Below are 53,673 nucleotides of genomic sequence, written 5' to 3'. Positions count from 1 at the left end.
GCCGTACTCCTGATGACCCCGCTGACACCGTTGACGACCGCCTCCAAGGCCGCCGCGGACACACCGAGTTGGACGGCTCCGCTCAGTACGCAGGGTCGCTGGATCGTGGACGCCGACGGCGACCGCTTCAAGCTGCGCTCGGGCAACTGGCATGGCGCCAGCGGCACTTGGAACGGTTCGGGCAGCACGGAGGACGACGCGAACCACCACGCCGGGGAGAACTCGGGGCGGATGCCGCTCGGCCTGGACCGTGCCCCTGTGGCCGAGATCATCGCCGGTTTCCAGGAGATCGGGATCAACAGCGTCCGGCTGCCCTTTTCCAACGAGATGATCCACGACACCCGCCCGGTCGCGGACGACTCCGTCGCCGCCAACCCCGCCCTGCGCGGCAGGACACCGCTCCAGGTGTACGACGCCGTGGTGGCCGAGCTCACCGCCTCCGGCCTCGCGGTGATCCTCAACAACCACACCAACACGACCCGTTGGTGCTGCGGTGTCGACGGCAACGAACGCTGGAACACCGGTCAGTCGACTGCGGCCTGGGAAAGCGACTGGCTGTTCATGGCCCGCCGCTACCAGGGCAACAAGCGGGTCGTAGGCGCCGATCTCTACAACGAGGTCCGCCGCGATGTCTGGGACGACCCCAACTGGGGCCTCGGCGACGACCACGACTGGTTCGCCGCCTCGCAGCGCGTCGGCGACCGCATCCTCACGGAGGCCAGCCCGGACCTCCTGATCATCGTCGAGGGCATCAACTGGACCGGCATCCCCGTCGACGGGTTCGCCCATGAACGCCCCACCCTGGAGCCGGCGCGCCGGCTGTCGCACACCCTCGTCGACTCCGGCAAGCTCGTGTACTCCGCCCACTTCTACGACTACACCGGCCCGAACCACAGCGGCGCCACCGGAACGGGTGAGACCAGCGACCCCCGCTATCGCGACCTCACCCCCGCCGAACTGATCGACACCCTCGACCGCCAGGCCTTCTTCGTGACGGCCGAGCAGGACCGGCACTTCACCGCCCCCGTCTGGATCAGCGAGTTCGGCGTCGGCGGACGCGACGAGACCGGGACGAAGCCGCGGGCCTGGTTCGAGAACTTCGTCGACCAACTCATCCGCACCGACGCCGACTTCGCGTACTGGCCGCTCGTCGGCTGGCACGAGGACCGCAAGGGCAACGGCTGGGCGCTGCTGCACTGGGACGCCGAAGGACACCGCATGGGCGTGTACGACGGGGACGACTGGCGGGCCGCGGCCTGGACCCGACTGATCGGCTCCCCCGGCCGCACGGGCCACATCAACCCCGTGCCGGACTGGGCCATGCTCAGCCCGGACCACGGCGACTTCGTCGCGTCACGGCGGATGCGGGCGCTGCCCGACTGGAACTCCGGCGCCCGTAAAGCCGTCTGCCCCGACGGGCAGCGCCTGCTCGGTCTGAGCCACACCGGAAACCGGGGCCTTTGCTCGGAGGTGTCCGCCGGCGCCCTGTGGGATCCGGCCGGCGGACACGAGGTGGTCGTCGACGAGCGGCATGTCGTGCCGGGGCGGGACTGGGCGTCCGGGTACACCAAACTCCAGTGCGCCGACGGGCAGTTCCTGACCGGGTACAGCGTGCGCGGTGCCGCCGTCTCCGCCGCCCTGTGCGCGGCCGCCCCGGCCGGGAGGCTCGGCACGAGCGGCCGTACCGTCTGGTTCGACCGGGGCGACAACAGGGGCACGAGCCCCAAGGGCGGCGACTTCGCGTACGGCCGTTACAAGGGGCAGTGCGCGGTCGACGAGTACGCGGCCGGGATCGCGTACACGGGCCGGGTGGGCTCGTCCCGCACGCCGGACGCGCTCTACTGCCGCGAACTCACCTGAGTGTCGGGCCTGTTCAGCGCAAGGCCCGCTTGTCGGCGTGCAGCGGCGCGCCGAGGCGGATGGTGATGAACTCGTTGTTGTCCGCCTGCCCGGCCGTACGGCCCGAGGAGAACGGGAAGTTGTTGTCGTTCAGCACGGCCACCGTGCGGTCGTCGAGGAGGGAGAGGTCCTCGATGGTCTGGAACGGGAAGCGGAACGTCGTGTCGAAACCGCCCAGGCCCTTGGGGTTCGCGAGGTCCAACAGGTCGGCGACCAGGGTCTTGTCTACCAGTCCGTCGCCGTTGCGGTCGCGGGTGTCGACGAGGTAGATCCGCTTGAACTTGGCGGTGTCGCCCTGGCCGCCGTCGCGCTCCACGACCAGGAAGCGGTGCTTGTCGACGGCTATGGCGTCACCGATGGCATGGGAGGTGGACTCCAGGCGGTAGACGAAGCGCTTGCCGGTGTACGCGCCCTTGCACAGGTCGAACTCGCTGAAGCGCAGGTCGCCGGGGGTGTCTCCGGTCACCGTGCCCTCCAGGAGCGGGTAGAGGTGACGGCCGTCGACACCGCGGACCAGGCCCTCGAAGCCCTTGCTGCTCGCGATGGTGGGCTGGGAGGAGTACTCGGGGGCCCGCACGCCGTCGAGCGCGATCGGGGCCTCGAGCAACCGGCCCCGGGCGGAGAAGTGCAGCAGATACGGGCCGAACTCGTCGCCCAGCATGTACGTCCCGTCGGCCAGTCGCACGATCGACTCGACGTCGAAGTCGGCGCCGGTGAGCACCCGGTCGGCCCGCGTCAGCGCGAACGGCACATGGTGGTCGGGGTCGCTGAGGTTGAATCCGCCGACCACCTTCACCTTCCCGGTACGCGTGTCCGGCTTGATGCGGTGGACGCGCAAGCGGAAGTCGGCGCTGTTGGCCTTGTTGCCGTAGCCGTTGTCGGACAGCGCGTCGAAGGTGCCGTCGTGGCGGTTCACGACCCCGCTGAAGCCCTGCACGGGCTGGCCGGCGAAGGGCGGTGCGATGCCGTTGAAGGGGCCCGCGCCGATGGCGGATCCGGACGGTTCGCTGCCGGGCACGAAGGTCTGGGCGGGCAGGGAGGCGAAGCCGGTCAGCGTGGCCCGGCCGAAGTCGGTGTGCTCCCGGTCGGCCACCGCGGGCGAGGCGAGGCACAGGGTCAGCGCCGCGGCGGTGGCCATGATCGAAAGTCTTCTCATGGCGCGCACGGTAGGGACACCGGGTGGCGGGAGCGCCAACACGGGACGAACGCCCGGTGCGCAAGCCGGGCCGAAGCCCCAACTCGCTTACTTCAATACTTACTTCAACACTTGACGGGCATGGTCCATACCTTTAACTTCACGGGTCAGCAACGCCACGTGTGACGCACTCACCCCCCGACCCACCCCAGGAGCGTCCTCAGCCATGTCCTTCTCCGACCGCGCACCGGGCCGCAGACGGTCCCGCAGGCGCCTCACGGTCCTCGCCGCTCTCTTCGCCGTCCTCGCCGCCCTCTTCACCGCGGCCCCCGCCCACGCCGCCGACGGCTCGATATCCGGGCTCGCGGGCAAGTGCGTCGACGTCGCGGGCGCGAACAGCGCCAACGGCACCGCCGTACAGCTCTACGACTGCAACGGCACCGGCGCCCAGATCTGGTCCAACTCCGGCGACGGCACCCTGCGCGCACTCGGCAGGTGTCTGGACGTCGTCGACCGCTCCACCGCCGACGGCGCGGCGGTCCAGCTCTGGGACTGCTCGGGCAGCGCCAACCAGCAGTGGGTGGTCACCGCGGCCCGCGACATCGTCAACCCGGCCGCGAACAAGTGCCTCGACGTGCGGGACAACAACAGCGCCAACGGCACCCGTCTGCAGATCTGGACCTGTTCCGGCGGGGCGAACCAGAAGTGGAACGCGCCCGCGAGCGGCGGCGGCACCAGCCCGTCCGGGTTCGTGGTCTCCGAGGCCCAGTTCAACCAGATGTTCCCGAACCGGAACTCGTTCTACACCTACGCCGGCCTCACCGCGGCCCTCAGGTCCTACCCCGGCTTCGCCACCACCGGCAGCGACACCGTGAAGAAGCAGGAGGCGGCCGCCTTCCTGGCCAACGTCAACCACGAGACCGGCGGGCTGGTCCACATCGTCGAGCAGAACCAGGCCAACTACCCCACGTACTGCGACTGGAGCCGGCCGTACGGCTGCCCGGCGGGCCAGGCCGCCTACTACGGCCGCGGGCCGATCCAGCTCAGCTGGAACTTCAACTACAAGGCGGCGGGCGACGCGCTCGGCCTCGATCTGCTGGGCAACCCCTGGCTGGTGCAGAACGACGCGTCCGTGGCCTGGATGACGGGCCTTTGGTACTGGAACACCCAGACCGGCCCCGGCACCATGACCCCGCACAACGCCATGGTGAACCAGGCCGGCTTCGGCCAGACGATCCGCAGTATCAACGGCTCTCTGGAGTGCGACGGCAGGAACCCGGCGCAGGTGCAGAGCCGCGTCGACGCCTACAACCGGTTCACCTCGATCCTCGGCGTCGCGCCGGGTGGCAACCTCTACTGCTGACAAGGCGGACCGATGACCGAGTTCAGACCCCTCGCCCAGGCGCTCCTCGGCGCGATCGGCGCCCTGACCCTTCTCGTGGCGGTGCCGACGACCGCCCACGCGAACGTCCTGACCCTGCTGCCCCAGAACGCCGACGGCCTGGAGCAGACCTACTCCCCCGCGTACGACTACGACGGCGACGGCTGTTACGCCACCGCGGCGATCGGCGCCGACGGCACCCTCAACCCGGGCCTCAAGCTCGGTGGCGACGTCAACGGCAAGTGCCACGACTACGCCCAGCTGGCCAACGCCAACACCTACTCGCGCGCGAAGTGCAACAACGGCTGGTGTGCCGTGATGTACGCCAGCTACTTCGAGAAGGACCAGGCGACGCTCGGCCCGGCGGCGATCGGGCACCGGCACGACTGGGAGCACGTGGTGGTGTGGATCAACAACGACGCCGTCCAGTACGTGTCGGTGTCCCAGCACAGCGGCTACCAGGTGGCCGCCCGCTCGGCGGTCCGCTTCGACGGCACCCACCCGAAGATCGTCTACCACAAGGACGGTGTCTCGACCCACTGCTTCCGCTTCGCCACCGGCAACGACGAACCGGCCGAGAACGCCACGGGCGGTTGGTTCTACCCGCGCCTGGTCGGCTGGAACGGCTATCCGGCCGGCTATCGCGACAAGCTCGTGAGCGCCGACTTCGGTTCGGCCACGCTCAAGATCGACGACGGCGACTTCCCTTATCACCTGGCCGCCTCGAAGCCGTCGGCGATCCCCTTCGACCCCTACGCATGACAGGCGCGGCCGCGGCTCGCCGACTTTGGTAGCCGCTCGCACCATCCGAGGATGGCGGTTCCATCGACGATCGCCCGATGTCCGCCGTCCCCCGCCTCCTCCAGGGTGGAGAGCAAGACCCACCCTGGGGGAGACATGGTGTTCTTGCGCAATCGGACGACAGCGGGCGCACTGACCGCGATGGCACTGGCGATGACGGCCCTGCCGTTCACGGCGTCGGCCGGACAACCGGCGACCACGACCCAGTTGTACGTGGCTCCATGGGGCAAGGACTCCTGGCCGGGCACCTTCGACCGCCCCTTCGCCACCCCGGCACGCGCACAACAGGCCGCCCGGGCCGCGGAGATGAGGTCCGGCCCGGTGGTGAACCTCCGCGGTGGGACGTACACGCTCAGGAAGCCGCTTCGGCTGTCGGAGGCCGCGGGCGACTCCGGGGTGACCTGGCAGGCGTACGGCTACGGCACGCCGCGCCAGGAGCAGGTGACCTTCAGCGGCGGCCGGCGGATCTCCGGCTGGCGGCCGGACCCACGGCTGCGCGGGTTCTGGCGCACGGACGTGAGCGGTCTGGAGACCCGGCAGCTCTACGTCGACGGGCGCCGCGCCACACGGCTCGCCCGCGAGGGCAAGGGCCTCGACGGCACCCTGAAGGTGACGAGGACCGGATACGTCACCACCAGTGCCGTTCCGCGGAGCTGGAAGAACCCCGCCGACATCGAGTTCGTCTACCGCGGCGGCTATGTCGAGGGCCGCTGCGGGGTCGCCGGCATCTCGGGCCGCACCATCACGATGGACCAGCCCTGCTGGGACCTCGCCCAGGCCCTCTACGGAGGCCCCGAGCTGCTGAAGTCACCGACGGTCGTCGAGAACTCCCCGAGCTTCACGCCCGAGCCCGGCGGCTGGTACCTCGACCGCACCCGGCCCGGCCATCACGAGTTGCTCTACTTCCCGCGCCCCGGCCAGGACATGAGGCGAGCCGAGGTGACCGCCCCGGTCCTGGAGAACCTGGTCACCGGCACCGGCCGGCCTGGCCGCCCCCTGCACGACGTCACCTTCCGTGGCCTGACCTTTGCGTACGCGACCTGGCTGGCGCCCAGCGAGCCGGCCGGGTTCCCGTCCGCGTGGAGCATGTACCTGCGCCCCGGGAAGAGCGCCGGCAACGGCTCCGGCAAAAGCGGGGACGAGGACGCGAGGCTGCTGACGGTCCCCGGTACGGTCGCCTTCCGTACCGCCGAGCGGATCAGCCTGGAGGGCAACCGGTTCACCCATCTCGGCGCGCAGGCCCTGGAGTTGTCGGGAAACAGCTCGTACAACGTGGTCGACGGCAATCTCATCACCGATGTCTCCGACGGCGGGATCCTGATGGGGATCGTGGCGCCCGACGTCAAGGGCACCAACCGCGGCAACCGGGTCACCAACAACCGGATCCACCGCACCGGCGCCGAGTACCACGCCTCCTCCGCCGTCTGGGACTCCGCGACCCGCGACACCACCCTCGCGCACAACCAGATCGACCATGTGCCCTACACCGGCATCCTGTCGGGTCCCGCCGACGATCTGCGCGGCGTCATGCACGCCAACCGCATCCTCGGCAACCGCGTCTTCGCGACGAACCGGCTCCTGCCCGACGGCGGCGGCATCTATCTGCGGGGCGAACAGGGCCGCTCCTTCGCCGACGGGGCGGTCATCAGCGGCAACGCGGTCACCGGCAGCAAGTACGGCGACTGGAACGTCGGGATCTACACCGATGACAGCACCAACTGGACGACGGTGGAGGGCAACGCGGTCTACGACTATGTCGCCTCGATCGGCGGGTGCAGCGAGGAGTGGGGCGACCGGCCCGTCCGGAACGTGCGCTACCGCGGCAACTTCTGGGACGACGCGGTGCCGTTCTGGGTGGAGCGGCGGGACTTCCCCGGCGCCTGGCCCCCGGCCGACGCCACGAACCCCGAGGAGGGCTGCGGGGACCCGCACGATCTCGTGTTCACCGGCAACACCCTGCTGCCCGCACGCGATCCGGGCCGGGCCTGCGCCGCCGACGCCGACTGCGCCGCCGTACTGGCGAACGCCGGGCCGCTGCCGCGGTACCGGGAGCGGCTGGGCCTGCGCTGACGGAGACGACCTGACGAAAACGGTCTGACGAAAACGGTCGAAAACGACGAAGGGTCTTCGCAGGCATCTGCCTGCGAAGACCCTTCACACCGTCGGGACGACAGGATTTGAACCTGCGACCCCTTGACCCCCAGTCAAGTGCGCTACCAAGCTGCGCCACGTCCCGATGCGTCTCTCGCGGGTAAACCGCGGGAACTCGCAGGTAAACCCTACCGCATGGACGTGACAGGGGCGGACGTCAGCCGCGCACGGCGGCCGGCTGCTGCCCGGCCTCCGACGGCTCGTTCGCCGCCCGGGCCCGGTCCGTCAGACGGCCGTTCCTGCGGACCGGCACCAGCAAGGCGGCCAGGGCCGCGGCGAGGCACAGGACCGCGAGCAGGGTGAAGCCGTGGGTGTAGCCGGAGGCGTACGGCAGGCCCGAGGGCTGGAGGTGCCCGGTGACCAGGACGCTCGTCACCGCGGCGCCGATGGAGCCGCCGATGGTGCGGATGTTGGCGTTCATGCCGGTCGCGGCGCCGGTCTGGGAGGCCGGGACGCTGCCGACGATCAGGTTGGCCATCGAGGCGAAGGCCAGCCCGATGCCGAGGCCGAAGACACCCGAGACGACGGCGATCTGCCACTGCGCGTCATGCCAGAGGGCGAGGAGGCCGAGGGCCACGGCACCCAGCGCGGCACCGGTCGTGAGCAGGGCCTTCGCACCGACCACCGGCTCCAGCCGGCCGCTGAGGATCCCGGAGAGGAACATCGCCACGAGCATCGGCAGCATCAGCAGTCCGGAGGCGGTGACGCTCGCGCCGAAGCCGTATCCGGCGGAGCTCGGCGTCTGGACGAAGGCCGGCAGGAAGGACCAGAGCGCGTACATGCCCGCGCCGAAGAGCAGCGCGACGGTGTTGGTGGTCCACACGGCGGGCAGCCGCATGACGCGCAGATCGATCAGCGGGGAGCGGGAGCGGGCCTCGGCCAGCAGCCACAGCACGAACAGGACGACGGCCACGGCGAACAGGCCGATCACCCGGGCCGAGCCCCAGCCCCACCGGGTCGCCTGGCTCAGCGGAAGCAGCAGCGCCACCAGCCAGGCCGACAGCAGCACGGCGCCGAGCCAACTGACCTTGCCCTCGGCCCGGTCGGGTGACTCGGGGACGTAGCGCAGGGCGATCAGCGTGGTCACCGCGACGACGGCGACCGGGATCCAGAACAGCCAGCGGTAGTCGAGCGCGGACACGATGGGCCCGGCGGCGACGATGCCGACGCCGCCGCCCGCGGCGATGACGGCGGACAGGTTGCTGATGCTGCCGCTGACCTCGGACGGGGCGAACTCGTCCCGGATGATGCCGAAGGACAGCGGGAACAGGGCGCCGCCGACGCCCTGGACGACCCGGGCGACGATCAGCACGCCGATGGTCGGGGCGAGGGCGGCGAGCAGACAGCCGGCCAGGACGACGAGCAGGACGGCGACGAGGGTGCGCTTCTTGCCGATCAGGTCGCCGACGCGGCCGAGGATCGGGGTGAAGACGGAGGCGGACAGCAGGTAGGCCGTCATCACCCAGGTCGCGGTGGACTGCGAGGTGTGCAGAGCGTGCTGGACGGTCGGCAGGGCCGGCGCGATCAGCGACTGCAGCATGGCGAACACACCGGCACCGGTCGCGAGGACCGCGAAGGTGAGTCGGGTGGACTTGCGGGGCATGGAGAGCCTCTCCGAACACAGAGTGCGGCCGGGGCCTTGTCGGAAGCGGTCGCGGAAAGGGCAGGGATACGCCTCGACTGATAAAGTGGAGGTGTGCCTCCACTCTAGCGGAGGCACACCTCCGCTTCAACCCGGAACGGAGGATCACCTCCGTTTCAGCCCCCGGGAGGCGTCCGTGACCGCCCAGCCGTTCCCCGTCCGCGAGATCGTCGCGTCCCGCCGGCCGACCCGGAAGGACGCCGCCCGCAACTACGACGCCCTCCTGGCCGCGGCCCGCGAGGCCTTCGCCGAGCACGGGGCGGAGGCGTCACTGGAGGACATCGCACGCCGGGCCGGCGTGGGCATCGGCACGCTGTACCGGAACTTCCCCACCCGCCGCCATCTCTTCGAGACGGTGTACGCGGACGAGGTGAACACCCTGGTGAGGGTCGCCGAGGAGGTCGCCGACCGGGAGCCCTGGGACGCCCTGACCGCCTGGCTCGACCGGTTCGCGGACTACATGGTGACCAAACGGGCCGTCCGCGAGGCCCTCAACGACGAGACGGAGATCTTCGCCGCCTGCCGCGCGTCGATGTACGGCGCGGGCACTCCCCTGCTGGAACGGGCCCAGCGGGCGGGCGAGGCACGCACCGACATGGACTTCACCGATCTGCTGCGCATGGTCGCGGGCATCACCGCGACCGCCTTCGACAGCGCGGAGCAGCGCAAGCGGGTCATGTCGATCGCCCTGGACGGTGTTCGTACAAGACTCTAGATTTTCATTGTTGAAATCAATTAAATTCCACCGTATGCCCCTCCTGGCCCGCCCTTCCATCGCCCCCGTCGCCGCCAAGGTCATGCAGCGCGGAACCCGCCTGGCCGGCCGCCGCCTGGCCGCCGCCTCGTACGCCCGTTTCCCCGAGTTCCCCCGCAAGGTGCGCCGGCTGACGATCCCCACGTCGGTCGCACCGGCCCCGGTCACCGTCTATCTGCCCGCCGGCTCCGACGGTCCGGCGCCGCCGGTGCACGTCAACTTCCACGGCGGCGGGTACGTCATGACGCTGACCGAGACGGACGACCCGCTGTGCCGGTTCCTCGCCGCGGAGGCGGGCGTGGTCGTGGTCAACGTGGACTATGCCGTCGCCCCGCAGCACCCGTTCCCCGCCCCGGCCCGGCAGGCGTACGAGGTAGTCCGCTGGGTCGCCGACAACGGTGCCGAGCAGGGCTGGGACGGCGGCCGGCTCACCGTCGGCGGCCAGAGTGCGGGCGGCGGACTCGCCGCGGCCGTCGCACGCCAGGCGCTGGAGGAGGCCGGGCCCGGGATCGCCCTGCAGGTCCTGCACTATCCGCCGCTCGACCTCGCGACCGGCGTCCGCAACAAGCGGGCGGCCATCGCCAGGCCGATGCTGCGGCCCTGGATGGGCGACGTCTTCGACACGTCGTACGTCCCCGACGAGCGCCTGCGCCGCGACCGCCTGGTCTCCCCCGCGCACCCCTCGGACACCGCCGACCTCATGGGCATCGCTCCGGCACTGGTCGTCACGGCCGAGTACGACGTCCTCAAGGCGGAGGCCCAGAGCTACGCCGACCGCCTGCGGACCGCGGGCGCCCTGGTGGGGCATCACGACGTGGCAGGAGCCGACCACGCCTACGACGGCAAGGACGAGGCGAAGGCGCGGGAGACGTACGCGCTGATCGCCCGGCATGTACGAGAAGCCGTGAGCTGACAGGGCGCGGCATGCCGGCCTCAGGAGACCGGTGGCGTCCCGTGCGTGTGGAACGACTCGATGGTCTTCAGACCCCAGGCCTGCCCCTTCTTGCGCTCCTCCTCGGTCCAGGTGATGAGCGGCCAGTCCGGCGCCAGCACCAGCCGCGTGAGCGGGTTGCACAGCTCGATCCGGTTGCCGCCCGGCTCGTAGACGTACAGGAAGAACGTCTGCTGGATGGCGTGCTTGTGCGGCCCCGTCTCGATGAACACCCCGCTGTCGATGGCGAGATCGGCCGCCCGCAGGATGTCCTCACGGGTGTCCGTCGCGAACGCGATGTGGTGCAGCCGCCCGGTGCTTCCCGTCCAGTCGGACGTGTAGACGACGTCGTACGACTTGTTCGTGTACGTCAGCCAGCGCGCCGCGATCCTCCCGCTGTCGAGCTGGATCTGTTCCGTCGGCCGGGCTCCGAGCACGTTCTGCTGGAACTCGGCGTTGGCGAGCACGTCGGCGGCGAGGAAGTTGACGTGGTCGAGCCGCCGTACCCCCACGCCCCGGTTGGGTTTGGCCTGCGGCTGGTTCTTCAGCGCGGGCCTGAGCCCCTCGGGGGCCTTGTAGTGCTCGCTCTCCCAGTACAGGGCGTGTTCATGGCCGTCGGGGTCGGTCGTGACGTACAGGCGGCCGATTCCGGGCTCGTCCTCGACCCACTTGCCGGTGCCTCCCGCGGCCTCGATCGCCTCGATACGGCGGTGCAGGGCCTCCTCGCTGGAGGTGCGCAGGGCGAGGCGGCCGAGGCCGGGCCGGTCGCGGGCGGTGAGGACGAGGCTGTGGTGCTCGTAGTCGTCGAAGGTCCGCAGGTGGACCGTGTCGCCGTCCTCGCCGTTGACCGTAAGGCCCAGATAGTCGGTGAAGAAGCCGACGCTGGCGTCCAGGTCGGGAGTGAACAGCTGGGCGTGGCCGATGTGCGCGATGTCGCCGAGCGGCGGGGTCATCGGTGGCCTCCTAGGGGGCGTGCGGCGGGCCTGGGGAAGACGGTGCCGTCGAAGAGCTTGCGGGCCGTGCGGACCACGGCGGTGCGGCGGGCGGTGGGGAGGCCTTCGGGGGTGGTCCCGAGGCTGCTGTCGATGTCCAGGAATCCGGTGGGATGTTCGATGCGCATCCGGTCACTGCCGGGACGGAGCTCCGCCAGATCCGCACCCACGCCGCCCTCGATCCGCAGCCCGGCGGCCACACCGGCCGCGCCGAGCACCCCGATCGAGGTGTGGCAGCGCACCGGGATGAAAGTGCGGGTGGTGACCGCGCCGCCCTCGCGGGGCGGGGCGAGGAGCGTGAGTTTGGGGACCGTGGTGTCCGAGACGTCACCGAGACCCATCCGGCGGCCCGCTTCCAGGCGGATGCGGTGCAGGCGGTCGGCGAGCGTCAGGTCCTCCTCCAGGTCCTTGGGCGACTCGTATCCGGTGACCTTGAGGGAGCCCGCGGCGATCAGGACGGTCGGCATACCGTTGTCCACGCAGGTGACCTGGACGCCGTCGATGTCGTCGCGGACGCTTCCGGTGGGCAGCAGCGGCCCCGCGCCCGCCGGGAACTCGATCAGCACCGGCGCGGCCGTCCCCGGCACTCCGGAGATCCGGGCGTCGCCGGTGTAGTCGACCCGGCCGCCGGGCGTGGGGAAGGTCGCCGTGGCGTGGTCGCCGGAGTTGACCATGCGGATGCGTACGCGGGTGCGCTCCTCCCCCGCCGGGACCAGTCCGCGCTCGACGGCGAAGGGGCCGACGCCCGCGAGGATGTTCCCGCAGTTCTGACGGTCGCTCACCTCGGGCCGGTCGACGGCGACCTGGAGAAAGAGATAGTCGACGTCGGCACGCGGATCGGCGGACTTGGAGACGACGGCCACCTTGCTGGTGAGCGGGTGCGCGCCGCCGAGGCCGTCGATCTGCCGCTCGTCCGGGCTGCCCATGATCCGCAACAACAGGTCGTCGCGCAGGGCGGGTTCGGCGGGGAGGTCGCCCGCGAGGAAGTAGGCGCCCTTGGAGGTGCCGCCCCGCATCAGCAGACAGGGCACCTCCTGGGGCACAGGGGTCACGACGGCTCCCCCGTGCGTCCCGTGTACTCCTCGTACTCCTCGTACGTCTTGTACTCGACGCCCAGCCGTTCGAGCGTGTCCCGCAACCCGTAGCGGTCCAGGCCGAGTTGGCCGTCGAGGAAGGCGGCGCGGGTGGCGGCCTCCTTGGCCTCCCGGGCCTCGGCCTTCTCGACCGTCTCCCGGGCGCGCTCACGCGGGACGACCACGACGCCGTCGTCGTCGGCGAGGATGACATCGCCAGGGCGGATGATCTGGCCGTCGATGGCGATCGGTACGTTGACCGAGCCGCCGGTGGCCTTGACGGTGCCCTGCGAGGAGACCGCGCGGGACCAGGCGGCGAAGCCCATGTCCCGCAGTTCCTGGGTGTCGCGGATGCCGGTGTTCAGCACGACACCACGAACTCCGCGCTGCTGCAGGGCCGTTGCGAACAGCTCGCCGAACAGGCCGTCCGTGCACGGGGAGGTGGTGGTGACGACCAGGATGTCGCCCTCGCCGCACTGCTCGACGGCGGCGTGGATCATGAGGTTGTCGCCGGGCCAGCCGATCACGGTGACGGCGGTGCCGGCGACGCGTACGCCCTGCTGGACAGGGCGGATCTCCGAGCCCAGCAGGCCCGTTCGGCCCATGGCCTCGCTCACCGTGGCCACGCCGTGGCCGGCCAGCGCGTCGACGTCCTTCAGCTCGGCCTTCGGCGGGTCGGTGACGATCACGCCGCTCATGCCAGCTCCTTCGCGATCTGCGGGTAGGGGCGCATGTACGCCTCGGCCATGGTCCTGTGGGCCAGGCCCAGGTTCGGGCCCGCGTTGCGCTTGAGCTGGACGCCGCGGCGGACGGCCAGGTCGGTGTAGTAGTCCCACAGGTGCTGCTGGGCCGCGAGGCACTCCATGGCCTTGCGCTTGGTGTCCCAGACCTCGGTGATGTCGAGGAGGACCTCGGGCTTGAAGCCGCTCATCTCGGGCTGGTGGGGCTCGAAGTAGAACACCGGCGGGGCGCCGATGATCTCGCCGTCGCCGGGGTAGCCGATGGCCTGGGCGAGGACGCGGGCCTCCAGGGCCATGCGGCTCGCGGCCGGATGGTCGCCGTTGTACGGGTCCTCGGTGGGGTGGGTGAGCACGATGTCGGGCTGCGTCTCGCGGTAGACGGCGACCAGTCGGTCGGTCAGCTCGGCGGTGGGCAGCAGCGGGTAGTCGCCGGCGTCGAAGAAGCGGACCTCGGCGCCGAGCGTGGCGGCGGCCCGCTCGGCCTCGTCCCGGCGCATCGCCTTGATCTCGTCGAGCTTCCTGCCCTCGCGCCACGCCTTGGCGGACTCACCGCGCTCCCCGAAGGTCAGACAGGCGATGGTCACCTTCTCCCCGCGAGAGGCGGCCAGGGCGATGGCGCCACCCGCACGCCACACGAAGTCGCCTGCGTGCGCGGTGATGACGAGTGTCGATCGTGGGCCGGCGGGCGCGTTGGCCATGGTCATCGATACGTCTCCTTGGTGACAGGTGTGTGCCCGCCCCGCGCCGGCGTGATCAGTCGCGCAACGCCTCGATCACACTGGTGAGGTGGGCGCGGACGGCCATCTCGGCCGCCTGCGGGTCCCTGGCCCTGATCGCCTCGATCATGGTCAGATGCTCGTTCAGGGATTGCTGCGGACGCCCGGGGCGCAGCGCCAGCTGGAAGCGGTGGCGCACCAGTTGGGCGTTGAGCCGCTCCAGCAGTTCCTGTGCGGTCCGCTGGCCGGAGAAGTCCCGGATCCGGACGTGCAGTTCGTGGTTGAGGTCGGAGTAGGTGACCGGCTCGCCGTCGGCGACCGCCTTGGTCATGGCCGTACCGAGGTCGGTGAGTTCGGCCAGCTGCTCGTCGCTCGCCGCGACCGCCGCCTTCGCCGCGCAGAGTCCTTCGAGGACCATGCGGCACTCGGTGATGGCGACAGCCTCGTCGACGGTCACCACCCGCACCCGGGAGCCGCGGTTGCGGATCCGCTCCACGAGTCCCTGGGACTCCAGGTCGATGAGTGCCGCACGGATGCTGGCCCGTGTCACACCGAACTGCTCGGCGAGCTCGTTCTCCACCAGCCGCTGCGCCGGCGCCATCTCGCCGTGCAGGATCGCCTGCCGCAGCTGCGCGAGCGCGTGCTGTCTGGCCTGCTCCCCGGTGCTCGGACGGGCTTCTTTCGGCATCGCGCCCTCCCTGGGTGACTGCCTGTCGAACGTAAATCCAGCCGGACAAGATTGTCAACAATTTTGTCTGCCGTATTGCGGGCATGCTTGTCGCCCAATTGCGGGCATGCTTGTCGCCCATGGTCGCGGTTCAGGCCTCGCGATACAGCGCGGTGAGCAGTTCCATGACCGCCTGGGCGGCGGGATGCGGGTCGTCCCGCCACCAGGCGAGCCGCACGGCGATCGGCTCGCCGTCGCGCACCGGCCGGTAGACGACGCCGGGCCGCGGGTACTGGTTGGCGGTCGAGTCCGCCGTCATGCCGACACAGCGGCCGGTGGCGATGACGTTCAGCCAGTCGTCCACGTCGTGCGTCTCCTCGGTGGCCGGACGGGCCTCCGCCGGCCACAGGTCCGGTGTGGTGGTGCCGGTACGCCGGTCGACGAGCAGCGTGCGCCCCGCGAGGTCGGCCAGCCGCACGGACCGGCGCCGGGCGAGCGGATCGTCGGCGGCCATCGCGCACAGCCGCCGCTCCAGACCGACGATGGCCGAGTCGAACCGCCGGTCGTCCAGGGGACGGCGTACGACGGCCAGATCGCAGGCGCCCTCCGCGAGCCCGGCCGTGGCCGAGTTGACGCGCACCAGGTGCAGGTCGGTCTCCGGGCGCTCCCGGCTCCAGCGGCGCTGGAAGGCGACGGTGTGCCGGCCGAGCGCGGACCAGGCGTAGCCGATGCGCAGGTGGGCGTGGCCCGAGGTGGCGTCCCGGACCAGGTCGTCCACCTCGGCGAGCACCCGCCGGGCGTGCGCGAGGACCCGCAGCCCGGTCCCGGTCGGCGTCACCTCGCGCGAGGTGCGCCTCAACAGGCGTACCCCCAGGGCCCGTTCGAGGGAGGCCAGGGTGCGGGAGACGGCGGCCTGGGAGACCCCGAGGGCCAGGGCGGCGTCGGTGAAGGTGCCCTCGTCGACGATCGCGACGAGACAGCGCAGCTGCCTGAGCTCCACATCCATGACTCAAGCGTATAGATGGACAGCCTGATGCATTTTGCGCATCCACGCGCGGCGCGCACCATCGGCCCATGCAAGAGGCCCCCGCACGCCCCGCGGCCACTGTCCCGCCCGTCGCCGAGCCGTCCCGGACGAGCCTCGCCGGGGTGGCCACCATGGTCGGCAGCGGTCTGTCCAACCAGCTCGGTGTCGCGGTCGGATCGCTCGCCTTCCCCGTCATCGGCCCCGTCGGTGTCGTCGCCGTGCGCCAGTACGTCGCCGCGGCCGTCCTCCTCGCCGTCGGCAGGCCCAGGTTCAGGTCGTTCACCTGGGGTCAGTGGTGGCCCGTACTGCTGCTGGCCGTGGTGTTCGGGACGATGAACCTCTCCCTGTACACCGCGGTCGACCGGGTCGGCCTGGGCCTCGCGGTGACCCTGGAGTTCCTCGGCCCGCTGACCATCGCCCTGGCGGCCACCCGGCGGCGCGTGGACGTGTGCTGCGCGCTGCTCGCGACGGCCGGTGTCGTCACGCTGATGCGTCCGCAGCCCTCCGCCGACTATCCCGGCATGGGGCTCGGCCTGCTGGCCGCCGGGTGCTGGGCAGCGTACATCCTCCTCAACCGCACCGTGGGCCGCCGGATCCCCGGTGCGCAGGGTCCGGGTGCCGCGGCGACGGTGTCCGCGCTGATGTTCCTGCCGGTGGGGATCCTCGTGGCTCTCCAGCAGCCGCCGGGCGCGGGGGCGGTCGGCTGCGCGATGGTCGCCGGGGTGCTGTCCTCGGCGGTGCCCTATCTGGCGGACCTGTTCACGCTGCGGCGGGTGCCGGCCCCGGCGTTCGGACTGTTCATGAGCGTCAACCCGGTCCTGGCGGCCGTGGTCGGCCGGGTCGTCCTCGGCCAGCGGCTGGGCTGGCCGGAGTGGGCGGGCATCGCAGCCGTCGTCACGGCGAACGCGCTGAGCATCGGCACGTCCCGGCCGAAGGCGTCCCGGACCAGGTCATCCCGGGCAAGGCATCCCGGGCCGAGCTCCGACGGCCCGGGACCTGGCGGTCCGGCCCGAGGTTCATGGCCATCGACGCCGGAGCGGCCCTGCTCGCGTTCGTGATCCCCTCCTTCATCCCGAGGGCACGTCCCGCCGTCGCGGCGGGCACGCCGGACGACGGCCCGGCCGGGGACAGCCCGGCGGAGGCGACCGACGACACGGCCGCCGAGACCTGAGACACCTCGTCGGCAGGGGCCGGCCCCCGGGGTTCCACGCTTCGGGGGCCGGCCCCTGTTCCGGTACGGCGGTCCGCCCGGGGCCATCCGGTCGCCGGGCGTCGGCTCCCGTACGGGGGCGCCGTCGGAAAGGGCCGCCCCCCGGCGGAAGACGCCCGCCGCGATCCGCCGACGCCCCTCGCCCCTCACCCGTCACCCCTCGCCCCTCACCCCTCGCCCCTCGCCCCTCGCCCCGAGCGATCTCCGGCCGCGCCGTCGATGCCCGTCCCCATCGGCGCAGGCCCCGCACGGCCTCACTTGATGACCGCGTTGGCCACCACCACGGCCACGCCCAGCAGCGCGTCCACGAGGCCGATCAGGAGGGCGTAGGGCCAGGGGCGGTGGGACCAGCGGGACGTGACGACGCCGAGGGTGAACAGCAGGGCGATGTTCAGGGTGAACGCCGGGTACTCCACGCCCTTCGCGGGCCACCAGCCCCAGCCCGCGCCGGCCAGGACGAGGACGGTGGGGAGGACGGCGGCGACCAGGGGCCACTCGTTGACGAGGGTGCGCAGGGCGTCGCCGCGGCGGTGCGGGGTGCGTTCGGCGATGTAGTGGGCGTAGCCGTGGGCGAGGGCGGAGGCCAGGGCCGTGACCACGAGCCAGACGGCGTCGTAGCGGCGGGTCGCCTGGTCGGTGTGGCCGTACTGGGTGAGCGCGGCGACCATCGAGCAGGCCAGGACGGCGCCGTAGACGCCGCCGAACAGGAGGCTCTCGCGGGTGTCGTGCGCGTGCCGTTCGGCCGCGGCGGCGGCCTGGGTGTCCGACGTCTGCGCCATGCCCTCCACGATCACCCGGGGCCGGGGACCCCGCCAGTCCGCGCCGGGCCGCGCGGTCCCCGACGGAGTGTCCTCCCACCTGGGCCGATACTCCACACCCTGTCCACGCCGGAGACCGGCCCGCGGTGGTTAGGGTCCCTGCATGACCCACAGTTTCGTTGTCCGCATCCCCGACGCCGAGCTCGACGCCGAGCCCCTCGCCCCGGAGCAGATCGTCTCCGGTACGCCCGAGGTCACCGGGAAGGTGGTCTGGGAGTCGGAGGACGGCACGCAGATCCGGGGGATCTGGCAGATCACGCCGGGGGTCGTCACCGACACCGAGGCGGACGAGCTGTTCGTGGTGATCAGCGGGTCGGCGACGATCGAGGTCGAGGGCGGGGCGACGCTGCGGGTCGGGCCGGGCGACATGGCCGTACTGCGGGCGGGTGACCGTACGACGTGGACCGTGCACGAGACGCTGCGGAAGGCGTACGCGATCAATCTGTAGGCGGTGGCGCGGCCGTCGTGCCGCGGATCTCCAGGGTGGGGGCGGCCAGGTGCACCCGGCCCGCTCCCCCGCCACCCTCCAAGCGGTCCAGGAGGCAGCGGGCGGCGCGTCGGCCGACCTCGTGGTTGGCGCTGTCGACGGTGGTGAGCCAGACGTGGCGCAGGCTCGCGATGCGGGTGTTGTCGTAGCCGACGACGGAGAGGTCGCGCGGGACGCGCAGCCCCAGTTCCTCGGCCGCCGACAGGACACCGACCGAGGCGATGTCGTTGACGGCGAAGACGGCGGTGGGCCGGTCGGGGCGGCTCAGCAGCCGGACGGTGGTGCGGTAGCCGCCCTCCTCCGTCATGTCGCTGGGCTCCACCACCCCCTCCAGGCCGTGCGCCCGCATGGCCGCCTCGAAGCTCCGGCGGCGCAGTTCGCCCACCGCTCCGTATCCGGCGATGTGCGCGATCCGGCGGTGACCGAGGCCGATGAGGTGCTCGGTGACCAGGCGGGCGCCCTGTTCGTCGTCGTTGGCGACCAGGTCCACGCCCGGCAGGACGGGCTCGCGGGCGCCCGCGACGACGACCGGGATGCGCTCGGTGAGCGCCCCGAGCGCCGCCGGGTCGGGGAGGGTGCCGATGACGACCAGGCCGTCGGCGCGCAGGTCGAGGAAGGGGCCGGTCATGTCCTGGCCGGTGCGGCGGTTGAGGCGGGTGTCGGCCATCAGCATGTGCAGGCCGTTGTCGTGCAGCAGTGAGTTGAGGCCGTCGAGCAGGTCCACGAACCAGGGGTTGCGCAGGTCGTTGAGGAGCACCCCGATCGTGCGTGTGCGCTGCTCGCTGAGGCTGCGGGCGGCGGCGTTGGGGCGGTAGCCGAGCTCGCGCACCGCCTTCAGCACGGCCTCCCGCTTCTCCTCGCGCACCTGGTCGGAGCCGCGCAGGACGAGCGAGACCAGGGACTTGGAGACGCCCGCCCGGTCGGCGACGTCGCGGATCGTCGGAGGTCTCATGCTCTGGACCGTTCCATGAGGTCTTATGTCCTGTCAAAGGGTTGACACCTCGGAGAATGCCGCCCAGGGTGGCCTGGACAGATCGTGGACCGGTCCAAAGAGGGGCTGTCATGGTGGATTCGACCTCCGATGCGCTCGGTGTCGCCGTCATCGGATTCGGCTGGATGGGCCGGGTGCACACCCAGGCGTACGCCCGCGTCCCGCACCACTATCCGCAGCTGGGCCTGCGTCCGGAGCTGGTGACGGTCGCCGAGGAGGTGCCGGGGCGGGCCGAGGAGGCCGCCGCGCAGTTCGGGTTCGCCTCGACGACCCGGGACTGGCGGGACGTGGCCGCCGATCCTCGCGTGCGGGCGGTGAGCATCACCGCGCCGAACTTCCTGCACCGGGAGATCGGGGTCGCGATGGCCGAGGCCGGCAAGCACATCTGGATCGAGAAGCCGGTGGGGCTGGGCGAGCAGGACGCGCGGGCGGTCGCGGACGCGGTCGGGAAGGCTGGTGTGCGCGGCGCGGTCGGCTTCAACTACCGCAACGCGCCCGCCGTCGAGGCGGCCCGCGCGCTCATCGCCTCCGGTGACATCGGCACGGTCACCCATGTCCGCGTCCGGCTCTTCAGCGACTACGCGGCCCATCCCGAGGGCGCGTTGACCTGGCGGTACGAGAAGGAGCGCGGCGGCAACGGAGTGCTGGGCGATCTGGCCTCGCACGGGGCGGACCTGGCGCGGTATCTCCTCGGGGACATCGAGTCGTTGACCGCCGACACCGCGGTCTTCGTGCCGGAGCGGGCGCGTCCGACCGGCGCGACCGCGGGCCATTCCCGGGCGTCCGGCGGGGAGTCGGGGCCCGTCGAGAACGAGGACTACGTCAACTGCCTGCTGCGGTTCGCCTCCGGCGCCCGCGGGGTCCTGGAGGCCTGCCGGGTCTCGGTCGGCGAGCAGAACAACTACGGCTTCGAGGTGCACGGCACCAAGGGGGCGGTGTTCTGGGACTTCCGGCGGATGAACGAGCTCGGCGTCAGCCGCGGCACCAGCTATCAGGACCAGCCCGTCAGCACCGTGTACGTCGGTCCGGGCGACGGTGAGTTCGGGGCGTTCCAGCCGGGTGCGGCGAACGCCATGGGCTATGACGACCTCAAGGTGATCGAGTGCCACCGCTTCCTGCGGTCGATCGCGGAGGGCACCTCGTACGGGGCCACGCTCTCGGACGCCGTGCGCAGTGCCGTCGTACTGGATGCGATGGTGCGGTCGGCCGAGAGCCGTGCCTGGGTCAGCCTGTGAGCGCGGTGGGCATGTTGTAGGGCGTCACGACCTGGATCGCGGACGGCAGTGTCGGCCCGGCGGGCGGCAGCGCGCCGTGCTCGCGCATCACCAGGTGGCAGGCCTCGCGCAGGTCCTGGCGCAGGTCGTGGTGGAGGACGGCGGACAGCCGGTGCTCGCGCAGCAGCCGGTCGTTGTCGTGGTCGAGGTCGTGGGCGATGAACACCGCGCACTCCCGGTCCAGGTCCTCGAAGGCCTTCAGGGTGGCGATGTTGCCGCCGCCTATGGAGTACACCGCGCGGATGTCCGGGTCGCGTTCCAGGGCGGCCCGGACGAGGTCGTACTGGGTGGCGTCCAGGCCCTGGCCCTCGGCGATCTCGACCAGCGCGCGGTGCGGGTGGCGGGCGCGCATGGCGCTGCGGAAGCCCATCTCGCGCTCCTCCTCGTTGCGGAAGAAGCCGCTGCTGAGGCTGGTGAGGACATTGCCGGGGCGGTCGCCGAGCCACTGGCCCATGAGGTAGGCGGCGGTCGCTCCGGCGGCCCGGTTGTCTATGCCGACATAGCCGAGGCGGGGCGTGCTGGGCAGGTCGGTGACCAGTGTGACCACGGGGATGCCCGCCTGCGCGAGCCCGGCGACCGCCGCAGCGACCTCGGGGACGTCCGGCGCCTTCAGGATCACGCCCTGCGAGCCGCGCCGCGCTATCCGCTCCAGGGTCGCGACCTGCTCCTCGACCGGGCCGGTCTCACGGAAGTGGAAGCGTGAGCGGACCACCGCCGGGTGCAGGGCGGGCAGCTCGGCCTCCAGGGCCGCGCGGACGGCGCTGGAGAAGCGCTCCGGCGCCTGCATCACGATGTCGATCATGAAGGTGCGGCCGACGAGTCTGACCTGGGTGCGCTGGCGGTCCAGGTCGGCGATGGCCTGCCGGACCTCGCGGGCGGTGCTTTCGCGGACCCCTCCCCTGCCGTTCAGGACGCGGTCGACGGTGGCCTCGCTCAGGCCCGCCTGACGTGCGATCTCCCGGATCGGGAAGGGGTGCCCCATACGAAGGCTCCTTGAGGGGTTTTTGATGGACCCGTGCCGGTTGTTCGACGGGTTTGTACTGACAAGAATGACAGCGCTGCGTCGCCCCTGTCACCGAGAGGACGTCGATGTCCTTCACCGCCGTACACCGCCGTGCGTGGCTGTCCGAACAGGACTGCGACCTCGCGGTCCTGCGCACCCTCGTCGAGCGGAGCACCGACCCCGCCGACTATCCGTACGCCGACTCCGTCGACCGGAACGTCCTGGTGTACGACAGCGAGCGCCTCGGCGCCGCCGAGAACCGGCGGGAGGTCCAGGAGGAGCTCGTGCGGGCCCTCACGGACGGGCCCGGGATCGTGGTGTTCCGGGGCGCGTTCCCCGACACCTCGGTCGTGGACCGGGCCACCGAGGTCTTCGAGGCGCTGATCCGCGAGCAGAACGCGGCGGGCGCGACCGCCGGGGACCACTTCGCGAAGCCAGGGGACAACGAACGGGTCTGGAACGCGCTGGAGAAGGCGGCCCTGTACGACCCGTCGGCGTTCGCCGACTACTACGCGAGCCCCGTCCTCGCGCTCGTGTGCGAGGCCTGGCTCGGTCCCGGATACCAGGTGACCTCCCAGGTCAACGTGGTCAACCCGGGCGGCCTCGCGCAGACCGCGCACCGCGACTACCACCTCGGCTTCCTCTCCGACGAGGCCGCGGCCGCCTACCCGGCGCACGTCCACCGCCTCTCCCCCGTGCTCACGCTGCAGGGCGCGGTCGCGCACTGCGACATGCCGGTGGAGTCCGGGCCGACGCTGTACCTGCCGTACTCGCAGCTCTTCGAGGCGGGGTATCTGGCGTGGCGGCGGCCGGAGTTCAAGGCGTACTTCAAGGAACGGCATGTGCAGCTGCCGCTGGCCAAGGGCGATGCCGCGTTCTTCAATCCGGCGGTGCTGCATGCCGCGGGGACCAACCGGACGACGGATGTGCGGCGGGTGGCCAATCTGCTCCAGGTGTCCTCGGCGTTCGGGCGCGCGATGGAGACCGTGGACCGGGAGACCATCGCCAACGCCGTCTATCCGGTGCTGCTGCGGCGCGCCGCGGAGGGCGCCGGCGAGGAGTGGCTGGAGAACGTCATCGCCGCGAGCGCCGAGGGCTACCCCTTCCCCACCAACCTCGACAGCGATCCGCCGGTCGACGGACTGGCCCCGCCCTCGCAGGCCGATCTGGTGCGGCGGGCGCTGCGGGAACGGTGGACCCCGCGGACCCTGCGGGACGGGCTGCGGGCGGCCGCCGAGCGGCGCGAGAGCTGAAGGGAACGGGGTGGTCATGGGACTTCTCGACGACAAGGTCGTCCTCGTCAACGGCGGCAGCCAGGGCGTGGGCGCGGCCATCGCGCGGGCCGCGGTGCGCGAGGGCGCGGTGGTCGCCGTGTCCGGACGGCGCCCGGAGCCGGGCGAGGCGCTGGTCACCGAGCTGACGGAGGCCGGCGGCAAGGCGATGTTCGTACGGGCCGACCTCGCGGACGCCGGGCAGGCCAGGGCGTCCGTCGCCGAGGTCGTCGCCGCGTACGGGCGGATCGACTGCCTGGTGAACTCGGCGGGGCTGACCTCGCGGGGCACGCTCCTCGACACCACGCCCGAGCTGTTCGACCAGCACATCGCGATCAACCTCAAGGCGCCGTTCTTCGCGATGCAGGCGGCGGTCGCCGACATGGTCGGCCGCAAGGCCCCCGGCACGGTCGTCAACATCATCACGTCCTCGGCGCACGGCGGGCAGCCCTTCCTCGCCCCGTACGTCGCCGCGAAGGCCGGGCTCATCGGCCTGACCCGCAACGCGGCGCACGCCCACCGGTGGGACCGGGTGCGGATCAACGGCCTCAACATCGGGTGGACCGCCACCGAGGGCGAGGACGCCACGCAGAAGGCCTTCCACGGCGCCGGGGACGACTGGCGCGAGGAGGCCGCGGCGAGGCTGCCGATGGGCAAGCTGGGCCAGCCGGACGAGATCGCCGACTTCGTGGTCCTGCTGCTGTCGGACCGGTCCGGAGTGGTCACCGGTTCGGTGATCGACTGGGACCAGAACGTGCTGGGCGGACTTGATTAGCACACCTGGCACCACCGTTTTTCTGTAAGAACCCTCAAGGAGCTGCAACCCCCATGCGCATCGGAATCCTCGGCCTCGGCCGTATCGGCGCCTTCCACGCCGAGACCCTCTCCGGACTCGACGTGGTCGAGTCGCTCGTGCTCACCGACCCGTTCGCGGACGCCGCCAAGGCCGCCGCGGAGAAGTTCGGCGGCGACGTCGTGGACTCGCCCGAGGCGCTGCTGACGGCCGGTGTGGACGGCATCGTCGTCGCGGCCGCGACCGACGCCCACCCTGCGCTGATCCTGGCCGGCGTCGAGGCCGGGATCCCGGTCTTCTGCGAGAAGCCCGTCGCCAAGCACATGAGCGAGGGCGTCGAGGTCCTCAAGGCGATCCAGGGCACCGACGTGCCGATCCAGATCGGCTACAACCGCCGCTTCGACGCCGGTTTCGTCGCCGCGCGGGCCGCCGTGCAGTCCGGTGAGCTCGGCAAGCTGCACACCGTACGCTCGACGACCCTGGACCCGGCGCCGCCGCCCGCCGCGTACGTCGCCGCCTCCGGTGGCATCTTCCGGGACTGCTCGGTGCACGACTTCGACATCATCCGCTGGGTGACCGGCCGCGAGGTCGTCGAGGTGTACGCCGTCGGCGGCAACCGGGGTGCCGAGTACATCAAGGAGGCGGGCGACGCCGACACCACCGGCGCGATCCTGACCCTCGACGACGGCACGATCGCGGTGATCTCCAACTCCCGCCACAATGCCCGGGGTTACGACGTCCGCATGGAGATCCACGGCTTCCAGGACTCCATCGCCGTCGGTCTGGAGGACAAGCTGCCGCTGCGCTCGGTCGAGCCCGGTGTGACCTTCCCGGCCGGGACGCCGCACGACTTCTTCATGGACCGCTTCACCGAGGCCTACCGCGCCGAACTCACCGCGTTCACCGAGGTCGTGGCGGGCAACCGCCCCTCCCCCTGCACGGTCGAGGACGCCCTGGAGGCGGGCTGGATCGCCGAGGCGTGCACACTGTCCCTGCACGAGCACCGTCCTGTCACCATCGAGGAGGTACGGCAGGCATGACCGAGCCGGGCCGGGAACCATTGCGCATCGGAGTACTGGGCGCCGCACGCATCACCGAGAGCTCCCTCGTCGACCCGGCCCGGATCACCGGCCACCGCCTCGTCGCGGTGGCCGCCCGCGACCGGTCCCGCGCCGAGGCGTTCGCGAGCGAGCACGGCGTGGAGCGGGTGGTGGACTCGTACGCCGAGCTGATCGCCGATCCGGAGGTCGACGTCGTCTACAACCCGCTCGCCAACGGTCTGCACGGGCCGTGGAACCTCGCCGCCCTCGCGGCGGGCAAGCACGTCCTGAGCGAGAAGCCGTCGGCGAGCAACGCCGAGGAGGCCGCCGAGGTGCGGGAGGCGGCCGCGAAGTCGGGGGCCGTCTTCATGGAGGCCTTCCACTACCTCTTCCACCCGGTCACCCGGCGCCTGCACGAGGTCCTGGCGAGCGGCGAGATCGGCGACCTGGAGCGGGTCGAGGCCCTGGTCGCCATCGCCGCCCCGCCGGACACCGATCCGCGCTGGTCACTGCCGCTGGCCGGCGGCGCCGTGATGGACCTGGGCTGCTACAGCCTGCACGCACTGCGGATGCTCGCCCCGTTCGCGGGCGGCGCGCCCCGGCTCGTCTCCGCACGGGGCGGGGAGCGTGCGGGCGCGCCGGGCGTGGACGAGTGGCTGGACGCGGATCTGGAGTTCCCCGGCGGGGCGACCGGGTCGGCGCGCTGCCACATGGGCTACGACGGCCTGGACATGAGCATCCGTCTCAGGGGCAGCCGCGGCGAGGCCTTCGCGCCGAACTTCGTGCTGCCGCATCTGGACGACCGGGTCGTGGTGCGCACCTCCGCCGGCGAGCGGACCGAACGGCTGGGCACCCGGTCGTCGTACACCTACCAGCTGGAGGCGTTCGCGGCGCGGGTGCGCGAGGGCATGCCGGTGCCGCTCGACGCGGACGACGCGGTGGCGACGATGGAGTTGATCGACGCCAGCTACCGGGCAGCCGGGTTCGAGCCGCGGCCGCGGTCGGTGCTCGGCCGGTAGGGGAAGGACGTCGGGTACCTCTCCCCCGTCGTCCGCTCCCACGCCTCCACGACGGCGTCCGGCCAGGCCTGGTGGAACCCTCTGGCGCACTGGGCGCGGACGTTCTTCGCCTCCGTGCGGTGACTGAGGGCGCGCAGGGCGCGCAGGGCGGTGACCGCCTCGTCGGGGTCATCGACCGCCATGGCCCTCACACGTGGCGTGTCCGCCAACTGCCCACGGACATCGGCGAGTTGAGCCTCGACGTCGGAGTGGCCGGGACGTTCGCGAACCGACAGCGCAGCAGTACGGCACCGAGCAGGAGTGCGCCCCAGCCGGGCGACGGTCGCACGCCTGTCATGATCGGCCTCATGGCCGTCCACATCGTCCCCGCCCAAGTCACCGACATCCAGCAGGTATTGGCGGACCACCCCCGCTACTGGGGCGAGCGCGACCTGCGCTCGCTCCATCTCCTGTCCCTGGTCCAGGAGTTCGGCTCCACCTGCCTGGTCGCCCGCGCCGAGGACGGCATCCGCGGCTATCTGATCGGCTTCGTCACCCCCGACGGCACGGGGTACGTCCATCTGATCGCCACCCGCGACGACACCCGCGGCACGGGAGTGGGCCGCGACCTGTACGCCGCGTTCATCGGGGCCGCCCGCGAGCAGGGTGCCGTCCGTCTGAAGGCGATCACGTCGGTCACCAACGAGGGTTCGATCGCCTTCCATCGCAGCCTGGGCTTCGAGGCGCGTGTCGAGGACGAGTACAACGGTCCCGGTCGGCCGATGGTCGTCTTCAGACGAGCTCTCCCCGCAGCACCATGACCGAGGAGGCGGATCAATACAGGCGGGTCAGTACAGGCGGGTCAGTACAGGGAGGGTCGCTCCACCAGCTCCACCTCGACACGGCCGCCCTCGTTCAGGGCCCGTACGCCCGCCTCGCACACGGCGGCGGCCGCATAGCCGTCCCAGGTGCTCGGCCCCGTCACCGCACCCCGGCGCGTGGCGTCGACCCACGTCTGGAGTTCCCGGTCGTAGGCGTCGGCGAAGCGGTCGAGGAAGTCCTGGCTGATGGTGCCGCCCCAGCGCCCTGCCATGTTGGTCACCATGGCGTGGCCGTCGCCGATGCGGGCGGTGCCGCGTTCGCAGACGACCTCCGCCTGGACCTGGTAGCCGAAGCCGCAGTTGACGAAGATCTCGACGTCGACGACCGCGCCGCCGTCCGTCTCGAACACCACGAACTGCGGGTCCTGGAGGCCCTCCGGCGCGCTCGCGGTCGGTCTCGGCCGCAGCACGGTCACCGCCGTGATCTCCTGGCCCAGCAGCCAGCGGGTCACGTCCGTCTCGTGCGCCACCGAGTCGCTGACGAGCATGTCACTGGTGAAGAAGGGCGGGCTGGCCGCGTTGCGGTGCCGGTTGTGCAGCATCAGCGGGCGGCCCAACTGGCCCGTCTCCAGCAGGGCCTTGAGTTTCATGTATTCGGCGTCGTAGCGCCGCATGAAGCCGACCTGGATACGGCGGTGCCCCAGCCGCCGCTCGGCCTCCAGCACCCGGAGTGCGGCGGCCGGGTCCGGGGTGAGCGGCTTCTCGCACAGCACCGGCAGGTCTCGCTCCAGGGCCGCGAGGAGGGCTCCCTCGTGGGCGGGCCCCGAGGAGGCGATCAGGACGGCGTCGACGTCGGGTGCCGCCAGGGCCGTCGCCGGGTCGGTGTAGGCGGTGCAGCCGTCGACGCGGGCCGCGACGGCCTTGGCCCGCTCCGCGTCGACGTCCACGACGGCGCTCACCCGTGCGCCGCTGACGACCTCTTCGATACGGCGCACATGGTCGGCGCCCATCTTCCCCGTGCCGATGACCGCGACTGGAAGCGGTGCACGCTGGGTCATAACCGTCCTCTCGGAGGGCGCCGGTTCAGGCGCCGCAGGACCGCAGGAACTTGCGGGTGCGCACCGCGATGGGCAGCGGCTTGTCCGGCTCGCACGGGTACATGTCCTGCTCGACGATGGCGAACAGCTCCACGCCGAGCCGCTGGGCCGCCACCAGCACCGGCTCCAACTCCGGCACCCCGGACGGCGGTTCGCACATCACCCCGCGCTGGACCGCGGGCCCGAACGGCACCTCGTTCGCCACGACGTCCGCGAGGATCGCCGGGTCGACCTGCTTGAGGTGGAGGTAGCCGATGCGCTCGCCGTAGGTCTCGATCAGCTTGACGCTGTCGCCGCCGCAGTAGGCGTAATGCCCGGTGTCCAGGCAGAGGTTGACCAGCTCGGAGTCGGTCGAGTCGAGGAAGCGCTCGACGTGGTCCTCGGTGTCGATGTGGGTGTCGGCGTGCGGGTGGACGACGATGTCGAGACCGTACGCCTCCTTCACCTCGTGGCCCAGCCGCTCCATGCCCTTGGTGAGATGGGCCCACTGCTCGAAGGTCAGCTCCGGCGGTTCGAGGATCTCGGCGGTCTTGTCGTCCCGCCAGAACGACGGGATGACGACGAGGTGTTCGGCGCCCATCGCCTGGGTGAGGGCGGCGACCTGGCTGACGTGCTCCCAGGTCGTCTCCCACACCGAGGGACCGCGGTGCAGGCCGGTGAAGACGGTGCCGGCGGACACCTTGAGGTCCCGCCTGGCGATCTCGTCCGTCAGCCGGGCCGGGTCGGTCGGCAGATAGCCGTACGGGCCCAGCTCGATCCACGAGTAGCCCGCCTCGGCGACCTCGTCCAGGAAGCGTTCCCACGGCACCTGCCGGGGGTCGTCCGGGAACCAGACGCCCCAGGAGTCGGGGGCGGAGCCGACCCGGATCCGGTCCAGGGCGGTCACGACGCGTCTTCCTTGCTCGTCGCCACCGGCGCCTTGAGGTCCCGCTCCTCGGGCAGCTCCTCGACGTCGACGCCGCGGACCTGGGACAACTCGTGCTTGAGCGCGGCGAGTTCGGAACCGCCCGCCATGTGGTTCGTCAGCTCTTCGAGGCTGACCTCGTCACGGGAGGCGTTCAGTTCCATGGTGCCGAGGCGCAGGACGCTGAAGTGGTCGCCGACCATGTAGGCGTGGTGCGGGTTGTGGGTGATGAAGATGACGCCGAGGCCGCGGTCACGGGCGGCGGCGATGTACTTCAGGACCACACCGGACTGCTTGACGCCGAGGGCGGCGGTGGGCTCGTCCAGGATCAGCACGCGGGCGCCGAAGTAGACGGCACGGGCGATCGCCACACACTGTCGCTGGCCACCCGACAGCGTGCCGATGGGCTGCTCCAGGTCGTCCAGGACGATGCCCATGTTGCGCAGTTCCTCGTCCGCGGTCCTCTTCATCCGCTCGATGTCGAGACGGCGTACGGGCCAGGGGCCCTTGGTCATCTCGGAGCCGAGGAAGAAGTTGCGCCACACCGGCATCAGCGGGACGACGGCGAGGTCCTGGTAGACCGTGGCGATGCCCTTGTCGAGGGCTTCGCGCGGGGTGGCGAAGCGCACCGGGGAGCCGTCGACGAGGAACTCGCCCTCGGTGTGCTGGTGCAGACCCGAGATGATCTTGATGAGGGTCGACTTGCCGGCGCCGTTGTCGCCGAGCACGCAGGTCACCTGGCTGGGGTGGACCTTGAGGTCGACTCCGTGCAGGGCGCGGATGTTGCCGTACGCCTTGCCCGCGCCTCGGAGTTCGACGATCGCCCCGTCGGTGGCGGGGGCGTCGTCGGCGAGGACGGCGCCGTGGGTGCCGGCTTCGTTGCTGGATGTCATTGCGGTCACCTCCGGGTCGCCGTACGGCTGACCCACAGATTGATCATTACGGCGCCGAGCAGCATCACGCCGAGGAAGGCCTTGAACCAGTCCGGGTTCCAGCCGGCGTACACGATGCCCTGCTGCACCATGCCGAACATGAACGCGCCGAAGACGGGGCCGATCGCGGAGCCGGCGCCGCCGGTGAGCAGACAGCCGCCGATGACCGCGGCGGAGATGTAGATGAGCTCCTGGCCCACGCCCTCGCCGGACTGCACGGTGTTGAAGGAGAACAGGTTGTGCATGCCGACGAACCAGGCGCCGAAACCGACCAGCATGAACAGGGAGATCTTGGTGAAGGTCACCGGGACACCGACGGCCCGCGCGGAGTCCTTGTTGCCGCCGACGGCGAAGACCCAGTTGCCGTACTTGGTGCGCAGCAGCACCCAGGTGGCGATCGCGGCGAAGACCAGCCAGTAGACGATGGTGATCTTGATCTGGACGCCGCCGACCTCGAAGGAGGAGGCGAAGATCTTCTTCGCTCCCGAGAAGCCGTCCATGTCGCTGATGTCGTCGGTGGCCACGTTGCCGGTGACCAGCTTGGTGACGGCCAGGTTCACGCCCTGCAGGATCAGGAACGTACCCAGGGTGATCAGGAAGGACGGCAGACCGGTCTTGACCACCAGCCAGCCGTTGAGGAACCCGATCGCCAGCGACACCACGAGGGCGGCGATGATGCCCGCCCAGACGTTCAGGGTGAGCTGGTAGGCCAGCATGCTCGCGGTGAGCGCGGAGGTGATGACCGCGACGCCGGAGGAGAGGTCGAACTCGCCGCCGATCATCAGCAGCGCGACCGGGAGGGCCATGATCCCGATGGTCGACGACTGGTACAGGATGTTGGCCATCGAGCTGCCGTCGCGCACCGGCGGGGCGGAGATGAGGAAGAACACCCACACCGCCATGGCGCCGAGGAAGACGCCGACGTCGGGGCGGGCCAGCAGGCGCAGCGCGAGGGGTCGTCGGGCGGTCCGGCCGTCGGTCTCCTTCGGGCCGGGGGCCGGCGGTGTGGTCACCGCCGGCTCGGCATGCTGGGTCATACCCATCACCGGGTGCCCTTCGCGGCGAACGCCGCCACCTTCTCGACGTTGCTCTTGTCGACGAACGCGGGACCGGTCAGCACCGGCTGCTCGCCGCCGCCCATGTAGTTGCCGTTGTTCTTGTAGAGCCACAGCGAGTCGATCGCCAGGTAGCCCTGGAGGTACGGCTGCTGGTCGACCGCGAACTCGATGGTGCCCTCGCTGATGGCGCCCGTCAGGTCCTTGTTGAGGTCGAAGGTGGCGATCTTGGCCTTGCTGCCGGCGTCCGACACCGACTGCACCGCGGTCAGCGCGAAGGGCGCGCCGAGGGTGACGACGTAGTCGACGGACTTGTCCTGGCTGAGCTTGGCGGTGATCGTCGACTTCACGGACGGCATGTCGGTGCCGTTGACGTTCAGCGTCTGGAGCTTGCCGTCGAAGGTCTTGTCGACGCCGTCGCAGCGCTGGGTCAGACCGATGTTGCCCTGCTCCTGGATGACACAGACGGCGTTCTTGGCACCGGCCTCGTTCAGCCGCTTGCCGAGCGCCTCGCCGGCGACCGTCTCGTCCTGGCCGAAGAACTCCATCAGACCGAGCTTCTGCCACTCACTGACACCGGAGTTGAGGCCGACCACGGGGATGCCCGCCTTCGTCGCACTGGCGATGACGTCCTTCATGGCGTCCGGCTTGGCCAGGGTGACCGCGATGCCGTCGACCTTCTGGTCGATCGCGTTCTGCACCAGGTTGGCCTGGACGCCCGCGCTCGGGTCGTTAGAGTAGATGAGCTTGATGTTGTCCTTGGCGGCGGCGGCCTCGGCGCCCTTGCGGACGATGTCCCAGAAGGTGTCACCGGCCGCCTGGTGCGTGACCAGGGCGACCGTCATGCGCGGAGTGCTGGCCTTGCCCGCGGAGGCGCCGTCCGCGCTCTCCTCGGACTTCTTGCCCCCGGAGCTGCTGGAGCAGCCGGCGAGGGTCAGGGCAGCCGCCGCGGCGATCGCCACAACTGGGGCGAATCGACGGGAGCGGGAGTGAGAAGAGCGGTCCATCTTTCCTGCACCTCACTGTGCTTACGGGGGAAAGGGAGAAGATCTCGGGGGTTTCCGAGGCCCGGGATCTTGGCATGTCCGGGTCGCGTGCCGCAAATACGGCGGTTGTACTGGGACGGGATTCCATCCCTTCCGGAGCCCGCTGTCAATACTTTGTTAAGACATCATTTCACAATCAGGTCCGAATGTAAGTACAAAGCCTTGACAGGCTCGCCCTCCGAGTCCTACATGTGGGAGGCGACAGGCCCCCTGGGACTCGAGGAGCGTCACACATGGCCGATCCATCCCAGCCCTTCGACCTGATCACGATCGGCCGCATAGGAGTTGATCTTTACCCACTCCAGTCTGCGGTGCCACTGAGCGATGTGCAGAACTTCGGAAAGTTCCTGGGTGGTTCCGCGGCCAACGTCTCGGTGGCGGCCGCCCGGCTCGGCCGTACCACCGCCGTGATCACCCGTACCGGCGACGATCCCTTCGGCACCTATCTCCACAGCGCGCTCAGGGAATTCGGCGTCGACGACCGCTGGGTGACACCCGTGGCCGGCTGCCCGACGCCGGTGACGTTCTGCGAGATCTTCCCTCCGGACGACTTCCCGCTGTACTTCTACCGCCAGCCCAAGGCCCCTGATCTGGAGATTCACACCGACGAGCTGGACTACTTCGCGATCCGCGCGGCCAGGATCTTCTGGATCACCGGCACCGGCCTGAGCGCGGAACCGAGCCGCTCGGCCACCCTCGCCGCGCTCAAGGCCCGCGACAAGAGGGGCACGACGGTCTTCGACCTCGACTGGCGGCCCGCGCTGTGGAACGACACGGCCTGGGGAGATCCGGAGGAGGCACGCCCCTACTACGCGGAGGCCCTCCGCCACGCCACGGTCGCCGTCGGCAACCTGGACGAGTGCGAGATCGCCACCGGCGTCCGCGAGCCCCGCGCCTGCGCGGAGGCCCTGCTGGAAGCGGGAGTCCAGCTGGCCGTGGTCAAGCAGGGCCCGGGGGGCGTGCTCGCGGTCCACCGCGACGGCACGACCGCCGAGGTCCCGCCGGTGCCGGTGGACGTGGTCAACGGCCTCGGTGCGGGCGACGCGTTCGGCGGCTCGCTCTGCCACGGCCTGCTGTCCGGCTGGGAGTTGGGGCACATCATCCGGTACGCCAACGCGGCCGGCGCCCTCGTCGCCTCCCGTCTCGCCTGCTCCTCGGCGATGCCGACGGCGGCCGAGGTCGAAGAGCTGCTGAGCGGAGTCCCCTCGTGAGCGTCAGCGTCTGCGAGCTCGTCTCGGTCCGGGCCCGCCATCCGGAGGCGATCACCGAGGCGGCGGTCCGGCGGATCCGGCGCCCGCTGCTGGGTGACAGCGGCCGCCTGATGATCGTGGCCGCCGACCACCCGGCCCGGGGCGGCGCCCACACCTTCGACACCGGTGAGAGCGAGTGGATCGCCCTGCCCCTGGCGGGCAGCTGCACGGTCACCACGGCCGGCGAGTTCGGCGGTGCGCGCTGCACGAGACGGCTGCCTGCCCGGCACGGGCCGTCCATGGCCGTGCCCGGCCACCACATGTACTGCCTCAACGTCATGGCGGGCCCCGGGGCCGAGCGTGTCCGGCTGATCCGCGACCACCCGGATCACACCGGCATCCGCGCCACCTGGCCCGCCCAGCGCGTCGCCCCCCGCCTCCCCCTCCACACGGCACCGGAGAAGTCCTGATGAGCACGCCCACCCGCCGTCTGACCGTCGCGCAAGCCCTGGTGCGGTTCCTGTCCGTCCAGTACACCGAGCGGGACGGGGTGCGGCACCGGCTGATCGCCGGGACCTGGGGCATCTTCGGCCACGGCAATGTGGCGGGCCTGGGGCAGGCGCTGCTGGAGGCCGGCGAGGACGTGATGCCGTTCCACCAGGGCCGCAACGAGCAGTCCATGGTGCACGCCGCCGTCGGCCACGCCCGCCACCTCGACCGGCTCTCCGCGCAGGCCGTGACGACGTCGATCGGCCCGGGCGCCACCAACCTGGTCACGGGCGCCGCCCTCGCGACGATCAACCGCATCCCGGTCCTGCTCCTGCCCGGCGACTACTTCGCCACCCGCGCCGCCGACCCCCTGCTCCAGCAGCTGGAGCACCCCACGGAGGCGGACGTGTCGGTGAACGACACCCTGCGCCCGGTCTCCCGCTGGTTCGACCGCGTCACCCGCCCCGAAGCCCTGATCCCGGCCGCCCTGAACGCCATGCGGATCCTCGCCGACCCCGCCGAGACCGGCGCGGTGACCCTGGCCCTCCCCCAGGACGTCCAGGCGGAGGCCCACGACTGGCCCGAGGAGTTCTTCGCGGAACGGGTGTGGCGCGTACGGCGTCCCGCTCCCGACCCCGTCGAACTGGCCGAGGCGGTACGCGCCGTACGGTCCGCCGCCCGCCCCCTGATCGTCGCGGGCGGCGGCGTCCACCACAGCGGGGCCGAGGAGGCGCTGAGGGCGCTCGTGGACGCCACCGGCATCCCCGTCGCCTCCACGCAGGCCGGCAAGGGCGCTCTGCGCCACGACCACCCGGCCGACCTCGGCGGCATCGGCCACACCGGCACCGCGGTCAGCGACGACCTCGCCCGCACCGCGGACCTGGTGATCGGCGTCGGCACCCGCTACACCGACTTCACCACCGCCTCCGGCACCCTCTTCCGCAACCCCGGCGTCCGGTTCCTCAACCTCAACATCACCGGCTTCGACGCCCACAAGCTCGCGGCGCGGACGCTGGTGTGCGACGCACGCGCGGGCCTGGAAGCGCTCACCGAGGGTCTCGGAGACCACCGGGTCGACTCCGCCTACGAGGCCGAGTACCGCGCCGGCAAGGACCGTTGGGAGCGGATCGTCGAGACCGCCTACCGCGCCGACGACGAGAACGCCGTCCCGACCCAGACGCAGCTCCTCGGCGCCCTCGACGCGGTCGTCGGCGACGAGGACGTGGTGATCAACGCGGCCGGCTCGCTCCCCGGCGACCTGCACAAGCTGTGGCGGGCCCGCAGCCCCCGCCAGTACCACCTGGAGTACGGCTACTCGTGCATGGGGTACGAGATCCCGGCCGCGATCGGCGTCCAGCAGGCGTCCCCCGACACCCCCGTGTGGGCGCTGGTCGGCGACGGCACCTATCTGATGATGCCGACCGAGATCGTCACGGCCGTCCAGGAGGGCCTGCCGGTCAACCTGGTCCTCATCCAGAACCACGGCTACGCCTCCATCGGCGGCCTCTCCGAGACGGTCGGCGGCGAGCGCTTCGGCACCGCCTACCGCTACCGGGCCGCCGACGGCACCTTCTCCGGCGCCCCGCTCCCCGTGGACCTCGCCGCCAACGCGGGCAGCCTCGGCATGGACGTGCTGCGCGCCAAGACGGTCCGCGAGCTGCGCGAGGCGCTGGCCGCGGCGCGTGCCTCCGACCGGCCGACCTGTGTGTACGTCGAGACCGACACCGCCAACCCGGCCGCTCCCCCGACACAGGCGTGGTGGGACGTGCCGGTGGCCGAGGTCGCCTCCCGCGAGGCCGCGTCGAGCGCCCGCGAGGAGTACGACCGCCAGGTCGCCGCCCGCCGCCGGCACCTGCGCCCCTGAAAGGAACCCGACCCCCTGCCCCCCCACCGCTCCTGACTCTTCATCAGAGGGAGGTACGTTCCATGGCGAAGACCGTCGGCTCCTCACGTGCCGCTGCCGCCCCCGCGCTCGATTCCCTGGACTTCGCCCTGGACCGGGCCAGTCCGGTGCCGCTCTACTACCAGCTCGCCCAGCAGCTGGAGTCGGCGATCGAGCACGGGGCCCTCGCCCCGGGAAACCTCCTGGGCAACGAGATAGACCTGTCCGTGCGCCTCGGCCTGTCCCGGCCCACGGTGCGCCAGGCCATCCAGTCCCTCGTCGACAAGGGCCTGTTGGTCAGGCGGCGCGGCGTGGGCACGCAGGTGGTGCACAGCCAGGTCAAGCGCGGCCTCGAACTGAGCAGTCTCTACGACGACTTGGAGGCGGCCGGGCAGGGGCCGACGACGGACGTGGTGCGCAACGAGCGCGTCCCGGCGTCCGCCGATGTCGCCGCCGCCCTCGGGCTGGCGGAGGGCAGCGAGGTCATCGTGCTGGAGCGGCTGCGTTCCACGCACGGCCAGCCCGTCGCGTACCTCTGCAACTATCTGCCCTCGACCCTGCTGGAACTCGACACCGCCCGCCTCGAGTCGACGGGTCTGTACCGGATGATGCGTTCGGCGGGCATCACCCTGCACAGCGCCCGCCAGACCATCGGCGCCCGCTGCGCCACCGCGGAGGAGGCGGCGCGGCTGGAGGAGCAGCCGGGGGCGGCGCTGCTGACGATGCAGCGCACGGCGTACGACGACACGGGCCGGCCGGTCGAGTACGGGACGCACATCTACCGTGCGTCCCGGTACGCGTTCGACTTCCAGCTGCTGGTCAGGCCTTGAGGCTCGCGGTGAACGGCGTGACGGGCCGCTCCCGGCGCTCGCCGTCCACAGTGATGTCGACGGCCTCGTTGTAGAAGGCGAGGAGGCCCTTGACAGCGGCCACCGCGGGCAGCGGGTCCGGGTAGCTCCACAGGATGTTGCGGGGTACGTCGCCCTCGCCGCTCCAGGTCCAGTACTCGGCGGTGCCCTTGTAGGGGCAGCCGGTGCGGTGGTCGGTGGGGGTGAACAGGTCCAGGCGGACGTCCTCGCGGGGGAAGTAGTACCGCGTGGGCAGGGAGGTCTCGAAGAGCAGCACCGGGCGCCGGGTGTCGGCGACGACCTGACCGGCGATCTCGACCACGACATGGCGGCTGCTGGGCAGGGCGTCCACCCGTTTGTGCGGGTCACGGGGGTGGATGAAGATCTCTTCCTCCTCCTCGTACCAGTGGTCCAGGCCGCTGTCCCAGTGCCGGAACCACTCGAAGGCGATGTGCCCGGCGAGGTCGTCGGCCGGGAAGGTCCAGGCCACGTTCTCCACGACCTCGCCGCCGGCCTCCAGGTCGTAGAAGATCCGCGATCCGCTGTGGGCGCCGGTGCGCGGGTTCTTCGCCGGGCGGAGGAGATCCGTGCGGACCTCCTCGCGCGGGAACGCGTACAGCGGGACGGGGACGCCGGGCTCCCAGACGAGGACCGGGTGGCGGCTGTCGACGACGGCGACATCGCGCTTGTAGCCGCGCACCCAGCGCTCGCCGGGCTCCCAGAGCAGGCCTTCCGGTGTGGAGCGGATGGTGCGTGCGAACGGATGTGAGGTCATCTGCGGCACTCCTTCGGCTCCCGCACGAGCCTAGTGCGCCGTGTCCAGCCGGGTCCGCTGCTCGTCGGTCAGCTCCAGGTCGACCGCGGCCAGGTTCTCCTCCAGCTGGGCCACCGAGGACATCCCGACGAGCGGGAGGATCGGCAGCTGCCCGCCGATCTGCCAGGCCAGGACGACCTGGTTGACGGTGGCGCCGGTCTCGCGGGCCACCTCGCGCAGGACCTTCAGACGGGCCGGGGTGCCGGGGTGGTCGAAGTCCGCGGGGAGCCGGTCGGGGTGCGTGTAGGCGCCCTTGAGCAGGGGTGAGTAGGCGACCAGGGTCAGGCTGGGCTCCTCGCGCAGATAGCCGAGCAGATCGGGGCCGACGTGTCCGAGGCTGCCGTCCGGGAAGAGGTCGTCGGGAACGTCGTAGCGCGGTCGCAGGTGGCTGTGGGCGTACTGGAGCACCTCGTACCCGGGCAGTCCGGCCGCCGCGGCGATCGCGCGGGCCCGCTCCACGCGCCAGACGGCGTGGTTGCTGACGCCGAGGAGTCCGACCGTGCCCTCGGCGACCAGTTCGGCGAAGCCCTCGACGGTCTCGCGCAGGGGCACCCGGTGGTCCTCGATGTGGGCGTAGAGCAGGTCCAGCCTGTCCACGCCGAGCCGTTCCCGGCTGCGCTCGGCGGCCTCGCGGATGACCTTCGCGGACAGGCCTTCGGCGTTGTCGAGGTAACTGGTGCCGGGGGCGAGCGGGCGGGCGCCGAGCTTGGTGGCGATGACGATCTCGTCGCCGATGCCGCGGCTGCGCCGCCAGCGGCCGAGGAGTTCCTCGCTGTGGCCGCCCTGGCTGCCGTCGATCCAGAAGGCGTAGTTGTCGGAGGTGTCGATGAAGGTGCCGCCCGCCTCGACGAAGCGGTCGAGGACGGCGAAAGCGGTCTTCTCGTCCGTGCGCGAGCCGAACAGCATCGCGCCGAGGGCGAGCACGCTGACCTCGCGGCGGGTTGTCGGGTCGGTGCCTATGGTGCGGTATTTCATGGTGGATCCCTCCCGTCCGCACACCCGCGTCCGGGGTGCACGAACGGGAGTCTTCAACTTGAAGTGCACTCCATGGCAAGGGGTTTCACGCGGTCGGCGCGAACGGCCCCTCCAGAGCGGCCCATTGGAGCAGCATGATGGTCTTGGCGTCGGCGATCTCCCCGCTGCGGATCATCTCCAGGGCCCGGCGGAAGGGCAGTTCGAGGATCTCGATGTCCTCGCCCTCCTCGTCCAGGCCACCGCCCTCGTGGGTATGGGTCGAGGGCCCGTACTCGGCGGCGTAGAAGCTGACGCGTTCGGTCACGGACCCCGGGCTCATGTAGACGTCGAAGACGTGCCGGACCTCGCCGATGGTGTGGCCGGTCTCCTCGATGACCTCGCGCCGTACCGCGATCTCCGGGTGCTCGTCATCGTCGTCGAGGAGCCCGCCGGGCGTTTCGACGAGCATGCCGTCGGGGTGGCCGTTGACGTAGACGGGGTAGCGGAACTGCCGGGTGAGCAGGACGGTTTCGCGCTCGGCGTCGTAGAGCAGCATGGTGGCGCCGTTGCCGCGGTCGTGCGTCTCGCGCGTCTGTGTGCTCCATGTGCCGTCGGCGAGCTGGAGGTCGAAGGTCGTGGCCCGCTCGACGTACCAGTGGCTGGAGAGCAGTTTCACCTCGCGGACCTTGACGCGGGGGTTCCCGGTCAGGTCCAGGCCGGTGCGGTCGAGTCCGGTGCGGCCCCGGTGGTCGGGGGTGTCGATCCCGGCGGTCATCGGGCACCTGCGGTCGGGCGGAGGATCAAGGTGGTCATGCCTCCCTGTCTATCAACCTTCGGCGGCATCCCGCGCGAGGAATGTCACGGCCGCCCCCGCCACCAGCGCCGATGTCACCATGGCCGCCGCCATCGGCAGGGCGGTGTGCTCCCCGCCGAGTCCGACGAGCGGCGACACCACGGCCGCGAGCCCGAACTGCGACCCGCCGAGCATCGCCGAGGCGCTGCCCGCGGACTGCGGGGCGCGGCCGACGGCGAGGGCCGTGGCATTGGCGGCGACCAGTCCGAGGGAGGACACGGCCACGAAGATCAAGGGCACGGCGACGGGCCGTACGAGCAGTCCGGTGGCGGCGAGCAGACACAGCACGGCCGAGCACGTCCCCATGACCGTCAGACCGACGCACAGAAGCCGCCGAGCGCCGAACCGCGGCACGATCCGGCGGTTGAGCGCGCTGGTCCCGGTGAAGCCGAAGGCGGTGACGGCGAGGGCGACGCCGTACGCCTCGACGGGAAAGCCGTAGACGTTCTGGTAGACGAACGGCGAGGCCGCCAGAAAGCTGAACAGCACACCGAACCCGAAGGCGAACGCGAGGACGTATCCGACGAACACCCGGTCGGTCAGCAGGGCGCCCATCCTGCGCAGAGTGTCGGACGAGTGCCGCTGCCCGGCGGGCAGGGTCTCGGGTACGAGGGTCAGGGCGCCGACGAAGGTGAGCGCCGCGAGTCCCGCGAGGACGAGGAAGATGCCGCGCCAGCCGATGGCGTCGACGAGCGTTCCGCCGGCCAGCGGGGCGACGACGGGGGCCACCCCGGCGATCATCATGAGCAGCCCGAACGCACGGGCGGCGCCGGTCCCGCGGGCCCGGTCCCCCACCACGGCACGGGCGACGACGATCCCGGCGGCTCCGCTGAACCCCTGCGCGAACCGGGCCCCGACGAGCAGCCCGACGTTCGGCGCCAGGGCACAGAGCACACCCGCGAGCACGCTGGTCCCGGTGCCGGTGAGCAGCGGCCGACGGCGGCCCCAGCGGTCGGACAGCGGCCCGATGACCAGCTGTCCGAGCGCCAGGCCGGTCATGAACGCGGTCAGGGTCAGCTGGATCCCTGTGGCCGACGTGCCCAGTTCGCGGGTCATGCGCGGGAACGCCGACAGATACATGTCGGTGGCCAGCGGGGCGACGGCATAGGCCAGGGCCAGCGCCGCCATCGTCGGCGCCGGCAGATCCGTGTCGCGCCGCCCCGGTCTCACCTCATCCGCGCACTTCGGCCGTCATCGAGAACTCGTCCGCCTCGGCGAGGTCGAAGTCCCCGTGGTCGCTGCCGAGCCCCTGCGCCACCAGCGCCGCGGCCGCACTGCCCAGAACGGCGGCCTCACGCGCCGTACGGTCGAGGCTGATGCCGCGCAGGAAGCCGGCCGAGAACGCGTCGCCGCATCCGGTCGTGTCGACGACGTCGATCTCGAAGGCGGGGACGCTCTCGGTGCCCTCGGCGGTCACCAGCAGCGCGCCCTCGCCACCCCGGGTGACGGCGACGAGCCCGGCCCCGGCGGCGACCAGCTTCTTCGCGCCGGTCAGCAGGTCGTCCTCGCCGCTGAAGCCGAGGACCTGGTCGTCGTTGGGCAGCAGGTAGTCGACGTACGGGAGCAGCGGCTCGATCTGGTCGAAGGTGCCGAGCTCGCCGGGAGCGAGAAGGTCGACGGAGGTGATGACGCCGTTCTCCTTGGCGTGCGCCAGGATGCGGGCGGCGGCCTCGGCGCCCATCAACTCCGGTCCGCCCAGGTGGAGATGGGTCGCCTCGGCCACCGCGTCCCAGGGGACGTCGTCTAGGCCGTAGGTGATGTTGGCGCCGAGGAGGTGCAGGGTGGGGCGGTCGCCGTTGGGGCGGATGGGCAGGACGGTCGCGGAGGTGGAGGTGTCGATGCGGCGGACGAGCAACTCGGTGCCGATGCCTGCCTTGTCGAGCAGCTGGACGAGCAAGTCACCTGTCGGGTCGGTGCCGATCGCTCCGGCGGTGCGCACGGACGCGCCGAGCTTGGCGAGGGTCAGGGCGGTGCCGGCCGCCGTGCCCGCGGCGGTCATGCGGATGTCCTCCACCAGCGTGGCGCCCTGGCCCTCGGGTATGGCCTCGACCGGCCGCACCAGCACGTCGAGTACGTGCACGCCCATCGTGACGACCTTCATCGCTTCCCCTCCTGCTGAACCGGCTGTTCGGGTGGTACGGGCTGTGTGGTGCCGTAGTCGCGCGCGATGGCGGCCTCGATGACCGCGAGTTGCTGCCGCTCGTCGAGGACCCGGGGCTGCCCGATGGCGGCCGCGCTCTGGTACACCCCGCAGGCCCACTCCAGCAACAGGGCGTGCTCGACGGCCTTGTCGAGGGTCGGCGCATGGGTCACGGCCCCGTGGTTGGCCATGAGGGCTGCGCTGCGGCCCTCCAGTGCGGTGAGCACCGACTCGGCGAGTTCAGGGGTGCCGAAGGTGGCGTACGGTGCGACGCGTACGGTGCCGCCGAGAGTGAGCAACTGGTAGTGGATGCAGGGCAGTTCGTCGAGGACGAGGGAGAGCGCGGTGGCCATGGGCGCGTGGGTGTGGACGACGGCGCCGGTGCCGAAGCGGTGGTAGACGCCGAGGTGCAGGTCCAGCTCGGAGGTGGGCCGGAGGCTGCCCGACACGATCTTTCCGTCGAGGTCGACGACGGTCACCTGGTCCGGGGTGAGGTCGGCGAGGACCGCGCCGGTGGCGGTGATCGCGACCCGGTCCTCGACCCGGACGCTGACGTTCCCGGCCGTACCGATGAGCAGCCCCTCGGCCCCCAGACGACGGCAGGCCTGCGCGACGGCGGCCCGCTCCTCGCGCCACACCGCGCTTGAGTCGGTCATACGCGCGACGCTAACCTAAACGTGAAACAAAGTCACGTTCACGTTCGGAGGTTGTCACGTGACCGAACCCACCGCGGACGCCGATCGGGCGGCGGGGGTCGCCTCCCTGCGCCGCACGCCTCAGCAGGCCCGCAGCAAGGCCCGGCTCGCGCGCGTCCTGGAGACCGCCGAGCGTGTGCTGATCGAGGAGGGTGTCGAGGCGCTCACCACGACCCGGATCGCGGCCGAGGCGCGGGTGTCGGTCGGCTCGCTGTACCAGTACCTGCCGGACCGGGGCGCGATCATCGAGGCGCTCGCGGCCGGGTACTTCGCGAAGCTGGAAGCGGCCATGGACGATCTGGTCCGCGCCGCGGCCGCTGACCGCTGGACGGACCCGGTCGGCGTCCTGATGGACTCCTTCGCCGCGATCTACCGCACCGAACACGGCTTCCGCGCCCTGTGGTTCGGCAGCGGCCTCACCGAGCAGACCCGCGCCGCCGACCGCGAGCACAAGCGCCGCATGGCCGACGGCATCCGCCGCATCCTGCTCGCCCTGGACCTCGCCGAGGACGACGAGGCCCTGGCCCGCATCTGCCACGCCTCGATGCTGGCCGCGGACGCGCTGGCGCAGGAGGCGTTCCGGCGGGACCGGGCGGGGGACGCGGCGCTGCTGGAGGAGGCGAAGGTCATGCTGCGCGGGTATCTGGGGGATGTCGCGGGGCGGTACCGGGGCCGGTAGGGGAACCGGGGCCGGTAGGCGGACCGGGGGCGGCAGGAGGTCCGGGGCGACGCACACGAAAAAGGGCCCCGCAGGCTCTCGCCTGCGAAGACCCTTCGCACCGTCGGGACGACAGGATTTGAACCTGCGACCCCTTGACCCCCAGTCAAGTGCGCTACCAAGCTGCGCCACGTCCCGGTGCGTTTTCGCGCGGTGAACCGCGTGATCGCGCGAAGAGCACTTTACCCCACGTGGCGGGCCGCTTCGAAGAGGGCCCGGACCGTGCGGGACGACGGCGCGGGACAATCGGGGTATGAGCAGTGCTTCCTCAGGACGGCGGGCCGACGCCCGGGACCGGGACGACGAGGGGCGGGCGCGCAACGCCCGGCCCCGGGACGGGCTGGGGCGGCCCCTGCCCTACGGCGCGGACGGGGTGGAGCGGCAGCCCGAGGGGGTCGTACGCACGCCCGAACAGAGCGTGGCGCAGGCGCAGGAGCTGCTGGACGCGGGGAAGCCGTTCCATGCGCACGAGGTCTTCGAGGACGCCTGGAAGTCGGGGCCCGAGGCGGAGCGGACACTGTGGCGGGGGCTCGCCCAGCTCGCGGTGGGGCTGACGCACTCGGCCCGGGGCAATGTCACGGGCGGCGCGCGGCTGCTGCGGCGCGGGGCCGGGGCGGTCGAGGAGTGGGCGTCCGGTGCGGGGCTCGAGCAGCCGTACGGCATGGATCTGGCCGGACTCGCCCGGTGGGCGCGAGGGCTCGCGGCGGAGGTGGAGGGCGGCGCCGGGCCCGTGGACGCGGGGGCACGGGCGCCTCGGCTGCGGCCGGGGCGGTGAGACCGGGCACGTCCTGACGTCGGGTCCGGCCCTGGAAGCCCCGCCCCGGACGCGGTGCCGTCACTGTCAGTGGCGTACGGCAGACTCGTGGCGTGCGAAAGATTCATGTCATCGGTATCGGCGCGGGCGACCCCGAGCAGCTCACGCTCCAGGCGGTCAGGGTGCTGCGGAGCACGGACGTGTTCTTCGTCCTGGACAAGGGCGAGGTGAAGAGCGATCTGACGGATCTGCGCCGGGACATGCTGGAGACGCACCTGCCGGAGGGGACGTACCGGGTCGTCGAGGCGCGCGACCCGGAGCGGGACCGGAAGGCGGGGGGCGCGGCCTACTCCCCCGCCGTCGGGGACTGGCGCAGCGCCCGCGCCGAGATCTACGAGCGGCTGATCGTCGAGGAGCTCGGCGCGGACGAGAGCGGCGCGTTCCTGGTGTGGGGCGACCCCGCGCTGTACGACAGCACGCTCGGGATCCTGGAGGAGATCCTGGAGCGCGGTGCCGTCGAGTTCGAGTACGACGTCGTGCCCGGGATCAGCAGTGTCTCCGCGCTCGTCGCACGGCACCGGACCGGGTTGAACCGGGTCGCCCGGCCCGTCCAGATCACCACCGGGCGGCGGCTCGCCGAGGGGTTCCCGGAGGGGGTGGACGACGTGGTCGTGATGCTGGACGCCCATCAGGCCTTCCGGGAGTACGCCGACGAGGACATCGACATCTACTGGGGGGCTTATATAGGCACCCCGGACGAGATCCTCGCCTCGGGTCCGATCGCGGAGGCCGCACCCCGTATCGAGCGGCTGCGGGCGGAGGCGCGGGAGCGCAAGGGCTGGATCATGGACACGTATCTGCTGCGCCGCAACCCCGGGGAGCGGTAGGGCACCCGAGCGGCTGCGTCCCGCATGCGTCACTGGGCCACCGGTGTGACCGTGGCCTCGTGACCCTGACCGAGCAAGCCGCGCCGCCGCCCGCCGCTGAGCCGCCGGTGCTGGACAAGCGCCGTCGCAACGTCGTCTTCGTGACGATCATGCTGGGCATGCTGCTGGCGGCCCTGGACCAGACGATCGTCGGCACGGCCCTGCCGACGATCGTGTCGGACCTGGGCGGCGCCGAGCACATGTCGTGGGTGGTCACGTCGTATCTGCTCGCGGAGACCGTCTCGACGGTCCTGGTGGGCAAGTTCGGCGACCTGTTCGGCCGCAAGGTGGTCTTCCAGGTCTCGGCGATCGTGTTCATCACCGGCTCGTTCCTGTGCGGTCTCGCCGGGAACATGACGCTGCTCATCGTCTGGCGGGCCATGCAGGGCGTCGGCGCGGGCGGGCTGATGGTGACGTCGATGGCGCTCATCGCCGATGTCATCCCGCTGCGCGAGCGCGGCAAGTACCAGGGTGCGATCGGCGCCGTCTTCGGTGTCGCCACGGTCATCGGGCCGCTGCTGGGCGGGCTGTTCACCGACCATCTCACCTGGCGCTGGGCGTTCTACGTCAACGTCCCGATCGCGATCGTCGTGGTCTTCGCCGCCGCCCGCACCATCCCCGTGGTGAAGTCGGTGTCCCGGCCCGTCATCGACTACCTGGGCATCGCCTTCGTCGCGGCGGGCGCCGGCGCGCTGATCCTGGCGACGAGTTGGGGCGGCAACGAGTACGCGTGGGGTTCGGGCGTCATCATCGGCCTGTTCGTCGGCGGCGTGATCGCGCTCGGCCTGTTCTGCTGGGCGGAGACCCGGGCGCGCGAACCGATGCTGCCGATGCGGCTGTTCAGGAACCCGGTGTTCACGGTCTGCTCGATCCTCAGCTTCATCGTCGGCTTCGCGATGCTCGGCGCGCTGACGTATCTGCCGACCTATCTCCAGTACGTCGACGGCGACTCGGCCACGGTCTCCGGCGTGCGCACCCTGCCCATGGTCATCGGTCTGCTCATCGCGTCCGTGGCGAGCGGCAACGTGGTCAGCAAGACCGGGCAGTACCGGATCTTCCCGATCGTCGGCTCGCTGGTGATGGGCGTCGGGCTGTATCTGATGTCCCTGATGGGGCCGGACACGGGCGCCTGGCTGGAGTCGCTGTACATGTTCGTGCTCGGCACCGGGATCGGCCTGTGCATGCAGGTGCTGACGATCGCCGTGCAGAACACCGTCGACTACGCCGACCTCGGCACCGCCACCTCCGGCGTCACCTTCTTCCGCACGCTGGGCAGTTCCTTCGGCACGGCCGTCTTCGGCACGATCTACGCCAACTCGCTGAAGCCCAACCTCGAGGACGGGATCGCGCGGGCCGCGCAGACCGGCAGTGGCCTCGACCCGGCGGCCATCGCCAAGGCTGCGACCAGTCCGGAGGGTGTGCACGAGCTGCCCTCGGCCGTGGCCTCGCCGATCATCGACGCCTACGCCGACACCCTGCAGACCGTGTTCCTGTGGACGGTGCCGGTCGCGGCCCTGGGCTTCCTGGTCGCGCTGTTCCTCAAGCAGGTGGAGCTGCGCGACAGTGCCCGGGCCGGTTCGACCGACATGGGCGAGGGGTTCGGGCAGCCGTCCGGGGCGGATTCGCAGCGGGTGCTGGAGGCGGCCGTCGGGAAGATCATCGGTACGGCGAGCCTGGCGGACGCGCGCCGGATCATGGCGGCCTCCGACACCCGGCTGGACATCGCCGGTGCCTGGGCGGTCATGCAGGTGGAGCTGTTCACACGGATGGTCGGCCACGCGAGCCTCGGCCTCATGGCCGCCCGCCGGCACATGCCGCCCGAGGTGCTGCTGCCGGTCTTCGACCGCATGGTCGACGAGGGCTATCTGAGCCGCGAGGGCTCCTACTTCTCCCACACCGCGGCGGGGGCCCGGGAGGCGCAGGTCATCGGCAGGGCCTGGGGCGGCTGGCTGGAGGAGCGGGTGCAGCAGGACATCGGCCGCCCGGCCGGCACGGACCTCAAGCGGGCGGTCGACACCATCTCCAAGCGCCTGCTGGTGGAGGACATGAGCAACGGGCTGGCGGAGCGGTCCAAGGAACTGGTCTCGGCCCACTGAAATTCGGCACGCGTGACCGGCCCTTGCTCATCCCGGGCCGAGACCGAGCCGCTCCAGCACCCCGGCCACATCCGGCACCGTCTCCACGTCCCGGGGCAGCGCGGGACGCCGTACGACCACGACGGGCAACGCGAGTTGGCGGGCGGCCGTGAGTTTGGCGGCTGTCGCCGCTCCCCCGCTGTCCTTCGTCACGACCACGTCGATGCAGTGCGTGGACAGCAGCGTCCTCTCGTCGTCGACGGTGAACGGACCGCGGGCCAGGAGGACTTCGGTGCGTGGGGGCATCGGCGGGTCGGGGAGTTCCACGGAGCGTACGACGAAGTGGAGTTCGGTCAGGTGGGCGAAGGCCGCGAGGCCGAGGCGGCCGGTGGTGAGGAAGACGCGGGGGCCGAGCAGCGGGAGGAGGCCGGCGGCCTCGGCGAGGGAGCCGACCGGGTACCAGCGGTCCTCGGGGCCGGGGCGCCAGCCCGGGCGGCGCAGTACGACGCTCGGCACGCCGGTCGCGGCGGCGGCTCGGGCCGCGTTGGCCGTGATCGCCTCCGCGAACGGGTGCGTGGCGTCGACGAGGGCGTCCACCTTCTGTTCGCGCAGCCAGTCGGCGAGGCCCTCGGCACCGCCGAAGCCCCCGATACGGATGTCCCCGGTGACGGTGCCCGGCCGCCTCACGCGACCCGCCAGGGCGGTGGTGACGCGGATGCCGGCGAGCGCGGTGAGTTCGGCGGCGAGTTCTCGGGCCTCGGTGGTGCCGCCGAGGATGAGGACGTGGGGGGACATGGGGCGAGCGTACGAGGTCTCCCGGGGCGGTGGAACGGCGGGTGATCGTCAGGGGCGGGGCCCCGCCTCGGACTCGCCGTCGTGCCCCGGACGGGTCGGCTCGCTATCGTCCTGGCATGGAGTCCGTGCGCGCCGTACTGATCGACATCGACGGTGTTCTCACCGTCTCGTGGCAGCCGTTGCCGGGTGCGGTCGAGGCGTTGCGGGAGCTTCGGGAGGCCGGGCTGGCCGTCGCGCTGGTCACCAACACGACGTCCAGGACGCGGGCGTCGATCGCCGGGACGCTGGCGGAGGCGGGGTTCCCGGTGACGGCGGAGGACATCCTGACCGCGCCCGCCGTGACCGCCGCGTATGTCGCCGAGCACTTTCCGGGGGCGCGGTGCGCGGTGCTGAACAGCGGGGACATCGGGGAGGACCTCGGTGCGGTGGAGCTGGTCGGCGCCGGGGGCGTGCCGGACGTCGTGATCGTCGGCGGGGCGGGACCCGAGTTCGACTACGCGGCGCTGAACGGGGTGTTCGGGCATCTCCAGCGCGGGGCGCGGCTGGTCGCGATGCACCGGAATCTGTACTGGCGTACCGACGACGGGCTGCAGTTGGACGCCGGTGCGTTCCTGGCGGGGCTGGAGCGGGCGGCCCGTACCGAGGCGGTGGTGACGGGGAAGCCGTCGAAGGCGTTCTTCGCATCGGCGCTGGCCCGGCTCGGGGCCGGGGCGGACGAGGCGGTGATGGTCGGGGACGACATCGAGTCCGACGTACTGGCGGCGCAGGCCGCCGGGGTCACCGGAGTGCTGGTGAGGACCGGCAAATACCTGCCTCAGACGCATCGGGACGCGAGCGGCACCCCGGATCATGTGATCGACTCGTTCGCCGGCCTCCCCGCCCTGTTGCGGTCCTGGTCAGCGCAGCAGTAGCTGGAGCCCGCCGACGATCGTCGCCGCGATCACGAGTTGCTCGAAGAGACGCTGGTTGATCCTGTTCACGGCCCATTTGCCGATGAACGCGCCGGGCACGACGAAGGCCACCAGCGCGGCGTCCAGCAGGAGCGAGTTCCCGTCGATCAGGCCGAGGCCCACGCTGAAGGGCACCTTGGAGGTGTTGACGATCAGGAAGAAGAAGGCGGAGGTGCCCAGGAAGCCGAGCTTCCGGAAACCCGCCGACAGCAGGTACATCGACATCACCGGGCCGCCCGCGTTGGCGACCATGGTGGTGAAGCCGCCGAGGACGCCGTAGGAGCGGGCCTTGATGCGGCCGGCCTTCGTGGTGACCGAGTCCGGTTCGTCGTCCTGCTCGGCGGCCCGCCGACGCCACACCGTCACTCCCGCCATCAGCAGCAGGATCGCGCCGATCGACGTACGGACGATCTCGTCGTCCGCCCACATCAGGAACACGGTCCCCGCGACCACGCCCGCCGCGACCGCCGGGAACAGCTTCCACAGGGTGGGCCAGTGGGCGTGGCGCCGGTAGGTGAGGACGGCGAGGATGTCGCCGGCGATCAGGATCGGGAGCAGTACGCCGGTGGATGCGCGGGCGGGCAGGACCGCCGCGAAGATGGCGAGGCTGACCGTGTTGGCCCCGCTCACGGCGGTCTTGGAGAAGCCGACGAGGAGGGCCGCGAAGGCGAGGGCGGCGAACTCCCAGCCGGTCATGTGCCAGAGCGTCATCGTGTTCATGCGGAAGCCGATGCTATGTGCAATCAACCGGTGGGCGTAAGCACTGTCTCGCTGGCTGGTCCTGCGCCGATGCCCCGGTCGGCTCCTCCGAGGGCCCCTCCGTCCGGCCCTCCGTCCGCCCCTCCGCCAGCCTCTGTGTCGGCCTCTGCGTCAGTGCCGCTCCACCAGCACCGCGCTCCCCTGCCCCACCCCGACGCACATCGTGGCGAGCCCCCGCTCCGCCCCCGTCCGCCGCATCCGGTGCAGCAGCGTCGTGAGGATCCGCGCACCCGAGCAGCCCAGCGGATGCCCGAGGGCGATCGCGCCGCCGCTCGGGTTGACCAGGCCGGGGTCGATACCGAGACGGTCCACGCAGGCGAGGGCCTGGGCGGCGAAGGCCTCGTTGAACTCGGCCTCCTGGAGGTCGCCGACGCTCCAGTCGGCGCGGGCCAGCACCTTCTGCGTGGCGGGGACCGGGCCGATGCCCATCACATCGGGGTGGACGCCGGCCGAGGCGCCGGCGACATAGCGGCCGAGCGACTCCAGGCCCAGGTCGTTCAGGGCTTGCTCGCTGACCAGGAGGAGGCCCGCCGCTCCGTCGTTCATGGGCGAGGCGTTGCCCGCCGTGACGGTGCCGCCCTGCCGGAACACCGGCTTCAGACGGGACAGCTTCTCGTACGAGGTGTCCTCGCGGACGCATTCGTCGGTGTCGACGACCACACCGTCCGGGCGTTCCACGGGCAGGAGTTCGTCGTCGAAGTGGCCGTTCTTGCGGGCGGTGGCGGCGAGTTGGTGGCTGCGCAGGGCGAACTCGTCCTGGCGCTCACGGGAGATGCCGTACCGGGCGGCGACCTCCTCGGCCGTCTCGCCCATGGACAGCAGTCCGTGCAGTTCCTTCATCGCCGGGTTGACCAGGCGCCAGCCGAGCCGGGTGTCGACCGTCTCGATGCGGTGCGGCAGGGCCTCGTCGGGGCGGGGCAGGACGAAGGGGGCGCGGCTCATCGACTCGGAGCCGCCCGCGAGGACGATGTCGGCCTCACCGGCGGCGATCGTACGGGCGGCCGTGGTCACCGCCTCCAGGCCCGAGGCGCACAGCCGGTTCACCGTCGCGCCGGGTACGGTCTCGGGGAGGCCCGCGAGCAGCGCCGCCATGCGGGCGACATTGCGGTTGTCCTCGCCGGCCTGGTTGGCGGCGCCCCAGTAGACGTCGTCGATGCGCGCCGGGTCGAGCGCGGGTACGTCGGCGACGAGGCCGCGGATGACGGCGGCGGCGAGATCGTCGGGCCGTACCGAGGACAGCGCTCCGCGCAGTTTGCCGATGGGGGTGCGGCGGGCGGCCGCGAAGTGGACGGGACGCACGACTGGACTCCCCGGTCAATTAATTAGCACTGCTAGTTTGAACGGTTCCGGAGTCTAGCCCGCCCTCCGCACCGTGGGAAGATCCCCGGGGACCTTCACCGACGCAGCTGGAGGAGACATGGCGGGCGCCCGCGAGCACACCCTGGACGGAATCGTCGTACGCGAGTGGCGTCACGAACGGCCGCGCTATCTCGCGCTGGTGGTGCACGGATACGGCGAGCACATCGGGCGGTACGAGGAACTCGCCGGCGTGCTTCACCGGCACGGTGCGGCCGTCTTCGGGCCCGATCACCGGGGCCATGGGAAGTCAGCGGGCGAGCGCGTGCTGATCCAGGACTTCGAGGACGTCGTCACCGATGTGCATACCGTGGCCGGACTGGCCCGCGGCGCGTATCCGGACCTGCCGGTCGTCGTGGTCGGGCACTCCATGGGCGGTCTGATCTCGGCCCGCTACGCCCAGCGGCACGGCGCCGGGCTCACCGCGCTCGCCCTGTCCGGGCCGGTGATCGGCGACTGGCATGTGCCCCGGCAGCTGATCGCGCTCGACGAGATCCCGGACACGCCGATCGACCCGGCCACGCTCTCCCGGGACCCTTCGGTGGGCGCGGCGTACGTGGCGGATCCCCTGGTGTGGCACGGGCCGATGAAGCGGCCGACGGTGGAGTCGTTCCTGCGGACGCTGGAGGTCGTGGGCAAGGGCGGTGACGTCGGGAGGCTGCCGCTGCTGTGGCTGCACGGCGACGACGACCGGCTGGTGCCGCCGGCCGGCAGCCGCATCGGCGTCGAGCAGCTCAGCGGGGGCGTCCTCACCGAGCGGATCTATCCGGGCGCCCGGCACGAGGTGTTCAACGAGACGAACCGGGCCGAGGTCTTCGCCGACCTCACCGGCTTCCTGGACGACGTCCTCGACGGCTGATCACCCGGCCGCGGGCGGTGTGGGCGCGACCGCTGATCCCGCCGCGTTTGCACCGGTTCGCCCTGGGCACCCGCGCCCGCATGGAGTGGTTGCGGCAGGCTGCCTGCGTGGGAGAGGACCCCGAGCTGTTCTTCCCCGTGGGCACCCAGGGGCCCGCCCTGCGGGACATCGCGTCGGCCAAACGCGTCTGCGCCCGCTGTCCGGTGACCCTGGAGTGTCTCGACTGGGCGCTCAGCAACGGGCAGACCACGGGCGTGTGGGGCGGCACCTGCGAGCAGGAACGTGTCGCGCTGCTCCGTACCGGCACAGACCACGACCACGTCAGAAGGAGGAGCACCGTATGACCGTCGTGAGGAGCACTCTCCCCGAGGACGACCGCCGGATCGCCTCAGACGCCCTGCAGGGCACGCTCGTCGATCTGCTCGGCCTCTCGCTCGTCGGCAAGCAGGCGCACTGGAACATCGTCGGCCCGCGCTTCAGGTCCATCCACCTGCAGCTGGACGAGGTGGTGGCGACCGCCCGTTCGTACTCCGACACCGTGGCGGAGCGTGCCGCGGCGCTCGGCGTGCCGCCCGACGGCCGGCCGGAGACGATCGCCGCCGCGTACACGCTGCCCGGCCCCAAGGACGGCTGGCTCAAGGACGACGAGGTCGTCCCACTGATGGTCGAGACGCTGGAGGCCGCGATCGGGCGGCTGCGGGAGCGCATCGGCGCGACCGAGAAGCCGGATCCGGTCACCCAGGACCTGCTGATCGCGATCACCGCCGAACTGGAGAAGCAGCGCTGGATGTTCGAGGCCGAGAACCAGCCGCGGGACTGACGGCCCGACGCACGACGTACGACGCACGGAAGGGGCACGCGATGACCGACGCCCTCGAACTCGACGCGCTGTGGGAGGACTTCCACCGCGTGGTGAACATGACCTCGCAGGAACTGGCGGCCTGGCTGCGGGTCAGCGACGCCGACGAGGACACGGAACCGCTGCCGGAGCACGCCGGTTCGCCCACCGGACAGCACGTCCTGGCGATCCTGCAGAAACGGCGCACGGACCTCACCGAGGACGACATCGACGTGATGTACGAGGTCGTGGACGCCGTGTCCGAGCAGGCGGACCTGGAGAACGAACCGGAGGCCGAGGGGACCCGGCGCCGGCACCGGCTGATGACGCTGGGCCATGACCCTCTCAAACCGTAGGACCCCCTCAACCCCTGGCCGCAACCCCCGAGTTGACCGGAAACAGGTGGCCGAAGTGCCACTGCGCCGCTCCCTGATGATCGTGCGAGACTGCTCGCAACCTTGATGAGCGAGCAGAGGAGCCACACGTGACCGGGACCGAGCCGGCCGGCCAGCGGATCGACACGACCAAGCCGCATCCGGCGCGCGTCTACGACTGGTATCTCGGCGGCAAGGACAACTACCCGGTCGACGAGGCCCTCGGCCGCCGGATCGCCTCGCTCAGCGGCGACGCCCCGCGGGCCGCGCGCGCCAACCGCTGGTTCATGCACCGGGCCACCCGGCATCTGGTCGGGAAGGCGGGGATCCGCCAGTTCCTGGACATCGGCACCGGCATCCCCACCGAGCCCAACCTCCATCAGATCGCCCAGAAGGCGGCCCCGGACGCCCGGGTCGTGTACGTCGACAACGACCCGATCGTCCTCGCCCACGCCGGCGCCCTGCTGCGCGGCACCGACGAGGGCGTGACGGAGTACATCGAGGCCGACGCGCGCGACCCGCGGAAGATCCTCGAACAGGCGGGCCGGATCATCGATCTGGACCGGCCTGTCGCGCTGTCCCTCATCGCACTGATGCACTTCATAGCCGACGAGGACGGCGCCCACGACGTGGTGGACGCCCTCGTGGACGCGCTCGCTCCGGGCAGCGCCCTGGTGCTGTCCGCGATGACGGCCGACTTCGAGCCGGAGAACGTGCGGCGGGGCATCGAGGCGTACGCGGCGGGCGGGGTGACCCTGGTGGCCCGCGACAAGGACGAGTTCGGCAGGTTCTTCAAGGGACTTGACGTGCTGGAGCCGGGGGTCGTGTCCGTGAAGGACTGGCGTCCCGAGCTCGCCGTGGACGAGACACCGGACGCCGACGGAGGCCCGGTGTCGCTGTACGGGGCGGTCGGGATCAAGTCCTAGCGGCCACCGTCGGGGAATCGCGTCCTAGCCCAGCAGCCATCCCCCGTCCACGCTCAACTCCACTGCGTTGACGGACCTGTTGCGCAGCAGGAAGTCCACGGCGTCCACCACGTCGGCCATCGTGGCGAGGCGGCCGGTGGGCGTCCTGGCGCGCAGTCCGGCCAGTACCTCGCCCGGCTTGCCCTGCCAGTACGGGCTGTCCCCGACGACCCCCGGGTGGAGGGCGTTGACGCGGACGGGGGCGAGTTCGACGGCGAGGGCGTTCACCAGGCCGCGTACGCCCGCGTTGACGGTCGCCACGGTCGTCGCGCCCGGGTAGGGCCGTTCCTTGGCCTGACCGCCGAAGACGACGATCGCGCTGTCGTCGTGCAGCTGCTCCCGGAGGGCGTGGACGGTCTCGGTGTAGCCGACGAGCTTCAACGTCACGAGGCTCAGCGCGGTCTCGATGTCGTACTCGCTGACCCGGTTCTCGTCGCGGGCGACGCCCGAGAGGACGAGGTGGTCGAGGGGGCCGATGTCCCGCAAGGCCCCGGCGATCTCCCGGGGCCGGGTCAGATCGAGGGCGATGCCCCGTGCCGCGCCGGTCTCCTTGGCCGCGGTGCCGGCCCGGTCGGCGTCCCGGCCGGTGAGGATCACCTCGTCCCCGCGCGCCGCCCGGAAGCGGGCGAACTCGCGGCCGATCCCGGACGTGCCGCCGACGACGAGCACACTGCTCATGACTCCAGCGCCTCCCTCAGATACTCCCAGTCACGCGTGAACCGGTACGAGTGCCGGGACGGCGGCTGCGGCGCCTGTGTCTCCAGCCAACGCACCGGTCCCGTACCGGCGT

The 53,673-nt window shown here is 71.3% G+C and carries 58 protein-coding genes and 2 tRNA genes (2 of these 60 cut by a window edge); 29 read left to right on the top strand and 31 right to left on the bottom strand.

Annotated features, from left to right (window positions below):
- A protein-coding gene (locus tag PH203_RS27410; protein WP_289923170.1) for a cellulase family glycosylhydrolase crosses the window boundary here: on the top strand, positions 1-1,860 show its 3' portion. 33 nt of this gene lie to the left of the window's left edge; only the last 1,860 of its 1,893 coding nucleotides appear in the window; its start codon lies off the left edge, out of view; the stop codon is at positions 1,858-1,860.
- Between the two features lie 13 nt (positions 1,861-1,873).
- Here PH203_RS27410 and PH203_RS27405 read toward each other — a convergent pair whose 3' ends face one another.
- Positions 1,874-3,055: an esterase-like activity of phytase family protein gene (locus tag PH203_RS27405; protein ID WP_289923169.1), complete on the bottom strand. Its 1,182-nt coding sequence runs from the start codon at positions 3,053-3,055 to the stop codon at positions 1,874-1,876.
- A 205-nt stretch (positions 3,056-3,260) separates the two neighbouring features.
- Here PH203_RS27405 and PH203_RS27400 point away from each other — a divergent pair, with 205 nt between their 5' ends.
- From PH203_RS27400 to PH203_RS27390, 3 genes are all read left to right on the top strand, one after another.
- Positions 3,261-4,397: a glycoside hydrolase family 19 protein gene (locus tag PH203_RS27400; RefSeq protein WP_289923168.1), complete on the top strand. Its 1,137-nt coding sequence runs from the start codon at positions 3,261-3,263 to the stop codon at positions 4,395-4,397.
- A 12-nt stretch (positions 4,398-4,409) separates the two neighbouring features.
- The gene (locus tag PH203_RS27395; protein ID WP_289923167.1) at positions 4,410-5,177 is read left to right on the top strand and encodes an NPP1 family protein; all 768 of its coding nucleotides are present in this window, start codon (positions 4,410-4,412) and stop codon (positions 5,175-5,177) included.
- Between the two features lie 135 nt (positions 5,178-5,312).
- Positions 5,313-7,286 (top strand): right-handed parallel beta-helix repeat-containing protein, encoded by a 1,974-nt coding sequence (locus PH203_RS27390; RefSeq protein WP_289923166.1) that lies wholly within the window; start codon positions 5,313-5,315, stop codon positions 7,284-7,286.
- Between the two features lie 92 nt (positions 7,287-7,378).
- On the opposite strand, the gene PH203_RS27385 is transcribed toward PH203_RS27390, so the two are convergent.
- Positions 7,379-7,452 (bottom strand) — tRNA-Pro (locus PH203_RS27385).
- A gap of 72 nt (positions 7,453-7,524) precedes the next feature.
- On the bottom strand, positions 7,525-8,970 hold the full coding sequence (locus tag PH203_RS27380; RefSeq protein ID WP_289923165.1) for an MFS transporter: 1,446 nt from the start codon (positions 8,968-8,970) through the stop codon (positions 7,525-7,527).
- A gap of 175 nt (positions 8,971-9,145) precedes the next feature.
- Here PH203_RS27380 and PH203_RS27375 point away from each other — a divergent pair, with 175 nt between their 5' ends.
- Together PH203_RS27375 and PH203_RS27370 are read left to right on the top strand one after the other, a co-directional pair.
- Positions 9,146-9,724: a TetR/AcrR family transcriptional regulator gene (locus PH203_RS27375; RefSeq protein WP_289923164.1), complete on the top strand. Its 579-nt coding sequence runs from the start codon at positions 9,146-9,148 to the stop codon at positions 9,722-9,724.
- A 34-nt stretch (positions 9,725-9,758) separates the two neighbouring features.
- Complete coding sequence (locus PH203_RS27370) at positions 9,759-10,676, top strand: alpha/beta hydrolase fold domain-containing protein (protein WP_289923163.1); 918 nt, start codon at positions 9,759-9,761, stop codon at positions 10,674-10,676.
- Between the two features lie 20 nt (positions 10,677-10,696).
- On the opposite strand, the gene PH203_RS27365 is transcribed toward PH203_RS27370, so the two are convergent.
- The 6 genes from PH203_RS27365 to PH203_RS27340 form a co-directional block, all read right to left on the bottom strand.
- Positions 10,697-11,647 carry a catechol 2,3-dioxygenase gene (locus PH203_RS27365; protein ID WP_289923162.1) on the bottom strand — a complete coding sequence of 317 codons (951 nt, stop codon included), beginning with the start codon at positions 11,645-11,647 and terminating at the stop codon, positions 10,697-10,699.
- Entirely contained in the window at positions 11,644-12,738 is a 1,095-nt protein-coding gene (locus PH203_RS27360) for a 4-oxalomesaconate tautomerase (protein WP_289923161.1), read from the bottom strand. The genes PH203_RS27365 and PH203_RS27360 overlap by 4 nt, the downstream gene beginning before the upstream one ends.
- Positions 12,735-13,457 (bottom strand): 4-carboxy-4-hydroxy-2-oxoadipate aldolase/oxaloacetate decarboxylase, encoded by a 723-nt coding sequence (locus PH203_RS27355; protein WP_289923160.1) that lies wholly within the window; start codon positions 13,455-13,457, stop codon positions 12,735-12,737. Before PH203_RS27355 ends, PH203_RS27360 begins: the two co-directional genes overlap by 4 nt.
- On the bottom strand, positions 13,454-14,203 hold the full coding sequence (locus PH203_RS27350) for a PIG-L deacetylase family protein (RefSeq protein WP_289923159.1): 750 nt from the start codon (positions 14,201-14,203) through the stop codon (positions 13,454-13,456). The genes PH203_RS27355 and PH203_RS27350 overlap by 4 nt, the downstream gene beginning before the upstream one ends.
- Positions 14,204-14,252: 49 nt before the next feature.
- The gene (locus PH203_RS27345) at positions 14,253-14,903 is read right to left on the bottom strand and encodes a GntR family transcriptional regulator (RefSeq protein ID WP_289923158.1); all 651 of its coding nucleotides are present in this window, start codon (positions 14,901-14,903) and stop codon (positions 14,253-14,255) included.
- Positions 14,904-15,033: 130 nt separating this feature from the next.
- Complete coding sequence (locus PH203_RS27340; RefSeq protein ID WP_289923157.1) at positions 15,034-15,888, bottom strand: LysR family transcriptional regulator; 855 nt, start codon at positions 15,886-15,888, stop codon at positions 15,034-15,036.
- A 68-nt stretch (positions 15,889-15,956) separates the two neighbouring features.
- On the opposite strand from PH203_RS27340, the gene PH203_RS27335 reads away from it, so the two are divergent.
- A complete protein-coding gene (locus tag PH203_RS27335; protein ID WP_289923156.1) occupies positions 15,957-16,967 on the top strand; it encodes an EamA family transporter in 1,011 nt (336 codons plus the stop codon).
- Entirely contained in the window at positions 16,928-17,080 is a 153-nt protein-coding gene (locus PH203_RS27330; protein WP_289923155.1) for a hypothetical protein, read from the top strand. The genes PH203_RS27335 and PH203_RS27330 overlap by 40 nt, the downstream gene beginning before the upstream one ends.
- A 293-nt stretch (positions 17,081-17,373) precedes the next feature.
- Here PH203_RS27330 and PH203_RS27325 read toward each other — a convergent pair whose 3' ends face one another.
- Positions 17,374-17,898: a hypothetical protein gene (locus PH203_RS27325; RefSeq protein ID WP_289923154.1), complete on the bottom strand. Its 525-nt coding sequence runs from the start codon at positions 17,896-17,898 to the stop codon at positions 17,374-17,376.
- A 142-nt stretch (positions 17,899-18,040) separates the two neighbouring features.
- Here PH203_RS27325 and PH203_RS27320 point away from each other — a divergent pair, with 142 nt between their 5' ends.
- Positions 18,041-18,385 (top strand): cupin domain-containing protein, encoded by a 345-nt coding sequence (locus PH203_RS27320; RefSeq protein WP_289923153.1) that lies wholly within the window; start codon positions 18,041-18,043, stop codon positions 18,383-18,385.
- On the opposite strand, the gene PH203_RS27315 is transcribed toward PH203_RS27320, so the two are convergent.
- On the bottom strand, positions 18,375-19,376 hold the full coding sequence (locus PH203_RS27315) for a LacI family DNA-binding transcriptional regulator (RefSeq protein ID WP_289923152.1): 1,002 nt from the start codon (positions 19,374-19,376) through the stop codon (positions 18,375-18,377). The genes PH203_RS27320 and PH203_RS27315 overlap by 11 nt on opposite strands.
- Positions 19,377-19,486: 110 nt before the next feature.
- Here PH203_RS27315 and PH203_RS27310 point away from each other — a divergent pair, with 110 nt between their 5' ends.
- Complete coding sequence (locus PH203_RS27310) at positions 19,487-20,650, top strand: Gfo/Idh/MocA family oxidoreductase (RefSeq protein ID WP_289923151.1); 1,164 nt, start codon at positions 19,487-19,489, stop codon at positions 20,648-20,650.
- Here PH203_RS27310 and PH203_RS27305 read toward each other — a convergent pair.
- Positions 20,640-21,671: a LacI family DNA-binding transcriptional regulator gene (locus PH203_RS27305; protein ID WP_289923150.1), complete on the bottom strand. Its 1,032-nt coding sequence runs from the start codon at positions 21,669-21,671 to the stop codon at positions 20,640-20,642. The two genes, PH203_RS27310 and PH203_RS27305, sit on opposite strands and share 11 nt — an antisense overlap.
- Positions 21,672-21,778: 107 nt before the next feature.
- On the opposite strand from PH203_RS27305, the gene PH203_RS27300 reads away from it, so the two are divergent.
- From PH203_RS27300 to PH203_RS27285, 4 genes are read left to right on the top strand one after another with little or no spacing between them, the layout of a single operon-like run.
- Positions 21,779-22,945 (top strand): phytanoyl-CoA dioxygenase family protein, encoded by a 1,167-nt coding sequence (locus PH203_RS27300; protein WP_289923149.1) that lies wholly within the window; start codon positions 21,779-21,781, stop codon positions 22,943-22,945.
- A 16-nt stretch (positions 22,946-22,961) separates the two neighbouring features.
- A complete protein-coding gene (locus PH203_RS27295; protein WP_289923148.1) occupies positions 22,962-23,738 on the top strand; it encodes an SDR family oxidoreductase in 777 nt (258 codons plus the stop codon).
- Positions 23,739-23,791: 53 nt separating this feature from the next.
- Positions 23,792-24,796 (top strand): Gfo/Idh/MocA family oxidoreductase, encoded by a 1,005-nt coding sequence (locus tag PH203_RS27290; protein ID WP_289923147.1) that lies wholly within the window; start codon positions 23,792-23,794, stop codon positions 24,794-24,796.
- On the top strand, positions 24,793-25,815 hold the full coding sequence (locus PH203_RS27285; RefSeq protein WP_289923146.1) for a Gfo/Idh/MocA family oxidoreductase: 1,023 nt from the start codon (positions 24,793-24,795) through the stop codon (positions 25,813-25,815). Before PH203_RS27290 ends, PH203_RS27285 begins: the two co-directional genes overlap by 4 nt.
- Here the strand turns inward: PH203_RS27285 and PH203_RS27280 are convergent.
- Both PH203_RS27280 and PH203_RS27275 read right to left on the bottom strand, forming a co-directional pair.
- On the bottom strand, positions 25,764-25,997 hold the full coding sequence (locus PH203_RS27280; RefSeq protein WP_289923145.1) for a hypothetical protein: 234 nt from the start codon (positions 25,995-25,997) through the stop codon (positions 25,764-25,766). The genes PH203_RS27285 and PH203_RS27280 overlap by 52 nt on opposite strands.
- A gap of 5 nt (positions 25,998-26,002) precedes the next feature.
- A complete protein-coding gene (locus PH203_RS27275) occupies positions 26,003-26,152 on the bottom strand; it encodes a hypothetical protein (protein ID WP_289923144.1) in 150 nt (49 codons plus the stop codon).
- A gap of 10 nt (positions 26,153-26,162) precedes the next feature.
- Here PH203_RS27275 and PH203_RS27270 point away from each other — a divergent pair, with 10 nt between their 5' ends.
- The gene (locus tag PH203_RS27270; protein ID WP_289923143.1) at positions 26,163-26,615 is read left to right on the top strand and encodes a GNAT family N-acetyltransferase; all 453 of its coding nucleotides are present in this window, start codon (positions 26,163-26,165) and stop codon (positions 26,613-26,615) included.
- A gap of 41 nt (positions 26,616-26,656) precedes the next feature.
- On the opposite strand, the gene PH203_RS27265 is transcribed toward PH203_RS27270, so the two are convergent.
- From PH203_RS27265 to PH203_RS27245, 5 genes are read right to left on the bottom strand one after another with little or no spacing between them, the layout of a single operon-like run.
- Positions 26,657-27,673 (bottom strand): Gfo/Idh/MocA family oxidoreductase, encoded by a 1,017-nt coding sequence (locus PH203_RS27265; protein ID WP_289923142.1) that lies wholly within the window; start codon positions 27,671-27,673, stop codon positions 26,657-26,659.
- Between the two features lie 25 nt (positions 27,674-27,698).
- Positions 27,699-28,598: a sugar phosphate isomerase/epimerase gene (locus tag PH203_RS27260; RefSeq protein WP_289923141.1), complete on the bottom strand. Its 900-nt coding sequence runs from the start codon at positions 28,596-28,598 to the stop codon at positions 27,699-27,701.
- Positions 28,595-29,509 carry an ATP-binding cassette domain-containing protein gene (locus PH203_RS27255; protein ID WP_289923140.1) on the bottom strand — a complete coding sequence of 305 codons (915 nt, stop codon included), beginning with the start codon at positions 29,507-29,509 and terminating at the stop codon, positions 28,595-28,597. The genes PH203_RS27260 and PH203_RS27255 overlap by 4 nt, the downstream gene beginning before the upstream one ends.
- Before the next feature lie 5 nt (positions 29,510-29,514).
- The gene (locus tag PH203_RS27250) at positions 29,515-30,591 is read right to left on the bottom strand and encodes an ABC transporter permease (protein ID WP_289923139.1); all 1,077 of its coding nucleotides are present in this window, start codon (positions 30,589-30,591) and stop codon (positions 29,515-29,517) included.
- Entirely contained in the window at positions 30,591-31,610 is a 1,020-nt protein-coding gene (locus PH203_RS27245) for a sugar ABC transporter substrate-binding protein (protein ID WP_289923138.1), read from the bottom strand. Before PH203_RS27245 ends, PH203_RS27250 begins: the two co-directional genes overlap by 1 nt.
- Before the next feature lie 272 nt (positions 31,611-31,882).
- Here PH203_RS27245 and iolC point away from each other — a divergent pair, with 272 nt between their 5' ends.
- The 4 genes from iolC (at position 31,883) to PH203_RS27225 (ending at position 36,040) form a co-directional block, all read left to right on the top strand.
- Entirely contained in the window at positions 31,883-32,860 is a 978-nt protein-coding gene (gene iolC, locus PH203_RS27240; RefSeq protein ID WP_289923137.1) for a 5-dehydro-2-deoxygluconokinase, read from the top strand.
- A gap of 86 nt (positions 32,861-32,946) precedes the next feature.
- The gene (locus PH203_RS27235) at positions 32,947-33,309 is read left to right on the top strand and encodes a 5-deoxy-glucuronate isomerase (RefSeq protein ID WP_289923240.1); all 363 of its coding nucleotides are present in this window, start codon (positions 32,947-32,949) and stop codon (positions 33,307-33,309) included.
- On the top strand, positions 33,309-35,192 hold the full coding sequence (iolD, locus tag PH203_RS27230) for a 3D-(3,5/4)-trihydroxycyclohexane-1,2-dione acylhydrolase (decyclizing) (protein WP_289923136.1): 1,884 nt from the start codon (positions 33,309-33,311) through the stop codon (positions 35,190-35,192). Before PH203_RS27235 ends, iolD begins: the two co-directional genes overlap by 1 nt.
- 62 nt (positions 35,193-35,254) lie before the next feature.
- Positions 35,255-36,040, top strand: coding sequence for a GntR family transcriptional regulator (locus PH203_RS27225; protein WP_289923135.1), 786 nt, complete (start codon positions 35,255-35,257; stop codon positions 36,038-36,040).
- On the opposite strand, the gene PH203_RS27220 is transcribed toward PH203_RS27225, so the two are convergent.
- From PH203_RS27220 to PH203_RS27195, 6 genes are all read right to left on the bottom strand, one after another.
- Positions 36,030-36,833, bottom strand: coding sequence for a DUF427 domain-containing protein (locus PH203_RS27220; protein ID WP_289923134.1), 804 nt, complete (start codon positions 36,831-36,833; stop codon positions 36,030-36,032). The two genes, PH203_RS27225 and PH203_RS27220, sit on opposite strands and share 11 nt — an antisense overlap.
- Before the next feature lie 30 nt (positions 36,834-36,863).
- Positions 36,864-37,847 (bottom strand): aldo/keto reductase, encoded by a 984-nt coding sequence (locus tag PH203_RS27215; RefSeq protein ID WP_289923133.1) that lies wholly within the window; start codon positions 37,845-37,847, stop codon positions 36,864-36,866.
- A gap of 85 nt (positions 37,848-37,932) precedes the next feature.
- Positions 37,933-38,601, bottom strand: a complete 669-nt coding sequence (locus tag PH203_RS27210; protein WP_289923132.1) for an NUDIX domain-containing protein — start codon at positions 38,599-38,601, stop codon at positions 37,933-37,935.
- A gap of 51 nt (positions 38,602-38,652) precedes the next feature.
- A complete protein-coding gene (locus tag PH203_RS27205; RefSeq protein WP_289923131.1) occupies positions 38,653-39,849 on the bottom strand; it encodes a multidrug effflux MFS transporter in 1,197 nt (398 codons plus the stop codon).
- A 1-nt stretch (position 39,850) separates the two neighbouring features.
- Positions 39,851-40,780 (bottom strand): carbohydrate kinase family protein, encoded by a 930-nt coding sequence (locus tag PH203_RS27200; protein ID WP_289923130.1) that lies wholly within the window; start codon positions 40,778-40,780, stop codon positions 39,851-39,853.
- A complete protein-coding gene (locus PH203_RS27195) occupies positions 40,777-41,475 on the bottom strand; it encodes a class II aldolase/adducin family protein (RefSeq protein WP_289923129.1) in 699 nt (232 codons plus the stop codon). Before PH203_RS27195 ends, PH203_RS27200 begins: the two co-directional genes overlap by 4 nt.
- 58 nt (positions 41,476-41,533) lie before the next feature.
- On the opposite strand from PH203_RS27195, the gene PH203_RS27190 reads away from it, so the two are divergent.
- Positions 41,534-42,193, top strand: a complete 660-nt coding sequence (locus PH203_RS27190; protein ID WP_289923128.1) for a TetR/AcrR family transcriptional regulator — start codon at positions 41,534-41,536, stop codon at positions 42,191-42,193.
- Positions 42,194-42,296: 103 nt separating this feature from the next.
- On the opposite strand, the gene PH203_RS27185 is transcribed toward PH203_RS27190, so the two are convergent.
- Positions 42,297-42,370: transfer RNA gene (locus PH203_RS27185), tRNA-Pro, on the bottom strand.
- Between the two features lie 115 nt (positions 42,371-42,485).
- Here PH203_RS27185 and PH203_RS27180 point away from each other — a divergent pair.
- The 3 genes from PH203_RS27180 to PH203_RS27170 all read left to right on the top strand — a co-directional run bounded on the left by PH203_RS27180 (position 42,486) and on the right by PH203_RS27170 (position 46,008).
- Positions 42,486-43,007 (top strand): DUF309 domain-containing protein, encoded by a 522-nt coding sequence (locus PH203_RS27180; protein ID WP_289923127.1) that lies wholly within the window; start codon positions 42,486-42,488, stop codon positions 43,005-43,007.
- A gap of 92 nt (positions 43,008-43,099) precedes the next feature.
- The gene (cobF, locus tag PH203_RS27175; protein ID WP_289923126.1) at positions 43,100-43,873 is read left to right on the top strand and encodes a precorrin-6A synthase (deacetylating); all 774 of its coding nucleotides are present in this window, start codon (positions 43,100-43,102) and stop codon (positions 43,871-43,873) included.
- 59 nt (positions 43,874-43,932) lie between these two features.
- Positions 43,933-46,008 carry an MDR family MFS transporter gene (locus PH203_RS27170; protein ID WP_289923125.1) on the top strand — a complete coding sequence of 692 codons (2,076 nt, stop codon included), beginning with the start codon at positions 43,933-43,935 and terminating at the stop codon, positions 46,006-46,008.
- A 27-nt stretch (positions 46,009-46,035) separates the two neighbouring features.
- Here the strand turns inward: PH203_RS27170 and PH203_RS27165 are convergent, their stop codons facing one another.
- Positions 46,036-46,782 carry a cobalt-precorrin-6A reductase gene (locus PH203_RS27165; RefSeq protein WP_289923124.1) on the bottom strand — a complete coding sequence of 249 codons (747 nt, stop codon included), beginning with the start codon at positions 46,780-46,782 and terminating at the stop codon, positions 46,036-46,038.
- 116 nt (positions 46,783-46,898) lie between these two features.
- Between PH203_RS27165 and PH203_RS27160 the strand changes: the two genes are divergently transcribed.
- Positions 46,899-47,693: an HAD-IIA family hydrolase gene (locus tag PH203_RS27160; protein WP_289923123.1), complete on the top strand. Its 795-nt coding sequence runs from the start codon at positions 46,899-46,901 to the stop codon at positions 47,691-47,693.
- On the opposite strand, the gene PH203_RS27155 is transcribed toward PH203_RS27160, so the two are convergent.
- On the bottom strand, positions 47,679-48,452 hold the full coding sequence (locus tag PH203_RS27155; RefSeq protein WP_289923122.1) for a sulfite exporter TauE/SafE family protein: 774 nt from the start codon (positions 48,450-48,452) through the stop codon (positions 47,679-47,681). The two genes, PH203_RS27160 and PH203_RS27155, sit on opposite strands and share 15 nt — an antisense overlap.
- 150 nt (positions 48,453-48,602) lie before the next feature.
- Entirely contained in the window at positions 48,603-49,790 is a 1,188-nt protein-coding gene (locus PH203_RS27150) for a thiolase family protein (protein ID WP_289923121.1), read from the bottom strand.
- Positions 49,791-49,908: 118 nt separating this feature from the next.
- On the opposite strand from PH203_RS27150, the gene PH203_RS27145 reads away from it, so the two are divergent.
- The 5 genes from PH203_RS27145 (at position 49,909) to PH203_RS27125 (ending at position 52,844) form a co-directional block, all read left to right on the top strand.
- Positions 49,909-50,706 carry an alpha/beta hydrolase gene (locus PH203_RS27145; RefSeq protein WP_289923120.1) on the top strand — a complete coding sequence of 266 codons (798 nt, stop codon included), beginning with the start codon at positions 49,909-49,911 and terminating at the stop codon, positions 50,704-50,706.
- Between the two features lie 80 nt (positions 50,707-50,786).
- Positions 50,787-51,050, top strand: coding sequence for a WhiB family transcriptional regulator (locus PH203_RS27140; RefSeq protein WP_289923239.1), 264 nt, complete (start codon positions 50,787-50,789; stop codon positions 51,048-51,050).
- The gene (locus PH203_RS27135) at positions 51,047-51,526 is read left to right on the top strand and encodes a DNA starvation/stationary phase protection protein (protein ID WP_289923119.1); all 480 of its coding nucleotides are present in this window, start codon (positions 51,047-51,049) and stop codon (positions 51,524-51,526) included. The genes PH203_RS27140 and PH203_RS27135 overlap by 4 nt, the downstream gene beginning before the upstream one ends.
- Before the next feature lie 41 nt (positions 51,527-51,567).
- Positions 51,568-51,900, top strand: coding sequence for a DUF3140 domain-containing protein (locus PH203_RS27130; protein WP_289923118.1), 333 nt, complete (start codon positions 51,568-51,570; stop codon positions 51,898-51,900).
- 128 nt (positions 51,901-52,028) lie between these two features.
- Positions 52,029-52,844, top strand: coding sequence for an SAM-dependent methyltransferase (locus PH203_RS27125; RefSeq protein WP_289923117.1), 816 nt, complete (start codon positions 52,029-52,031; stop codon positions 52,842-52,844).
- A gap of 24 nt (positions 52,845-52,868) precedes the next feature.
- On the opposite strand, the gene PH203_RS27120 is transcribed toward PH203_RS27125, so the two are convergent.
- Entirely contained in the window at positions 52,869-53,561 is a 693-nt protein-coding gene (locus tag PH203_RS27120) for an SDR family oxidoreductase (RefSeq protein ID WP_289923116.1), read from the bottom strand.
- Positions 53,558-53,673: the 3' portion of a cupin domain-containing protein gene (locus tag PH203_RS27115; protein ID WP_289923115.1), read on the bottom strand. The gene runs 760 nt beyond the window's last position; only the last 116 of its 876 coding nucleotides appear in the window; its start codon lies off the right edge, out of view; the stop codon is at positions 53,558-53,560. The genes PH203_RS27120 and PH203_RS27115 overlap by 4 nt, the downstream gene beginning before the upstream one ends.

The sequence above is a fragment of the Streptomyces sp. S.PB5 genome (assembly GCF_030403745.1).
Lineage (GTDB): Bacteria > Actinomycetota > Actinomycetes > Streptomycetales > Streptomycetaceae > Streptomyces.
The sequence above is the reverse complement of the archived record's forward strand: the minus strand, read 5'-3'. Positions and strand labels throughout refer to the sequence as shown.

Excerpts from the sequence above, each read along its gene's own strand:
- PH203_RS27405 (WP_289923169.1), bottom strand. The coding sequence starts at position 3,055 with ATGAGAAGACTTTCGATCATGGCCACCGCCGCGGCGCTGACCCTGTGC.
- PH203_RS27400 (WP_289923168.1), top strand. The coding sequence starts at position 3,261 with ATGTCCTTCTCCGACCGCGCACCGGGCCGCAGACGGTCCCGCAGGCGC.
- PH203_RS27395 (WP_289923167.1), top strand. The coding sequence starts at position 4,410 with ATGACCGAGTTCAGACCCCTCGCCCAGGCGCTCCTCGGCGCGATCGGC.
- PH203_RS27390 (WP_289923166.1), top strand. The coding sequence starts at position 5,313 with ATGGTGTTCTTGCGCAATCGGACGACAGCGGGCGCACTGACCGCGATG.
- PH203_RS27380 (WP_289923165.1), bottom strand. The coding sequence starts at position 8,970 with ATGCCCCGCAAGTCCACCCGACTCACCTTCGCGGTCCTCGCGACCGGT.
- PH203_RS27370 (WP_289923163.1), top strand. The coding sequence starts at position 9,759 with ATGCCCCTCCTGGCCCGCCCTTCCATCGCCCCCGTCGCCGCCAAGGTC.
- PH203_RS27365 (WP_289923162.1), bottom strand. The coding sequence starts at position 11,647 with ATGACCCCGCCGCTCGGCGACATCGCGCACATCGGCCACGCCCAGCTG.
- PH203_RS27355 (WP_289923160.1), bottom strand. The coding sequence starts at position 13,457 with ATGAGCGGCGTGATCGTCACCGACCCGCCGAAGGCCGAGCTGAAGGAC.
- PH203_RS27350 (WP_289923159.1), bottom strand. The coding sequence starts at position 14,203 with ATGACCATGGCCAACGCGCCCGCCGGCCCACGATCGACACTCGTCATC.
- PH203_RS27345 (WP_289923158.1), bottom strand. The coding sequence starts at position 14,903 with ATGCCGAAAGAAGCCCGTCCGAGCACCGGGGAGCAGGCCAGACAGCAC.
- PH203_RS27340 (WP_289923157.1), bottom strand. The coding sequence starts at position 15,888 with ATGGATGTGGAGCTCAGGCAGCTGCGCTGTCTCGTCGCGATCGTCGAC.
- PH203_RS27335 (WP_289923156.1), top strand. The coding sequence starts at position 15,957 with ATGCAAGAGGCCCCCGCACGCCCCGCGGCCACTGTCCCGCCCGTCGCC.
- PH203_RS27330 (WP_289923155.1), top strand. The coding sequence starts at position 16,928 with ATGGCCATCGACGCCGGAGCGGCCCTGCTCGCGTTCGTGATCCCCTCC.
- PH203_RS27325 (WP_289923154.1), bottom strand. The coding sequence starts at position 17,898 with ATGGCGCAGACGTCGGACACCCAGGCCGCCGCCGCGGCCGAACGGCAC.
- PH203_RS27320 (WP_289923153.1), top strand. The coding sequence starts at position 18,041 with ATGACCCACAGTTTCGTTGTCCGCATCCCCGACGCCGAGCTCGACGCC.
- PH203_RS27315 (WP_289923152.1), bottom strand. The coding sequence starts at position 19,376 with ATGAGACCTCCGACGATCCGCGACGTCGCCGACCGGGCGGGCGTCTCC.
- PH203_RS27310 (WP_289923151.1), top strand. The coding sequence starts at position 19,487 with ATGGTGGATTCGACCTCCGATGCGCTCGGTGTCGCCGTCATCGGATTC.
- PH203_RS27305 (WP_289923150.1), bottom strand. The coding sequence starts at position 21,671 with ATGGGGCACCCCTTCCCGATCCGGGAGATCGCACGTCAGGCGGGCCTG.
- PH203_RS27300 (WP_289923149.1), top strand. The coding sequence starts at position 21,779 with ATGTCCTTCACCGCCGTACACCGCCGTGCGTGGCTGTCCGAACAGGAC.
- PH203_RS27295 (WP_289923148.1), top strand. The coding sequence starts at position 22,962 with ATGGGACTTCTCGACGACAAGGTCGTCCTCGTCAACGGCGGCAGCCAG.
- PH203_RS27290 (WP_289923147.1), top strand. The coding sequence starts at position 23,792 with ATGCGCATCGGAATCCTCGGCCTCGGCCGTATCGGCGCCTTCCACGCC.
- PH203_RS27285 (WP_289923146.1), top strand. The coding sequence starts at position 24,793 with ATGACCGAGCCGGGCCGGGAACCATTGCGCATCGGAGTACTGGGCGCC.
- PH203_RS27280 (WP_289923145.1), bottom strand. The coding sequence starts at position 25,997 with ATGGCGGTCGATGACCCCGACGAGGCGGTCACCGCCCTGCGCGCCCTG.
- PH203_RS27275 (WP_289923144.1), bottom strand. The coding sequence starts at position 26,152 with ATGACAGGCGTGCGACCGTCGCCCGGCTGGGGCGCACTCCTGCTCGGT.
- PH203_RS27270 (WP_289923143.1), top strand. The coding sequence starts at position 26,163 with ATGGCCGTCCACATCGTCCCCGCCCAAGTCACCGACATCCAGCAGGTA.
- PH203_RS27265 (WP_289923142.1), bottom strand. The coding sequence starts at position 27,673 with ATGACCCAGCGTGCACCGCTTCCAGTCGCGGTCATCGGCACGGGGAAG.
- PH203_RS27255 (WP_289923140.1), bottom strand. The coding sequence starts at position 29,509 with ATGACATCCAGCAACGAAGCCGGCACCCACGGCGCCGTCCTCGCCGAC.
- PH203_RS27250 (WP_289923139.1), bottom strand. The coding sequence starts at position 30,591 with ATGGGTATGACCCAGCATGCCGAGCCGGCGGTGACCACACCGCCGGCC.
- PH203_RS27245 (WP_289923138.1), bottom strand. The coding sequence starts at position 31,610 with ATGGACCGCTCTTCTCACTCCCGCTCCCGTCGATTCGCCCCAGTTGTG.
- iolC (WP_289923137.1), top strand. The coding sequence starts at position 31,883 with ATGGCCGATCCATCCCAGCCCTTCGACCTGATCACGATCGGCCGCATA.
- iolD (WP_289923136.1), top strand. The coding sequence starts at position 33,309 with ATGAGCACGCCCACCCGCCGTCTGACCGTCGCGCAAGCCCTGGTGCGG.
- PH203_RS27225 (WP_289923135.1), top strand. The coding sequence starts at position 35,255 with ATGGCGAAGACCGTCGGCTCCTCACGTGCCGCTGCCGCCCCCGCGCTC.
- PH203_RS27220 (WP_289923134.1), bottom strand. The coding sequence starts at position 36,833 with ATGACCTCACATCCGTTCGCACGCACCATCCGCTCCACACCGGAAGGC.
- PH203_RS27215 (WP_289923133.1), bottom strand. The coding sequence starts at position 37,847 with ATGAAATACCGCACCATAGGCACCGACCCGACAACCCGCCGCGAGGTC.
- PH203_RS27210 (WP_289923132.1), bottom strand. The coding sequence starts at position 38,601 with ATGACCGCCGGGATCGACACCCCCGACCACCGGGGCCGCACCGGACTC.
- PH203_RS27200 (WP_289923130.1), bottom strand. The coding sequence starts at position 40,780 with ATGAAGGTCGTCACGATGGGCGTGCACGTACTCGACGTGCTGGTGCGG.
- PH203_RS27195 (WP_289923129.1), bottom strand. The coding sequence starts at position 41,475 with ATGACCGACTCAAGCGCGGTGTGGCGCGAGGAGCGGGCCGCCGTCGCG.
- PH203_RS27180 (WP_289923127.1), top strand. The coding sequence starts at position 42,486 with ATGAGCAGTGCTTCCTCAGGACGGCGGGCCGACGCCCGGGACCGGGAC.
- PH203_RS27165 (WP_289923124.1), bottom strand. The coding sequence starts at position 46,782 with ATGTCCCCCCACGTCCTCATCCTCGGCGGCACCACCGAGGCCCGAGAA.
- PH203_RS27160 (WP_289923123.1), top strand. The coding sequence starts at position 46,899 with ATGGAGTCCGTGCGCGCCGTACTGATCGACATCGACGGTGTTCTCACC.
- PH203_RS27155 (WP_289923122.1), bottom strand. The coding sequence starts at position 48,452 with ATGAACACGATGACGCTCTGGCACATGACCGGCTGGGAGTTCGCCGCC.
- PH203_RS27145 (WP_289923120.1), top strand. The coding sequence starts at position 49,909 with ATGGCGGGCGCCCGCGAGCACACCCTGGACGGAATCGTCGTACGCGAG.
- PH203_RS27140 (WP_289923239.1), top strand. The coding sequence starts at position 50,787 with ATGGAGTGGTTGCGGCAGGCTGCCTGCGTGGGAGAGGACCCCGAGCTG.
- PH203_RS27135 (WP_289923119.1), top strand. The coding sequence starts at position 51,047 with ATGACCGTCGTGAGGAGCACTCTCCCCGAGGACGACCGCCGGATCGCC.
- PH203_RS27130 (WP_289923118.1), top strand. The coding sequence starts at position 51,568 with ATGACCGACGCCCTCGAACTCGACGCGCTGTGGGAGGACTTCCACCGC.
- PH203_RS27120 (WP_289923116.1), bottom strand. The coding sequence starts at position 53,561 with ATGAGCAGTGTGCTCGTCGTCGGCGGCACGTCCGGGATCGGCCGCGAG.